The organism is Nesterenkonia sp. CL21, assembly GCF_031705515.1.
Lineage (GTDB): Bacteria > Actinomycetota > Actinomycetes > Actinomycetales > Micrococcaceae > Nesterenkonia > Nesterenkonia aethiopica.
The window spans coordinates 172,280-228,916 of the sequence record NZ_JAUTWR010000004.1; the positions used below are offsets into that span (position 1 = coordinate 172,280).

Sequence of the window (56,637 nt, forward strand, 5' to 3'; positions counted from 1 at the left end):
GACATCCTTAGGAACGAGGGATTGGTGAGCGGCAGTCCCTCAGAGATCTCAGCAGCACGACTTGACGACGAGATTGCACGGTGTGCCTCGATCCTGCGCGACCTGGGATTCACCGTTGAGCTGGACGTGCCCGCGGGGCTTGCCGAGTTGCCGATGTCGTTGCAGAGCACTCTTCGTTGGGTCCTGCAGGAGTGCACGACCAACGTTGCCAAGCACGGTGATGCCCGTGGGAGTGTCGATACACCGAATTGCAGGCTCAGCGTGGAACAGGAGCCGAACTGCGTGTCCTGGCGAGTCGCCAACACTGCCTCGTCCAGAAGCGGCGCGTCGGGTCGCATTCTTGGAGTCGGGTCGGACTCCATGCGTCACCGGGTAGAAAGCGAGGGAGGTCGGTTCGACGCGGGATACCGCAGCGCCGATGTCTGGGAGGTTCGCGTAGAGGTGCTTCGGAGATCCGAATGAGGCTTCACTTGAGGTCCTCAGTCGTTGGGCAGATGCCGGTGGTCAGGTGCTGCCAGCGGGCCCGACGAACGACACGGTGCTGCTCCGGCGGATGCCTACGCCCTGAGGTTGACGTGGAGGGCAGTTCGATCTTCTACGCTGGGGCGATATGAGCACACCTCCGCAGGAGCCGGAACGCCACGGCCCCCCGCCGCACCCGCCTGGCCCCCCGCCGTACCCTCAGGCGCCGCATCTCTACGGCCACCCTCCCGCCGGGCAGCCCCAGGGTCCGGGGCCCTATGCGCCCTCTGGGCCCGGGGCGGCGCCGTGGGGGAACCCCTACGCTCAGGGGCAGCACCCTGCGCCTCAGCACTCGACTCACCACCCGTCGCCGTTCCCCCCTCAGCCGCCGGCCCAGACGCTCCCGGACCCGAAGGACCGGTACTCGCGCGGCATCTGGCGGCAGCCGGACTCCCGGCCCGGTCGCTTCCTGTGGTGGGACCTGCTGCCGACGGTGCCGTATCTGGTCATCATCCTCGGCGCGAACCTCGTCACCATGATGTTCTTCCCCGGTGGGGACGAGGTCACGCTGACCAGTGCGGAATCGCGTCAGGAGTTCCTCATCAACGGGCTGATCTTCGGTTCGCTGACGGTGCTGATCCTGGCCGTCGCGGGCAAGGCCCTGTGGCGCTCACTGGTGGTCTTCACCCACCACGCCTTGGCCTGGCTGAAGATCTTCCTCATCCCCGCGATGTGGCTGTCCATCGTGGTCCTCAATGTGATGCTGATGGCCCTGATCATGACGGTCACGGGGCAGGAGCCTGAGACCAGCGCCAATCAGGCCGGCATCGAGGCGATGCTGCAGGCCGTTCCGTTCTGGGCGGCTCTGCTGGTGCTGGGGCTGCTCGGTCCGCTCGTGGAGGAGTACATCTTCCGTCACCTGCTGATCGGCAAGCTCTCCCGGCATCTGAACATCTGGCTCTGCGCGGTGATCTCCGTGCTGCCGTTCGCGCTCATCCACGTCTCCTCGGAGATCATCTCCGGAGACCTGATGGGCGTGCTGACCACCGTGGTGCCGTATCTGACGATGTCGATCATCTTCACCCTGGCCTACATCTTCTCCGGCCGGTCTCTGCTGTTCGTCTGGTTGGTGCACGCGTTCAACAACTGCATGGCCGTCACCCTGCAGTACTGGCTCTCCCCGTTGCTGGAGGACATCGACGGCCTGGAGCCCACCGGCGTGATCCCGGCCCTCCTCCAGGCGGCCGCCGTGCCGCTGGGCGGGGCATGATCGCCTCCCCATGAAGGAGCTCACCACCGACCCGCGGCCCCTGCCGCGGCAGATCCTGGCCCTGGCCGTCCCCGCCCTGGGGGCGCTGGTGGCCGAGCCGCTGTTCCTGCTGGCCGACACCGCCATCATCGGCCGTCTCGGCGTCGATGAGCTCGCCGGCGCGGCCCTGGGCATCACCGTGATGCACACCGTCACCGGGCTGATGATCTTCCTGGCCTACTCCACCACCCCGGCGGTGGCCCGTTACGTGGGTGCCGGGAAGCTGGCCAAGGCGCTGGCCGCCGGGCGGGACGGGCTCTGGCTCGCGCTGATCCTGGGCGTCGTGCTGGCCGCCGCCGGCGTCGCCTTCGGGGAGGGTCTGCTGGCCTCCATGGGCAGCTCCGGGGAGATGCACAGCCATGCCTGGGACTACCTGGTGTGGTCCATGCCGGGGGTGCCGGCGATCCTGCTGGTCTTCGCCGCCACCGGGGTCCTGCGCGGCATGCAGGACACCACCACTCCGCTGATCGTCGCCGCGGCCGGGTTCGGCGCCAACATCGTGCTGAATCTGGTGCTGGTGCACCCGGTGGGACTCGGCGTGGCCGGCGCGGCCATCGGCACCTCCATCGCCCAGTGGGGCATGGCGGCGGTCTACCTGGTGATCATCGTGCCCCGGCTGCGCGCCCAGGCGGTGTCGCTGGGGGTGGACCCGATCGGCCTGCGCCGTGCCTTCTCCGTGGGGTCCTGGATGATGCTGCGCACCGTCAGCCTGCGCGCGGCCATCGTGGCCACGGTGCTGGTGGCCACCGACCTCGGTCCGGACACCCTGGCCGCCCACCAGGTGACCTTCACAGTGTTCTCCACGCTGGCCTTCGTCCTGGATGCCCTGGCCATCGCCGCCCAGGCGCTCATCGGCAAGGAGCTGGGCGCCTCCCGCCTCGACGTCGCCCGGCGGCTCACGCGTCTCATGATCCTCTGGGGGCTGGGCTTCGGCGTGGTCACCGGAGCCGTGATCGCGGCGCTCGCGCCCGTCTCGGCGGGTCTGTTCACCCCGGACGCCCACGTGGCGGCCATGATCACCGCCGCCCTGTTCGTCGTCGCGCTCGCCCAGCCGATCTCCGGCTACGTGTTCGTGCTCGACGGCGTCCTGATGGGCGCTGGCGATGTGAGATACCTCGCGATCGCGGGACTGGTGAACCTGGCGCTGTACTTCCCCGCCCTGTGGTGGATCTCCACCCGCGGGCTCACCGGAGTGGAGGCCGTGGTGTGGCTGTGGGTCGGCTACGCGGTGGTGTTCATCGGGGCCCGCGCGCTGACCCTCGGCGTCCGGGCCGCCGGTGGCCGATGGATGGTGGCCGGGGAGGCCCGCTGAGAGCTCGGCCGATCGGCTGAAGCCTCTGCGGACAGCGAGTAGACTCGCCTGCGTGCCAGTGAAGAGAATCCCCGCCCCCACCGCTGAAGCGCTGATCCGGCCGGTCTGGGTCCGCGCGGTCATCACCGCCGTCTTCGCCGCGGTGACCGTGTTCTGGCAGGACGAGACGCTCACCCTGCTCAAGGTCGCCGTGGCCGGCTACTTCGCCCTCGGCGCCACCGCCGTGTGGGACTACGCCAAGGACGAGGAACTCGTGCCCGCCACAGTGCGCGGCCCGCTGGCCCTGGGCGCGGCGGCCTGGGTTCTCTCGGCCGTCGCGGTGATCTTCGTGGGCACGACGACGGCGGCCGCCGTCATCGCCGGTGTCGGTTTCGTGGCGATGGGTGTGGCCGAGCTGGTGGCCGGGATCCGCGGGCGAGGGGCGTTCGTGCCGGCGCGCGACCAGCTGCTGCTCGGCGCCGTCGGGACCCTCACCGGGGCGGCGCTGCTGGTCGGCATGCAGCTCGACGTCCACGGCATCCTCGGCATCGCCGGCATGGGCGTGATCATCATGGCGGTGCTGCTGATGATCAGCGGCGGCGGCATGGTGCACGACGCCCGCCGCGGCCGGGACTGAGCACGACTCGCACGCGGTCTACTACACGGCGTAGAATGGCCGGGCGTCCGACGCGGACGCCGAGACCATCACCGGACGTCCTGGCAGACGTCCCCGTCTGACGAGGAACGAGGAGCCCTGTGGCAGAGGACAAGAAGGAGCGCCGCTCGCTGATCGAGTCGGTCAAGGCTCCGCTGATCTTCTCTGCGGCCCTGGCCTTCGTGGCCGGATTCGTCACCCTGATCTCCGCCTCCGGCGGCACGGACAACCCGGCCCGGGTGGACCTGGCGCTGATCGCGTTCGGCGTGGTGTTCATCGTCGCGCTGTTGGTGGTCTCCATGCTGCAGCTGGCCTCCCGGGACAATCCCGAGCACCTCTCCCAGGGGGCCGGGGTGAACCGGAAGTCTGAGGACCTCTACCGGCGGCAGGTGGCCGAGCGGCGTGCCGAAGCGGCCCGCAAGAAGGCCCAGGAGGCCCGTGAGGCCGAGGGCGACGAGCCGCGCTACGGCCGCGCCGAGGACGCCTGAGCGTTCGCACCGCCGTCGGGCTCTCGACACTGTCGGGCTCTCGACACTGCGGCGAGTTGGTCTGACGTTCCCCATACTCGACTCGATCGACTCGAGTATGGGGAACTCTGGACCAACTCGCCGCAACGGTGGACGGAGCGGAGGAACCGCTCAGGCGCTCACTTCTTCGCCTTCTTCTTGTCCTTCTTCTTCTTGGACTTCTTGTCCTTCTTCTCGCGCTTCTCCATCAGCTCATCGCGCATCCGGTCGCGGAACTCCTTGGCCGCCACTGCGGACTCGGAGGTGGGCTCGTTGATCTGGGCCGCCTTCTCCGCCGCACTGGGCTTGGCCAGCGTGGCCGAGGGCTCTGCGGCTTCACCGGCCAGCGCACGACGCCCGGCCTCCCGCAGGGCCGCCTGGCGGGCGCGGTAGGCCCGCACATGGGCCCGGTTGGCGCAGTTGCCGAAGTCGCAGAACAGCTTGGACCGGTTGCGCGTGAGGTCCACGATGACAGCGTCACACTCATCACCCTTGCAGGTGCGCATGCGGCCGGTCTCATCGTTGACCACCAGGAACTGGAGGGCGTCGGCGATGGCGGCCGTCATGACGTCGGCCAGCTGGGTGCTCACCGGGATCGGCACGGCACGGAACTGCGGTTCCTCGCCCCCCGAGGTGCGGACCACGCGAGTGCCCACTCCCTCCAGCAGCGTGTTGATCTTCTCCACCGGCTCCTTGGTGGTGATGGGGGCCGCACCCCAGATCTGGTGGACGGTGTCGCGCAGGTCGCGGACGGAGTCCACCTGGGCGCGGTCAAGGGTCGACGTCGGCCACTTCAGCTCCGAATCCTGGGAGGACAGGAACTTGCGCAGGCTCTCGATGCTGGTCAGCTGATCGGGTGAGGCCTGGGCGCTGTGAAGCCCCTCAGAGGTGTTCATGAGGTTGACGGCCGCCGTCAGGGTGCGATTGATCTCTGCGTGGAACATGCAGTGTTCTCCTGACAAGGTATGCGGGCGCAGGGGCCGGAAACGGCGGCCCCTGACCCTGGTGCAACGGGTCCTCCCAGTGTAACGATGTGACGCGTTGACGGGCTGAATGTGATGGAACTGTCACAATGTCCCCGCCCGTCCCGCGCAGTTGCCTTGTGCAACGAGGTTCGTCAGGGTGGGTCCTGTGCCCGTCAGGAGGAGGCGAAGCGGTCATGCAGCCGCTGCAGGGAGGCGCGGATGCCGCCGTCGTTCTCCCGGTGGACGCCGGCGATCTCCAGGGCCTTCCGCAGGGGAGCGGCCTGGCCGCTGAAGTCGTAGGACTCGGTGACGAGCGTGCCACCGTCGTCAGCCGGCTCCAGCTCCCAGCGCCAGCGGTGTCCGCCGGGATGCCGCCACTCCACCACCCGATGCGGCTGGGCCCGGGTGGTGTGCATGGTGATCGCGTAGGGGATGCCGTACTTGCGCATGTCCACCCGGAACCTGTCGCCGGGCTGCAGCTCGCGCGGCCCGATCGCCGTGGTGCGCACCGTCCCTGAGCCGTCGAGCTCATGATGACGGTGCGGGTTCGCGATGATCGCGTACAGCTCCTCGGCCGAGGCCTCCACACGGATGCAGTGGGCGATCACCTGCGGTCCGCGCTCCACCGGTTCAGGGGTCATGCTCATGGTGCGCCAGTCTACGGCGAACCGGGGTGCGGGCGTGCGCCGCGTCATCTGCGGTTGCATCCGCGCACCGGGCAGGTGAATCTGGTGGAGAGCATCGGCGTCGACAGGGTCGGGAGGGTCTTGGAACGATGGCACGGTCCCGCAGGTGGCAGGTCCGCCTGGATGACGACGCCGCCGAGACCGGCGAGCTTCCCGAGGTCACCGACATCACCCCCACCCACGGTGCGGCGCGGCGTCTGGCGGCCTTCGCGGCCAGCGAGGAGGCCGCCCACCCGGCGACCACCACCCCGGAGCAGCGGGAGTCTCAGGCCAAGCTGCAGGTGCTCATCGAGTCCCGGGCCATCTGGAGCGCCATCATCGGCGGAGTCCTGGGGCTGGGCTTCGGCCTGGTGGTCTTCCCCGGGGAACGGCCCGCGCTGGCGGGTGACGGGTCCATCCAGTTCTTCGGCGCGATCGTCGGTGGGGTGACCGCCGGGCTGGCGTTCCTGCTGGGCTATTCCCTCAACGCCCGCATGGCCAACATCTGGCTGGGGGAGCGGCCCCGGATCCGGCAGCTGCTGGACACGGTCTCGCTGTTGGTGGTGCACTCCTCCATCGCCGTCATGGGCGCCCTGGGCCTGTTCCGCGTGTTCCAGGAGGCCTTCGTGGGACTGACGGTGGACTACATCGCCGGCGCGGTGCTGCTGTGCATCGTCGGTGCGGTGGCCGCCTACTTCAGCTTCAACTCCGGCGCCCGCATCAATGCGTTCTCCCTGTCCACCCTGCTGGGGGTGTTCATGGCCTCTGGGGTGCTGGTGTCGATGCTGTTCGCAGAGAACCCGTTCTGGTGGCATGTGATGTTCTCCGAGCTCGGCACCGGACAGGCCGGACTGACCTCCTTCTGGACGTTCAACACCACCCTCGTCGTCTCCGGAGCGATCATCACCACGCTGACCGCGTTCATCACGCGGGACCTGGAGACCTGGGCCGAGCATGTCCGACGGCGGCACGTCCGCAGGCTGCAGCACGAACGGGAGGCCCGGCGCGCGGTCCGCGGAAAGGTGCCCCTGACCCTGCCGCTGCGGCAGGCCGTGAGCAGACACATCCGCTCCCCGCGCATCCGGATGGTGCGGATCGGAATGATCGGCATGGGGGCCTCGCTGGCCGGAGTGGGGCTGGTGCCGGTGAACCTGCACAATGAGGTCCACGCGACCTTCACCGCCCTGTTCGGGCTGTTCTTCCTGATGCTGCTGATCGGCATGCCCTACTGGCTGCCCGGCTTCCCCCGCACCTTCTACCTGCTGAGCATCATCGCCGCCGGAGTGTTGCTCTTCGCCGGGAGCCTGTGGTGGCCTATCGGGTACTACAACCTGACCTCTCTGGAGCTGATCGGGGCCGCGATCCTGTTCTCCTGGCTGATCGTGTTCATCCGCAACATCGCCGCTGTGGTCGCCGAGCTGCAGGGTGAGGCGGATGCCGCCCGGCATCTGCCGGACGAGGAGCGGTCCGCGGGCGGCGGCTGAACGTCGCCTTCGGCCCAGGTGTCGCCAGTGGGCTGGCAGCGGGGCTGGTGCTCGCTGGGTGCCGAGGCCGCCGGTTCGGCCCCGGAGATCTCACCCCCAGAGCCCGGTGAAGTGCGCCACCGAGAGCAGCAGGGCCGCGCCGCTGGCGGCCACGGAGACCCCCAGCAGCCGGTGCGAGCCGTCCTTCCAGGTCAGCGCGCAGATCACCAGAGTGCCCAGGGCGACGGTGATCGCGAAATGCGGCATCCAGAACACCGTGCCGACGGCGATCAGCGAGGCGATCACCGGCAGCAGGGAGCCGGTCGGACGCGGTGAGGCGGTGGCGTGGGGAGTGTTCTCCGGGGTGCTCATGGGCACGACTCTAGAGCACTGGCCGGGCCTGTCTCCCGGCGCCAGGAGAAGCGGCTGGGTCACGGCACCGGTGACCCGGCGGCCAGACCGCGTTCGGCGGCCGAGGCCCGGACGGCGTCGATCACCAGTTCGAGGGAGCGTCGGGTCTGGGCGGTGCTGCGGTGAGCGATCGACACGGTACGCAGCACCGGCTCGGTCAGCGGTACGACGTCGACGCCGTCGGGCACCGAGTCCAGGACCAGGTCTGAGACCAGCGTGACCCCCAGGCCCCCGGCCACCATTGCCAGGGCCGTGGTCTGCTCCTCCACCTGGTGGACGATGCGCGGTTCGAAGCCATGGCGCCGGCAGGCGATGCGGATGGCCCGTCCGAAATGGGACGTCGGCCCCGCCAGCACCCAGGGGTGGTCGGCGAAGGCGGCCAGCGAGACCGGAGACTCCGGCGTCGCGCCCGAGGTGACCGCCGCATGCAGGCGCTCCACCGCGATGACGTCCCGGACCAGCCCCGGATCCCAGGGCAGGGCGTAGTCGGAGTACTCGATCACGAAGGACAGGTCCAGGCTGCCGTCCAGCACCGCGCTCGCCGTGGCCTCCGGAGGCAGCTCCACCGTGCGCACCTCGATGCCGGGGTGCTCCTCGGTCAGGCGGGTCAGCGCGGTCGGCAGCAGGCCCGAGGCCACCGAGGCCCACACACCCACCCGCAGGCGCGAGGTCACGCCGCCCTGGGCCTGTTCCAGCGCCATCTCGGCATCCTCGACGGCGCCCAGGATGTCCTCGGCGTGCTCGGCCAGCACCGCTCCCAGCTCGGTGAGCCTGATTCGGCGGCCGAGGCGCTCGAACAGCGAGGCCCCCACCTCACGTTCCAGCTGCGCCAGCTGCTGGGAGACGGCCGAGGGGCTGTAGTGCAGACTCGCCGCCACCCCGGTGACCGTCCCACGCCGCTGCAGCTCGCGCAGCATCCGAAGTCGACGCAGTGACAGCTCCATGCGGTCAGCGTACCTGCGCGACCCCTATTCAGGACCCCTCTGCGGCCCTGGGCCATGGCGCGCTGAGGAGGGGTGACCGTCCCAGTTCACAAAAGCTGCAAGGTCCTGTGCATGAACCCGCATGGTCAGGCTATAGACCCCGGCATGCCCGGGGGCCCACAGTGAGAGTACTGGTGCAGGACCGCCGGACGGTGGCCACTTGACGCCACAACATCCGTAGATCTGGAGGTGATCGTGGTGACTCTCGACACGCGGTGGCAGACCCCCGCAGATGATGGGCAGGACGTCCTCGGCCTCGGCGTCGAGCAGGCGCCGCGGGACACCGAGCCGTATCGCAGGATCCACTGGACCGACCCCGTCACCGGGGCGCAGGGCCACCTGGTGGTCCAGTCGCTGGTCGGCGGCCTCGCCACCGGCGGCACCCGGATGCGCAAGGGGTGCACGCTCCACGAGGTGGAGGACCTGGCGCGTGGCATGTCCGCCAAGACCGCGGTGTTCGGGCTGCCGGTCGGCGGAGCCAAGGGCGGCATCGACTTCGACCCCACCGACCCGCGCGCCCCGGAGGTGCTGGCCCGCTTCTTCGCCGAGATGAAGCCGTGGCTGGACGCGCACTGGGTCACCGCCGAGGACCTGGGGGTCACCCAGCAGCGCATCGACGAGGCCTTCGCCGCCGTCGGGCTCGGTCAGAGCTTCCACGCCGCCATCCAGCGGTCCACGGATCCTCAGGCCACCCTGCAGCGGGTGCGTGCGGGCCTGGAGATCCGCACCGACGACGGCTGCATCCTGGGTGACGTGATCGGCGGCTACGGCGTGGCCGAGGCCTGCCTGGGCGTGGTGCAGCACCGTGGCTGGAACCGCGCCACCACCGACGTCGCCGTCCAAGGTGTGGGCACGATGGGCGGGGCTGCTGCCTACTACCTGCACGGTGCGGGCGTGCGTGTGGTGGCCCTGGCCGACGTCCAGGGCACCCTCTACGACCCCTCCGGACTCGACGTCCCCGCCCTGCTGGACCTGCGGGACGACTACGGGGTCATCGACCGGGCCGGGGTCCCCGCCCATGTCACCCAGCTGCCGCGCGAGGCGGTGCTGGCCACCGACGCGGACATCTTCGTCCCGGCCGCGATCTCCTATGCGGTGCGGCCCGAGAACGCGCAGGACGTCGTCGCCTCAGTGATCGTGGAGGCCGCCAACACCGGCGTCACCCGGGAGGCCGAGGAGCTGCTGGCCCGCCGCGGGGTGATGGTCATCCCGGACGTGGTGGCCAACACTGGCGCCGCCGCCTGGGCCTGGTGGATGCTGTTCGGGGAGGTCGGCACCGACCCGGAGGACTCTTTCCAGCGGCTGCACCTGGAGATGCGGGCCAAGGTGGCCCGGCTGCTCGCCGAGGCCGACCGGGCCGGCGTCTCCCCGCGGGACACCGCGTGGGACATCGCCGGGGTCAACCGGGCGGCGATGCAGAACCGCCCGCCGGCCTACATCCCCTGAGGCTGGCAGTGGTACGGCTGGGGCTGCTGCGGCTGGGGCTGGTGCGGCTTCGCTGATGGAAGGCGTCACCGGCCGGGACTAGTCTGGAGCCATGGCACAGACTCCGTCCGAGACTCCGGCTGGCGCGACGGCGCGCCCCCACCCCGCGGTGGACCGGGTCACCGCCGAGCTGACGCGGCTCGGCGTCACCCCGGAGGTCCGGTGGTTCGACGACGCCGTCACCACGGCGCAGGCCGCCGCCGACGCCCTGGGCATCGACGTCGGCCAGATCGCCAACTCGCTGGTCTTCCTGCGCGACGAGGTCCCCATCCTGGTGATGACGTCCGGGGCGCACCGGGTGGACACCGACTGGCTGGGGGAGCGGCTCGGCGGCACGATCAGCCGCGCCCCGAAGGACCGGGTGAAGCAGGCTACGGGCCAGACCATCGGGGGTGTCGCACCGGTGGGCCACCCGGCACCGGTGCCGACCTTCGTGGACACCATGCTGGCCGAGCACGAGGAGATCTGGGCCGCGGCAGGTCACCCCCGCACGGTCTTCCGAACCACCTGCGAGGAGCTGCTGAGGATCACCGGAGGCACCCCGGTCTCCGTGCGCCCGGCGGCCGGTCAGCCAGAGGCGGGCGCCTGAGATGGCCGCACGTCGTGGCGCGCGCCGTGCCGCCGTCGTCGGCTCCGGACCCAATGGGCTGACCGCGGCCTGCGTGCTGGCCCGCGCCGGCTGGGAGGTCACCGTCTATGAGGCCGCCGACGAGCCCGGCGGAGCGCTGCGCTCGGCCGAGCTGCTGGGCCCGGGTGTGGTCAGCGACCTCGGCGCCAGCGTGCACCCCTTCGGTGTCGGGTCCCCGGCCTTCGAGGAGCTGGATCTGACCGCCCACGGGCTGGAATGGATGCAGCCGGGCATCCAGGCCGCCCACGTCCTCGACGACGAGCCCCCGGCCCTGCTGCACAGCTCCCTGGAGCAGACCGCCGCCGAGCTCGGTGTGGACCACGACGCCTGGCGCCGGATCATCGGGCCGGTGGCCGCCCATTGGGAGGAGGTGCGGCGCGCCGCCATGGCCCCGGCGGTCCAGACCCTGCAGCACCTCGGCGGCGACTCCGCGCTCACCCGGATCGGCGCCCTGGCCCGGCTCGGGCTCGTCGGCGCCTGGCCCGCCGACGTCGCCGCCCGATGCTTCCGCACCCCGAGCGCCCGGGCGCTCTTCGCGGGCATGGCCGCCCACTCCACGGTCCCGTTCTCGCATCCGCTGACCGCCGCGTTCGGGGTGCTCTTCAGTGCGGCCGGACACGGCACCGGCTGGCCCGTGGCCCGTGGAGGGTCCCAGGGCATCGTCGATGCGCTGGTCTCGGTGCTGCATGCTGCCGGCGGGCGGATCGAAACCGAGTTCGAGGTCACCGGCGTCCGGCAGATCCCCGGACGCCACCGGGCCGCCCACCGGATCAGCGGGCGCCGTTCCGGCAGCGGTGCCGGTCGCGCCGTCGTCGCGGAGGAGCCGGCCGACGTCGTCATCGCGGACCTGACGCCCGCCCAGCTGCTGCGTCTCGAGGGACTGGAGCTGCCGGTCCGGTACCGGCGCGCCCTGAGCCGCTGGACGTACGGGCCGGCGATCGTGAAGATCGACTATCTGATCAACGGGCCCATCCCCTGGCGGGACCCGGAGGTGGCACGCGCGGGGACCGTGCACCTGGGCGGATCCCATGCACAGATCGGCGCCGCCGAGGCCGCCGCTGCGCGCGGTGTGCTGCCCGGACGGCCCTATGTGCTGCTCGCCCAGCCGTCCGCGGCGGACCCGTCCCGCGCGCCGGCGGGGCAGACGGTGGCGTGGGCCTACGCCCACGTCCCACACGGCCTGGCCGGGGGAGCCGCAGACCGGGCGGCGTCGATGATCGACGCCGAGATCGCCGCCGCCGCGCCCGGGTTCCGGGAGGCGGTGCGCGCCCGGACGGTCTGGACGCCTCAGGATCTGGAGGCCTTCGACGCCAACCTGGTGGGCGGGGCGATCAGCGGCGGCATGCCCACGCTTCGCCAGTTCGTGGCCCGACCGGCCCTGCGCTGGGACCCCTACAGCACCGGGGTCGAGGGTGTGTGGCTCGGTTCCTCGTCCACCCCGCCCGGAGGAGGGGCCCACGGCATGAGCGGCTATCACGCCGCGCAGGCGGCGCTGCGCGAGCATGGGTGAGGAGGAGCGCATGAGCCACGACGTCGAGGAGATCCTGACGGAGCTGCAGCAGCTCGCCGAGTATGAGGAGCGGGAGAAGACTCGGCGCCGCGTCCCCGAAGAGCTGGAGATCGTCGGGGTGCGGATGAAGCACGTCTTCGACCTCGCGGCCCGGGTGGAGCGCCAAAGGCAGCCCGTCGGCGACCTGGTTCCGCAGCTGCTCACCTGTCCCGACTACGAACGCCGGATGGTGGGGATCAGCATCCTGGACTTCCGGGCCCGCCGTCGGCTGACGGCGCAAGAGCGTGCCGAGCTGGCGGGCATCTACCTGGACCACCACGACCAGCTCGTGGTCTGGGACCTGGTGGACCGGGCGGCGCCGCGGGTGATCGGCGCCCACCTTTCTCTGGACCACCCGCCGGAGGCTCGTCGCGCCCAGCTGGTCGCGCTGGCCGACTCACCGGACCCGATGCGCCGCCGGACCGCCGTCACCGCCACGTTCTGGATGGTCCGCCAGGGAGACTGCGACGACGCCCTGCATCTGGCCGAGCGTCTGGCGGCGGACACCTCGGAGCGGGTCGCCCAGCCGATCGGCACGGCGCTGCGGGAGGTCGGGAAGGTGGATCAGGACAGGCTCGTCGCGTTTCTGCGAGAGCAGGCGAGCCGCCTGCAGCGGGTGAGCATCCGGTTCGCCGTGGAGCGGCTGCCGCAGGAGCTGCGGGAGGAGTTCGTGCCGCCGCGGCGATGATCAGCCGCCGAAGGCCAGCAGGCCCGCCACCACCAGCATGGTCACGCCGACGCCGGCGTCGATGACCTGCCAGGTGCGCGGCCGGTTCAGCAGCCCGGCCAGGGCGGAGCCGCCGTAGCCCAGCAGGGTGAACCACAGGCAGGAGGCGCCCAGCGCGCCGGCGGCGAAGAACCACTTCTCCGCGCCGAAGGAGTTGGCCATGGTGCCCAGCACCACCATGGTGTCCACCCAAGCGTGCGGGTTCAGCACGCTCACCGTCAGGCCGGTCCCGACGACGGCGCCCACGGTGCTCAGCGGACGGGCGCGGCGGCGTGTGCGCCCCTTCTGCGCCTTCCGCTCCACGCGCGGCAGCGTCGCGGTGGTCGCGGCCGGCTCTGAGGAGGTGCCGCCGTGCTCGCCCGGGACCCGGCCGGCGGACCGCTCGGCGTCAGGCTGGCCGACGTCGTCGCTGTCCAGGCCTGTGCGGGCCGTGGCCGCCGAGGCGAAGGACCGCCAGGCGAACCACAGCAGGTAGGCCACCCCGGCCCAGCGCAGCACCTGCAGCAGCCAGGGAGCGTGCTCCAGGACCGCCCCCACCCCGGCGGTGCCGAGGCCGATCAGCAGCAGGTCGCCGACCACGCAGCACAGCACCGCCAGGCCCACGCGATCGCGCAGCAGGCCCTGGCGCAGCAGCCAGGCGCTCTGCGGGCCGATCGCGACGATGAGGGCGAGGCAGGTGAGGAATCCAGTCAGCAGCACGGTCATGGTGACCATGCTCCTGGGAATCAGGCATCCGCACCAGCGCATGATTCTTCATCATATGAAGGAATCCTTCAGATGTGACGCGTATCATCGACGTCTATGAACACCGATCATCTTCGGGCCTTCGTGCTGGCCGTGGACGAAGGCACCTTCGAGGCGGCCTCGGCGCTGCTGGGGATCTCCGGCTCCGCCTTCTCCCAGCGGATCAAGGCGTTGGAACGGGAGGTCGGGCAGGTGCTGCTGACCCGCACCATCCCGGTGCGCACCACCGACGCCGGGGCGGTGCTGCTGCGCACGGCTCGGCAGATGATGCTGCTGGAGGACGAGGCCCGGCGCAGTCTGGGCTTCCGCGGTGAGGCCGCCGAGGTGGTGACGCTCTCGGTGGCGGTGAACGCGGACTCGCTGTTCACCTGGTTCCAGCGGGTGCTGCAGGAGGCTGCCACCTGGGACGACGTCGAGCTCCATGTGCACGCCGAGGACCAGGAGCACTCCCATGAGCTGCTGCGCAACGGCACGGTGGTGGCCGCGGTGGCCGAGACTCCGGTGCCGGTCTCCGGCTGCCGGTCCACCGCGCTGGGGACCATGCGGTATTGGCCGGTGGCCAGTGGAGAGCTGCTGGACCGGCATCGGCGTTCCGACGGCGTCGTCGACTGGGAGCGCGTCCCGCAGGTGGACTACAGCATCCGGGACTCGCTGCAGCGCAGCGGGCTGCGCCGGTTGGGCGTCACCCCGCGGGTGACGCATCTGATCCCGTCGGTGGAGGCCTACAACGCCGCCGTCGCCCACGGGCTGGGCTGGGGGATGATCCCGGAGGGGATGATGCCGCCCGGGGTGATGGAGGGTGAGCATCCGGATCTGTTGGTGGTCCAGGAGATCGGACCCACCGAGGCGCATCTGCACTGGCAGCGCTGGACCACCGGGACGCCGGCGCTGGACCGCCTCACCGAGAGTGTTCGACGTGCGGCGGCGCGCATGAAGTGAGGGTGAACAGAGTTGGCCCCGGAGCGATGGTCGGAATCCACGCACTGAAGCGAGGTTTAGCGACCAGGCCTCCGGGGCCAACGGATGTGTGAGATCAGCGGGAGCTGGGGGCTCCGCTGGGTGCGGTGGCCCGGCGCGGACCACGACGGCGGCTGCTCGGCTGGGAGCTGGGGCCGGCCTCGGCCGAGCGCCGGGTCCCCTGGGCGGGACGCGACTCCTGAGGGGAAGCGTGCGAGGGTCCGGACTGGGCGCCGGAGCGGCCCCGTCCGCCCGAGCTGCGTCCGCCCGAGTCCCGTGCTCCGGAGCGAGCCTGCTGGCCGCCACGTCCACCCTGGCCGCCACGTCCGCCGCGACCGTTCTGGCCGCCACGTCCGTTCTGTCGGCCGCGACCGTTCTGGCCGCCGCGTCCGCCCTGCGGGGCGGGCGCCGGCTCCACGGGGGCGGCGATCTCGCCGACCAGCTCGGCCACGGCCTCGGAGTCCGGGGACACCCGCTGCGGGGTGACCTTGATGGCGGCCTTCTTCAGCAGCGTCTGGGTGTCCCGGCGCTGTTCGGGCAGCATCACGGTGGCCACGTCGCCGGCGCTGCCGGCGCGGGCGGTGCGGCCGGAGCGGTGCAGGTACGCCTTGTGCTCGGCCGGCGGGTCCACGTGGACCACCAGCTCAATGCCGTCCACGTGCACGCCGCGGGCGGCGACGTCGGTGGCCACCAGCACCTGGACGCCGCCCTGGCCGAAGGCGGCCAGGTTCCGGTCACGCTGGTTCTGGGAGAGGTTGCCGTGCAGGTCCACGGCCGGGATGCCCTGGCCGGTCAGCTGCTTGGCGAGCTTCTTGGCCTGGTGCTTGGTGCGGGTGAACAGGATGCGCTTGCCCGTGCCGGAGGCCAGGGTGCGCACCAGGTCCTTCTTCTCGTCGGGGTCGACCTCGAAGACGTGGTGGGTCATCGCGGAGACGTGCGAGGTGGGGTCGTCCACGGAGTGGAGGATCTGGTTGTGCAGGAACTGGCGGACCAGCTTGTCCACGCCGTTGTCCAGCGTGGCGGAGAAGAACATCCGCTGGCCGTGCTCGGGGGTCTTCTTCAGGATGCGGGTCACGCCGGGCAGGAAGCCGAGGTCGGCCATGTGGTCGGCCTCGTCCAGCACGGTGACCTCGACGGCCTCGAGGCTCAGGGCCTGCTGCTGCAGGAGATCCTCCAGGCGGCCGGGGCAGGCGACGACGACGTCGACGCCGGCGTTGAGCGCGTCGACCTGGCGCTTCTGGCTGATGCCGCCGTAGATGGTGGTGGTGCGCATCCCGTAGGCGGCGGCCAGGGGCTGCAGCACGGCGTCGATCTGGGTGGCCAGTTCCCGGGTGGGGGCCAGCACCAGTCCACGGGGGCGGCGCGGACGGCGGCGGGAGGCGGCGTCGTCGGTGCCCAGGCGGGCGATCATCGGGATGGAGAAGGCCAGCGTCTTGCCGGAGCCGGTCTTGCCGCGGCCGAGCACGTCGCGCCCGGCCAGGGTGTCGGGCAGGGTGTCCTGCTGGATGGGGAAGGCGGTGAACTTGCCTTCGGCTGCCAGCGACCGCACGAGGGGGGCGGGCACGCCGAGGTCAGTGAACGTGGTGTGTGACAAAGCGGTGTCGGGGCCTTTCATGGCGCCAGACGGCGGCGGCCCTGCGGTCCGGAGGACGGCGAGCGGCAGCTCTGGCTGAGGGGGCGGGAGCACCGGTCGGTGCTCTCGTTCGCCGCTAGAGAGAGGCTTCTTCGGCCGTGGACCGTGATGGCTCCAGAGGGCGAGGCGTCCTGGCGACGCAGGGAACCCATGAGAGGTTCGCAAGGATTCCCACTGTACCTGCTCGGACCCTGGAACAGCGATTCGTGCGTCTGGCGAGGCGTTCGAGTATGAATTTCAAATTTTGAGGAATGGAGGTGCGGCTCCTGTGGTTGTGCCTGCCATGACCACCTCGAACACTCCCCGCAGCGACCTCCAGGCCAGCGCCGACGTCGGCGGCCCCGACCGCTCCACCGAGCGGCAGGCGCCCCATGTCGAACTGGGACTGCATACCTTCGGCGACGTCACCGAGAGTCCCGACGGCACCCGTCGGCTCTCCCAGCCTGAGGTGCTGCGCAATGTCCTGGCCGAGGCGCGGTTGGCCGATTCGGTCGGCGTCGACGTCTTCGGTGTCGGTGAGCACCACCGTCCCGACTACGCGATCTCCGCACCGGACGTGGTCCTGTCCGCCATCGGTGCCGTCACGGAGCGGATGAAGCTCATCTCCGCGGTGACCGTGCTGTCCTCTGACGATCCGGTGCGTGTCTATCAGCGCTTCGCCACGATCGACGGGCTCACCGGAGGCCGGGCCGAGGTGTCTCTGGGGCGGGGATCGTTCATCGAGTCCTATCCCTTGTTCGGCTACGACCTGTCCGACTACGAGACGCTCTTCGAGGAGAAGGCCGAGCTGTTCACCGCCCTGCGCTCGGAGGGTCCGGTCACCTGGAGCGGCGCCACCCGATCGGGGCTGAAGGCGCAGCGGGTGTTCCCCACCACCGATCACGAGTTCGGCCTGCCCACCTGGGTGGCCGTGGGTGGGACCCCGGCCTCGGTGGTGCGGGCCGCGCGCCTGGGCGCCGGGCTGGAGCTGGCCATCATCGGCGGCGCGCCCGGGCGGTTCGCCCCGCTGGTGGAGCTCTACCACAAGGCCCTGCGCGAGTTCGGGCAGGAGGGTCCGCGGCGCATCGCCGTGCACTCGCACGGCTTCGTGGCCGAGACCGACCAGCAGGCGCGTGACACCTTCTACCCCTCCTGGGCGGACTCCATGGAGAAGCTCGGCGCCGAGCGCGGCTGGGGCACCGGCCGCCCGGGGCGTGACCAGTTCGACCAGGAGGTCGAGCACGGGTCGCTCTACGTCGGCTCTCCGGAGACTGTGGCGGCCAAGATCGTGAAGACCGTGCGGCTGCTCGGTGCCTCCCGCTTCGGCATGAAGTACGGCAACGGGTCCCTGGCGCATGAGCACATGATGCAGGCCGTGGAGCTCTACGGGGCGAAGGTCAGGCCGCTGGTGCTCGAGGCGCTCCGTCAGTGACGCCGCTGGTGCCGGAGCGGCGACATCGCTGCCGGCACTCGCTAGGCTCGTAGTCGTGCCCGGCTGACGGGCGCGGACACGACGGCGGCGCACCACCACAGGGAGGCGAGCATGGCCGAGCAGACCCCCGAGGGAGTCTCAGCACGTGACGCGGAGGATCAGGACGGACAGGACCAGCACGGGCAGCAGGAGACGTCCAATCAGGGTCAGCGCACACAGCACGAGGCCGAGCCCTCGGCCGAGGCAGAGGAGAAGCCGACCCTGGCCATCTACTCGGACCCGGGCCGCACCTCGATGCACGTGCGCAGACTCCTCGAAGGGCGCACACCCTGGGGTGAGGACCATGAGATCACCCACCAGCAGCTGCTGCTGCCGCTGCGCTCCGACGGGACCTTGGACCTGGACGAGGTCATCCGCTGGGCGGAGGAGGACGGCAGTGAGATCACGATCGTCGTCACCGAGATCCCCCGGCTGCAGGCCGGGCTGACCAAGAGCGTGGAGCTCGACTTCGACAGTCAGCTCGCGGTGATCTCCATGGCCAGCTTGGGGCCCGTGGCCGTCATGCACTCGCTGCGCCGGGAGGCGGACCGTGCGGTGGAGGCCCTGGCCCACCGGTCCCTGGAGGAGGCCCGTGCCAAGGGCGGCCACGGCGTCCGGCTGGAGGAGGGCCGGGAGGGCCAGCGGGCCTACATCACGCCGAAGCACTCGCTGCCGGGTCGGGTCTGGATGACCCTGGGCATGGTGGCGAACAACGAGCCGCTGCTCTCCCTGCCGCGGCTCTCCGGCGTCTTCGCTGCGGCCTGCGCCACCGGAGCCTTCGGCATCTTCTATGACTCCATCTGGGACATGGCGATCAGCCTGCCCGGCTGGCGGCTGGCGGTCATCTCCTGCGCCGGGGTCATCTTCCTGGTGCTGTGGCTGATCTCCCGGAATCGCCTGTGGGACCGACCCTCCGCCGTCGGAGGCAAACGCCTGGCGCTGATGTACAACACCTCGACCGTGATCAGCCTGCTGGTCAGCGTGCTCTCGCTGTATGCGCTGCTCTATCTCGGGGTGCTGGTGATCTCCCTGGTGCTCATCGAGCCCGGGTACATGGCCGAGAGCCTGCAGGTGGAGGCGGCCTTCTCCAACTATCGGGACATCGCGTGGCTGGCGGCCTCCCTAGGGACCTTCGCCGGGGCGATCGGCTCCAACTTCGACGCCGATTCGGACCTGCGCAACCTCACGCAGGGGACCCGGGAGCGGCAGCGCTACCCGCGGGACGAGGAGCAGCAGTGAGGCGGGGCCAGGGTCCGCTCAGCTGATCGCCTCGCTCAGGTGATCAGCTGCAGGAAGCCCAGGCCCAGCAGGCCGAAGCCCGCACCCCAGAGGATGACGGAGACCAGCATCCACAGCATGACCGCCTGCCGGGAGGCGCCCAACGAGACCATCAGCGGCGCGGTCACCTGGGAGGGCAGGGCCAGCGGCCCCAAGATGGAGACCCCCGGCACGCCGAAGCGGTTGAAGATCCGCATCACCCGCTCACGCTTGGCGGTCTTCTTGGTGTCGGCCGCCTCCGGGTCGCGCTTCTTCAGCACCGAGCCGCGCACCCAGTGCGCCGCGTAGACGACCAGAGCCAGGGAGAGCATGTTCCCGACGACGGCGGCGACGATGGCCACGGCCGGGTGGATGCCGGCGAGCACGCCCAGGAACCCGCCGCCGTAGGACTCCACCATGGGGATCGCGGCGATGAGGATGATGCCCAGCCACTGCCAGGCCGGGTGCAGCGCCATCGTCCACGCCTGGAGTCGGCCGTAGAAGCTGTCCTCCGGGACCATGGGGACGGCGGTGTCGGCGACGGCGGCGCCGGCGTGGGTCAGGTCAGCGAGGGCGAGGATGTCCATGGCCCTCATCCTTCCGGACGGGTCGGCGGAGGGCATCATCCTGAAGAAGGATCATCCGGATGATCCGTCATCCGCTCCGCCCGGCGGCTCCCCCGGGTGTTCCGCTCAGCGCTTCACTCAGCGCTTCACTCGGCGCTGCACTCAGTGATCCGCCCAGCGCCGGTAGAGCTCCGGGCGGCGGTCCCGCAGGTACCAGGGTCCCTCCGGCGCCTCCTCGGGAGAGCGTCCCCCCTGGGCGGGGCCGACCTCGGCGATCAGCAGCTCAGGTCCTGCACCCGCGGAGGCGAGCGCCACGCCGTCGGGTCCGGCGACCACGCTGGCGCCGTCGAAGAGCAGCCCGTCCTCCATCCCGGCGTGGTTCGTGTAGGCCACGGTGAGCTGGTTCTCCAGGGCGCGGGCCGGGATCAGTGTGCCGGTGACCCCGGCGAAGCCCCCGGCCAGGGCAGTGGGGACCAGCACGACGTCGGCGCCGCGCCGGGCGAGCTCGCGCACCGTCTCCGGGAACTCGACGTCGTAGCAGACCACCAGCCCCAGCGTCAGGCCGCCGAGCTCCGCCACCGGAGGGGCGTCCTCCCCGGGGACGAATGCGGCCTTCTCCTCGGGCCCGAAGAGGTGGATCTTGGTGTGGACGGCCAGGGTCTCGCCGTCGGGGGAGACCAGGGTGCCCTGGATGGGCCGGGCCTCGGCCGGGCCGTCGCCGGGGAGGCTGTGCACCAGCGCGATCCCCGCCTCGCGGGCGATGGTGGTGAGGCGCTCGCGGGCGTCGAGCACAGCCTCCGGCGTCACCGAGGCGCGGATCAGCGCCGGAGCGTACCCGGTGGCGAAGAGCTCCGGGGTGACCAGCAGCTCGGCGCCGGCGGCGCGCGCACGCTGGGCGGCGTCGGAGATCAGGCCCAGGTTGTGGTCGATGTCGAGCGGGACGGCGGTGTCCTGCAGCAGGGCGATGCGCATGCCTCCAGTGTGCCACCAGGGACCGTCGGGCGGCGCGCCGTGACGCGTGTGCTGTGACGCTTGACACAGCGATTCTGAGCGTTGATAGTTGGTCGGGAATGTTCAGTCCTGTTGGAATCGTGGGGTTGTGGAGGCGACTGTCCAGGGCCGGCCGGCCGGCGTCACCGCCTGACGGCACTGTTCCCTGACGGCACTGTTCCCTGACGGCACTGTTCCCTGACGGCTCGATCCCCTGAAGCACTGTGAGGTGACCGCTGATGACATCGCTCTCCCGCCGTCAGCTGCTCCGCGGCGGTCTCGGCCTCGGTCTGGGTGCCGGAGCGCTGGCGCTGTCCGGATGTGCGGTGCCCGGCACCACCTCCGTCAACGCCGAGCCCACCCGCCCGCCGGCCGGAGCAGGGGAGACTGTCACCCTCACCTACTGGGCGTGGCTGAAGGACCTCCAGTGGGTGGCCGACATCTGGAACGCCCAGAACCCCCACATCCAGGTGGAGATCGCCTGGATACCCGGCGGCAACGACGGCGGGTACCAGAAGCTCTACAGCGCGCTCGCCGCCGGTGCCGGGCCCGATCTGGCCCAGGTGGAGATGCGCACCATCCCCGAGTTCCTGATGGTCAACGGGCTGGTGGACCTCAGCCGCTATGACGTGTCACAGCACGAGGGCCGCTTCGACCCCACCCTCTGGGGGCAGGTGAGCTTCGCCGGCGGCGTCTATGGGATCCCTCAGGACTCCGGTCCCACTGCCATGTATTACCGCCCCGACCTGCTGGAGGAGGTCGGCGCGGAGCCGCCGCAGACCTGGGAGCAGTGGGCCGAGGTCGCCGCCGAGGTCCGCCAGGCGGGCATGTATATGGACTCCTTCCCGCTGGCGGACACCTCCGTGTTCACCGCTCATGCCATGCAGGCCGGAGCCACCTGGTTCCAGGCGGAGGAGGACGGCTGGGTCATCGACATGGCCGGGGAGCGCACCCTGGAGGTGGCCCGGTTCTTCGACGAGATCGTCGACGACGGCCTGGTCACCACCCAGCATCAGCCTTACAGCCCCGGCTGGTTCGCCGCCGCCGCGAACGACCAGATCGTCTCCCTGGCCTCCGCGAGCTGGGGCGACGCCCTGCTCTCCGGCGTCTCCGGGGCCGAAGGGCGATGGCGGGTCGCCCCGCTGCCCACCTGGCCCACCGGGTACGGCTCCTCGCATCTGGGCGGCTCCTCCACCGCCGTGCTGGCCAACAGCGCCCACCCCCATGAGGCCATGGAGTTCGCCGTCTGGCTCAACTCCAGCCCGGAGGGCATCGACGCGCTGATCGAGAACAGCGGCATCGGCTGGTCCACGAACCCCGATCACATCGGGACGCCGCGGGAGGGGGCCAGCGAGTTCTTCGGGGGACAGCACTACAACACCGAGGTCTTCGAGCCCGCCGCAGGTGATCAGAACGGCGACTGGCAGTGGTGGCCCATCACGCAGCAGACCTTCAACATCCTCGCCGACGAGTTCCGCGGCAAGGCCCGCGGCGCCTCCCTGGTGGACGCCGTCGTCCGTGCCGAGCAGAGCACCATGGAGGTCTTCGCGACCAAGGGGCTGACCATCCGGAGGGCAGAACGATGAGCACACCCACCACGACGACGGCGGCCCCCGACGTCGCCCGATCGACTGTCAGGAGGCGTCCGAGCCCCACGGCGGTGGCGCCGTGGATCCTGGTCACCCCGTTCCTGCTGCTGTTCCTCTTCACCTTCGTGCTGCCGATCCTCATGGCGCTCGGGCAGAGCTTCACCCTGGTGGAGCGGGAGGGACTCTTCGGCGAGGAAGGGGTCACCAGCACCTTCGCCTGGTTCGAGAACTACCGGCTGGCCCTGGCCGACGGGCAGTTCATCGCCTCCATCGGACGGATGCTGCTCTTCGGCGTGGTGCAGGTGCCGATCATGATCACCCTGGCCACCGTGCTGGCGCTGCTGCTGGAGTCGGCCTCGGCCCGCTGGCCGGGCTTCTTCCGAGCGGCCTATTTCATGCCCTACGGCGTGCCCGGGGTGTTGGCCACCATCCTATGGTCATTCCTCTACGTCCCGGGGCTGAGCCCCATCGTCGACACCGCCCATGCCTGGTTCGGACTGGAGATCGACTTCCTGGGTGCGGGCACCGTGCTGTGGTCCATCGCGAACATCGTGACCTGGACCTACACCGGCTACAACATGCTGATCATCATCGCTCAGCTCAAGGCGATCCCGCCCGAGCTCTACGAGGCCGCGCGCGTGGACGGCGCCGGGCCCGCCCGCCTGGCGTTCAGCATCCAGCTGCCGCTGATCCGCCCCGCCCTGGTGCTGACCACCGTCTTCTCCATCATCGGGACCCTGCAGCTCTTCGCCGAGCCGCAGCTGCTGGCCCAGGTGGCGCCGACCATCGACTCCCAGTACACGCCCAACCTGTCGGCATACACCACCGCGTTCGCCTACAACGACTACACGGTCGCCGCCGCCCAGGCGGTGCTGATCGCCCTGGTGGCGTTCGTGCTGTCCTTCGCCTTCCTCCGGCTGACGAACAGGAGCTCGCGATGACCCCGGCCGCCAGCACCGCCGAGACCGCCGCCGCGAAGGTCCACGAAGCCGACGTCGGGCCCCCTCCGCAGGGCGCCCGCGCAGAGCAGCCCCGCGGCACCGTCGTGCCGGGCGGCCGCGCCCGCGCGGCCCGGACGATCATCGTCACCGGGGTGCTGACCATCGTGGCTCTCTACTTCCTGGTGCCCGTGTACTGGGTGATCGTGGCGGCGTCGAAGACCACCGACGACCTCTTCGGCACCCACGGGTTCCTCTTCGCGGAGAACATCGCCCTGCTCAGCAACCTGAGCCAGGTGCTCAACTACGACGGCGGCGTCTTCCTCCGCTGGCTGGGCAACTCGCTGCTCTACGCCGGCGTGGGCTCGCTGATCGCCACCTACCTGGCCGCCGCGGCCGGCTACGCCCTGTCGAAGTACGCGTTCCGCGGCCGGAACCTCATCTTCGGCCTCGTGCTCGGCGGAGTGCTGGTGCCCGGCACCGCCACTGCGCTGCCGCTGTTCCTGCTGTTCAGCCAGCTGGGCATGGTCAACACCTACTGGAGCGTGCTGATCCCCTCCCTGGTCTCGCCGTTCGGCCTGTTCCTGTGCCGCATCTATGCCGACGCCACTGTGGACACCTCGCTGATCGAGGCGGCGCGGCTGGACGGGGTGGGGGAGATCCGCATCTTCCACGTCCTCGGCCTGCGCATCATGACCCCGGCACTGGTGACGGTGTTCCTCTTCCAGCTGGTCGGGATCTGGAACAACTACTTCCTGCCGCTGGTCATGCTCACCGACGAGCGGCTCTTCCCCATCACCCTGGGGCTCAACCATTGGCGCAGCCAGACCGACCGGCTGCCCGAGTTCTACGAACTGACCACCGGCGGGGTGCTGCTGTCCATCATCCCGCTGGCCCTGGCCATGATCGTGCTGCAGCGCTTCTGGCGCGGCGGCCTGACGGAAGGTGCTGTGAAGTGACCTCTGCCCCGATGTCCACCCCGGTCTCCGCTCCCGTGGACCACGTCTCGCACCGGCCCGGCGCCGGTGCCCTGGAGGCTCCGCGGTCCTGGCTGGTGGAGGCCAGCGACGCCGAGAGACGGGACCTCAGCGGTCCCTGGCGGTTCCGCCTCTCTCCCGCCGTGCCGGGGACCCCTGGTGGGCACAGTGTGCTGGGGGAGGAGGAGCCGGAGGCCTTCGCCGCCCCGGACTATGACGACGCCGGCTGGGACACCCTCGAGCTGCCCTGCCACTGGGTGCTCGACGGCCGGTACGGCAGTCCCGCCTACACCAATGTGCAGTACCCCTTCCCGGTGGACCCGCCCCATGTCCCGGATGAGAACCCCACCGGTGACCATCGCCGGCAGATCGAGGTCCCGCAGAGTTGGCTGGACACCGGCCGAGTGCTGCTGCGCTTCGACGGGGTGGAGTCCTTCCTGCAGCTCTGGGTGAACGGGCATCGGATCGGGGAGGCCTTCGGCTCCCGGCTGGCCCATGAGTTCGACGTCACCGACGCCGTCGTCGCCGGCACCAACACGGTGGCGGTGCGGGTGGTGCAGTTCTCCGCCGGCAGCTACCTGGAGGACCAGGACCAGTGGTGGATGCCCGGCATCTTCCGCGAGGTCACCCTGCTGCATCGGCCCGAGGGCGGCATCGACGACGTCTGGCTCACCTCAGACTGTGACCCGGCCACCGGCCGGGGGATCGTCATCCCCGAGATCACGGCGGATCCTTCGGCCTATCCGGTGCGCCTGCAGATCCCTGAGCTGGCGGTGGACGTCCGATGGCAGGCCCCCGAGGAGGTGGCCGCCGTCGTCGTCGGGGGTGAGGAGGTGGGCGAGCAGGCGCAGGTGCGGCCCTGGTCCCCGGAGGAGCCGGTGCTCTACGACGTCCTGGTCTCCTCCGCCGCCGAGACCCTGACGCTGCGCACCGGGTTCCGCCGGGTGGAAATCGACGGCGACCGGCTGCTGGTCAACGGCAGGCCTGTGGTGTTCTCCGGGATGAACCGCCACGAGACCCACCCGGACCGGGGCAGGGTCTTCGACGAGGACCACGCCCGCGAGGACCTGGCGCTGATGAAGCGCCACAACGTCAATGCCATCCGCACCAGCCACTACCCGCCGCATCCGAAGCTGCTGGACCTCGCAGACGAATACGGCCTCTGGGTGGTGCTGGAGTGCGACCTGGAGACCCACGGGTTCGAGGCCGACGGCTGGGTGGACAACCCCAGCGACGACCCCCGCTGGCGGGAGGCCTACCTGGACCGGATCCGCCGCACCGTGGAGCGGGACAAGAACCATCCCTCGATCGTGCTCTGGTCCCTGGGCAACGAGTCCGGCACGGGGGAGAACCTCGCCGCCATGGCCGAATGGGTGCACCGCCGGGACCCCGGACGGCCCGTCCACTACGAAGGCGACTACACCGGGGTCTACACGGACGTGTACTCGCGCATGTACGCGAAGGTCCCAGAGACCGAGTCCATCGCCCGCGACGACGACCTCCGCCCGCTGCTGGGCTGCTCGACCGCCGAGTCCGCCCGGCAGCGGTCCAAGCCGTTCATCCACTGCGAGTACGCCCACGCCATGGGCAATGGCCCCGGAGCGCTGGACGCCTACCGCGAGCTGGTGGACCGCTACGACCGCCTCCACGGCGGGTTCATCTGGGAATGGCGGGACCACGGCATCCGCACGACGACGGCGGACGGTGTGGAGTACTTCGGCTACGGCGGAGACTTCGGCGAGGTGGTCCACGATGGGAACTTCGTCATGGACGGCATGGTCCTCTCCGACCACACGCCCACCCCAGGACTGGCCGAGTACGCCGCCGTCGAGCAGCCCATCCTGCTGGAGCCCGGGGAGGCGGCGCACGCTGCGGGGCAGGTGCGGATCCGCAGCCGGCGCTTCACGGCCGACACCTCGGACCTGCGGCTGCGCTGGGCTGTGGAGCTCGACGGCCGCCCGGTGGCCGACGGCGTCCAGCCCCTGACCGACGACGACGGCGCCCCCGTCCCGGCCGGAGGAGAGGGTCTGCTGACGCTGATCGGTGTGGGCGACCAGCTCGAGGTGCTCCGAGACGCCCCCCGCGAGGCCCCGTGGGGCGAGCTGCACCTGAGCCTCAGCGTCGAGCTGGCCGAGGAGACCTCCTGGGCGCCGGCCGGCCACGTGGTGGCCCGGGCCCAGTGGGAGCTGCCGGACCCGGCGCCGCGCATCCCGCAGCGGGGCGGTGCTCCGGCAGCACTTGCGGACTCCCCGGCGCTGCTGGAGGGGCCCCGGCTGCGGGAGCTGGCCGGGGCCGCCGTCGTCGGCCCGGAGGTGGAGCTGTGGCGGGCGCCCACCGACAACGACGAGGGCGCGTCCTTCCCCAGCTACGATGCGGTGGACGCCGACGACTACCTGGCGGGAGAGGACCGGCACGTCTCGGCGGCGGACCGCTGGCGGCAGGCCGGGCTGGACCGGCTGGTGCGCCGCGTGGTGTCGGTGGATGCCGGTGAGGAGGAGGTGACGGTGCGCCGTCGGGTCTCTGCCGCGCAGAGCCGCGCCGCCCTGGACGTCACCGAGACCTGGACCGCCCAGCGGGCGGCGGACGGCGTCGTCGAGGCGGTGTGTGAGGTGACCGTGGTGCCGAACCGTGGCTGGCAGGACGTCTGGCCGCGCGTGGGGCTGCACCTGCAGCTGCCGTCAGACGTGGACGGCGCGTCCTGGTTCGGCCTGGGCCCGCATGACTCCTACCCGGACACGGCCCGGTCAGTTCGCGTGGGACGGTTCAGCGCGGGGATCGACGAGCTCACAGTGGACTACGCGCGGCCTCAGGAGTCGGGTCATCGCCCCGGGTTGCGGGAGCTGGTGCTGCGCCGGAACGGTGAAGACTGGCTGCAGGTGATCGCCGAGCCGGACGCCGCCGGTCGGCGCCCTGGGTTCACGCTGAGCCGGCACTCGGCCCACGAGATCGCCGCCGCCGGGCACCCGCATGAGCTGCCGGAGTCCGCGGTGACGCATCTGTACCTGGATGCCGCCCAGCACGGCCTGGGCTCGCGGGCCTGCGGTCCGGATGTGTGGCCCACCGCGATGCTGCGCCCCCAGGCGCGGACACTGAGGTTCCGGCTCCGAGCGCTCTGAGGGTCTCTTTCCCCGGTGGCCCCGGAGGGATTGTCGCTAAACGTCGCGTCAGTGGCGATATTCCGACAATCTCTCCGGGGTCACCGTGTGTGGGGGTGAATCGGGTCAACGGAATGCTCATACCCCGATGGGGTACACTGGCGCCGCACCTGAGGATGAGAGCGGTTCTCAGTACAGGGCGAGGCTCTCTGGAGCCGGAGTCCTCGGGTGGAACGATGCACTGCCGCCCACCCGAAAGGATGGATCACCATGCCCCGCCGCCGCACGCTGACCGCAACCACCTCTGTCGCTGCCCTCGGACTGCTGCTGCTCACCGCCTGCGACTCTGGGGAAGATGCCGCGCCCCAGGAGGAGCAGGGCCAGGAAGTCGAGCAGGAGGTCGAGCAGGATGAGGCTCACGACGCCGGCCATGACGCCGATCATGACGCCGATCGTGACGATGCTGCTGTCTCCGATGACCACAATGCCGCCGACGTCGACTACGCCCAGGGCATGATCGCCCACCACGAGCAGGCGATCGAGATGTCCGAGATCCTGCTGGAGAACGAAGGGCTCGATCCCGAGCTGGAGAGCCTGGCCGAGGACATCAAGGCCGCGCAGGGTCCCGAGATCGAGCAGATGAACTCCTGGCTCGAGGCCTGGGAGGATGGCGAGCATGCCGACCACGAGGCCGAGGGCCACGCCACGGACGGCCACGCCACAGACGGCCAGGGCGGCCATGACGGGCACGGGGACTCGGAGGCGCATGGCGGGCACGACGGCATGCTCACCGAGGATCAGCTCCTGGAGTTCACCGATGCCGAGGGGGCGGAGGCCGAACGGCTGTTCCTGGAGGGCGTGATCCTCCACCACGAGGGTGCCGTCGAGATGGCGGAGGAGCACCTGGAGCAGGGCCAGAACCCTGAGGCCCTTGAGCTCTCCGAGCAGGTCATCGAGGATCAGTCCGAGGAGATCGAGCTCATGGAAGGCCTCCTCGAGGACTACTGACCCCTCAAGAATGCGATGGCTCCGCGCTTTGGGCCCTTTTCAGCGCGGATCACGCGTCATAAGGGCCCAAAGCGCGGAGCCATTCTGTGTATGGGCGGGGGCTCAGTCTTCGACGGCCCAGAATCCGTCCATCAGGACGTCGGCCACCACGGTGTTGTCCACGTAGTCCCCGCGCACCGGATCGGTGCCCACGATCTCCTCGAAGAACGCCTCCGAGCCGGCGCCGCGGACGAAGAACGGCACCACCTGGTTGGTGTGGTCGCCCGAGTACCAGCCCAGGTCGGGCAGCTGACCCGCTTCGCCGGTCATCGGGGTGAAGCCCGGCTGGTCGTCCGATCCGGAGAGGTAACCGGTCTCGTGGTCGGCGGTGACGATCACCAGGGTCTCCTCCCAGGAGGACTCGGTCTCCACCCACTCGACGACGGCGTCCACGGCGTCGTTGAAGTCCTGGACCTCTTCGATGTCGCGAGCCGTGTCATTGCCGTGTCCGGCCCAGTCGATGGCTCCGCCCTCGACCATGAGGTGGAAGCCGTCGTCGTTCTGGCTCAGGATGTTCAGCGCGGCCTCGGACATGGTGGGCAGGTCCACCACGGTGTTCTGCTTCACGTCATAGGGCTCCTGTGAGTCGCCGGAGCGTCCGTACTGCAGGGTGGAGGCGACCTGTGCCAGGCCGAAGGCGCGCTCCGGCAGGTGCTGGGCCTTCCCGCGGGCGTACTTGGCGAAGTCAGAGTCCCTGTCCGTGAACTCGAACTCCGTCTCACCGTCGGTGAGCCGCTCGTAGTCCTCTTCGGCGAGGTAGGTGAACTCGGGGTCCTTGAGCTTCTTGCCGTCGTCGTCGTAGTGCGGGTGCCCGGCGCCGAAGATGACATCGAGGTCGGAGTCGATCATCTCGTCGGCGATCTCGTGATAGTTGTTCCGGGACTCGTTGTGCGCGGCCCAGGCGGCCGGGGTGGCGTGGCTGAAGGGCACGGAGGAGACGACGCCGGCGGAGCGGCCGGTGGCGATCGCCCGCTCGGAGAGATTCTCGACGACCTCGCCGTCGGCGTCCAGCCCGATCGTGCCGTTGGTGGTCTTCTCTCCGGTGGCCATCGCGGTGCCTGCCGCGGCGGAGTCGGTGGCGCCGGTCTGCACCCAGTCGTGGTCGGACCAGGCCGCCTGCGGATCATATTCTCCGCCGGCGGCGTAGGTGCTCAGGGCCAGCAGGTCCCAGTCCTCGTAGGTCTGCACCGCCTCGCCGGGGAGCTCCTCGAGGACCTCGGGGTCGGCGTCGCCCTCGACCTGGTAGCGGGTCTGGCCGGTCTCGTAGAGGTTGGTCGCCGCCAGGTGGTTGTAGCCCATGCCGTCGCCGATCATGTAGATGACGTTCTTGGGGCCGTGTCCGGCATCCGCGCTGGCCGGTGCGGGGGCGCCCACGCCGGCTGCGGCTGGGGCTGTGGCGCCCAGGGCTGCGGCGCCGAGCGCGACGGTGGCGGCGAGGCTGACGCCTCGGGACAGGTGGGACGGTGCGGGTGACATTCTGCTCCTTCATCGGGGCTGTGCGTTCCGTGGAGGACGTTAGGGCTCGGATGTTCACAGCCCATGGCGTGACGGTGAATCGATGGTGGCGGACGGGTGACCAGGAGCTCGGGCGTCGCTGATATGGGTGTCAGGAGGCGGGGCGTCAGGAGTCGAGGTCGTGTGAGGTGCCATGGGTGTGACGCATCAGACAGAAGTATGCACTTGTGCAAGTTTGCATGAGTGCATACTCTGTACTTGTGCAAGAACCTGTGATGTCTCAGCGAGAACGCAATCGGATCGACACGTGGAACGCGGTGCATGAGGCCGCCCAGGCCGTCGCCTGGGACGAGGGGCCGCAGGCTGCGACCGTGGAGCGGATCGCCGCCAGCGCCGGCGTCTCCCGTCGGACCTTCTTCAACTACTTCCCCACCAAGGAGGATGCGATCCTCGGCACCCGTGCGCCCGAGGTCACCGAGGAGGCGATCCGGCGCTTCCGCGGTTCGGAGGCGGATGAGCTCACGCGCGTCGTCCACCTCTTCGTCGCCGTGGTGCGCACCGCCATCCCGGAGAGCACCTCGGCGCAGCGGCGCCGCATCATCGCCGAGCACCCGGGGTTGCAGAAGCGCGTCGCGCTGCTGCTCTCCGAGGTCGAGCGGCTCGTCGCCGAGGTGATCCAGGCGCGGGTCGACGACGGCGAGGACGTCGCGCTTGCCCAGCCTGACGACGACCAGCGCCTCGAGGCCCTGCTGATGCTAGCCGGCGTCATCGCGAAGTATGCCTTCCACCGGTATCAGGACTCTTCCTCCGCGGAGGACCCGCGCCACTTCCTGGAGGAGTCCATCGCCATGTTCCGAGAGGTCGTGGACACCACCCGATGAGCGCACCAGAGACTGACACGCAGGAGGAGCCCGCCGCACCGGCCCCCGAGTTCCCCCGGCCCGCAGGGCGCGGGCTGGCGCTGATCTTCGCCGCCCTGATGATCGCCATGCTCATGGTGTCCCTGGGCCAGACCGTGCTCGCCACGGCGCTGCCCACGATCGTCGGGGAGCTTCACGGCGTGGAGCACATGGCCTGGGTCATCACCGCGTTCATCCTGTCCTCGACCATCATGATGCCGGTCTACGGCAAGCTCGGCGACATGTTCGGCCGCAAGCCGCTGTTCCTGGTGGCCATCAGCATCTTCGTCCTCGGCTCCGCCGTCGCCGGCGCGGCCCAGTCCATGGATGTGCTCATCGCCGCCCGGGTGGTGCAGGGCATCGGCGGCGGTGGCCTGATGATCCTCTCGCAGGCCACCATCGCCGACGTCGTCCCCGCCCGGGAGCGCGGCCGCTACATGGGCGTCATGGGCGGAGTCTTCGCCTTCTCCTCGGTGGCCGGGCCGCTGCTGGGCGGCTGGCTCACCGACGGGCCCGGCTGGCGCTGGACCCTGTGGATGAACATCCCCCTGGGCGTGCTCGCGCTGCTGGGCGTCGCGCTGCTGCTGAAGCTGCCGAAGCCTCCGAAGGGCGAGGCAGGGCGGATCGACGTCTGGGGCATGACGCTGCTGGGCGCGGCCACCGCCGCCGTCGTGCTCGTGGCCACCTGGGGTGGAGGCGACTTCGCCTGGACGTCTCCAGTGATCCTGACGCTGATGGCGGTCGCCCTGGTGGCCGGGCTGCTGTTCGTCTGGGTGGAGTCGCGCGTCGCCGAGCCGGTGCTGCCGCTGATGCTCTTCCGGAGCCGGAACTTCAACCTCACCATGGCCGCCGGGCTCATCACCGGGGTGGCGATGTTCGGCGCCCTCGGCTACATGCCCACCTACCTGCAGATGGTCACCGGATACAGCCCTGCCGAGGCCGGGCTGCTGATGATCCCGATGATGGGCACGCTGCTGATCACCTCGATCATCGTCGGCCGACGGGTGACGCTCACCGGCCGGTACAAGCACTTCATGGTCGTCGGCAGCGTGATCACCGCCGCCGGGCTGGGGCTGCTCTCCACCGTCCACGCCGATTCGCCGATCGTGTTCGTCTGCCTGTACCTGGGCGTGATGGGTCTGGGGCTGGGCAGCACCATGCAGCTGCTGACCCTGGTGGCGCAGAACTCCTTCCCGCTGCGCGTGGTCGGGACCGCCACCGCCGGGCAGAACTACTTCCGGCAGGTCGGCGCGACCCTCGGCTCCGCGGTCATCGGCTCGCTGTTCGCCACTCGACTGACCAGCATCCTCGCGGACAAGATGCCGGCCGACGCGGTGGGGGAGGGCGGCTCCAGCTCGCTGACACCGGCGCTGGTGTCCCAGCTGCCCGAGCCGGTCCACACTCTGGTGGTGGAGTCCTACAACGAGGCGCTCATGCCGCTGTTCCTGGCCCTGGTGCCGCTGGCGCTCCTCGCCACGGTGTTCCTGCTCTTCGTGAAGGAGAAGGCGCTGGCCACCACCTTGGAGAGGTGAGGGAGGCATCACCGTGGAGAGGTGAGTGAGACACTGGCACCGTGATGAGTCCGGTGAGGAGTTCAGCGTCGAGCCCCGTCATGAGGTCGGTGGTGGGCCTGTGGCGGTCCTCCCACCCCGGCCCGACGCTGGTCGTCACGACCCTGGCGGCGGCCCTGGCGCTCGCGGCGGGCGTCGAGGCCTGGCGCCTCGTGATGCTCGCCGCGGCGGTGTTCGCGGGGCAGCTCTCCATCGGGATCTCCAATGACGCCATCGACGCCGACCGCGACCGCGCCGTGGGGCGGACGGACAAGCCGATCGCCTGCGGGGAGGTCGCCGTGCCCGCGGCCTGGGCGGCTGCCGTGGGTCTCGTCCTGCTGGCCCTGGGACTGTCGGCTCCCCTTGGTCTGGGGTTCACCGGAGCCCACGCCGTGGTGCTGGTGAGCGGATGGTCCTACAACGCCGGGCTGAAGGCCGGACCCCTGTCCATCGTGCCCTACATCCTGGCCTTCAGCTGCTTCCCCTCCCTGGCCACCCTGACCGCCGAGGACCCGCAGCTCGCCCCCGGCTGGGCATGGCTCGCCGGAGGCGCCCTGGGTGCGGCGCTGCATCTGACGAACGTGCTCCCCGATCTGGACGACGACGCCCGCACCGGAATCCGCGGCACACCCCACCGGCTGGGGTCCACGATCTCCGTCGGGCTGGCGGCGGCCGCGGTGCTGCTGGGTGCGGTCTCCGCCACGTTCGGACCCGCCGGCGGGAGCATTCGTGATGTCACGGTGATCGGCTGGGTGGTCCTGGCCCTCGTCGTCGCCGTCGTGCTGATCAGCCTGGTGCTCGCGCGGGCAGGGTCCACCGGCCGGGTGCTCTTCCGCCTCGTCATGCTCGCCGCCCTGCTGCTGGCCGCGCAGCTGGTGGCCTCCGGGCACTCGCTGGCGCCCTGAGGCGACCTGAACGGATCACCTCCTGATCAGCCGCGTCCGGGAGGCTGGCTCCAGGCCCTGGCGCCGGCGTCGAACCCCATGGCGTAGGCGCGGGCGAAGAGTCTGCGGGCGCCTGGGCTCAGCATCGCCCGCAGGCCGCAGCGTCGGAGGGCGTCACGCGCCGGCGGCGCGGGACGGCCGAGACGCAGATTCACCCCGGCGAGCAGCGCCGCCCGGCGGGCCGAGCGGATCCTCGAGAGCTCCCAGCGTCGCAGGTCGGCCTCAGGGGAGGCGCCGGTGTGCAGCCAGGCGGCGAGCAACGGAGCCAGGGCGACGGCGTCGAGCAGCCCCAGGTTCATGCCCTGGCCACCGATGGGGCTGACCTCATGGGCCGCATCGCCGACGACGACCACCCGCCCTCGACGCAGGGTCGGCGCCACCAGGCGGCGCACCCCGAAGCTGGTCACCTCACCGGCGATGACGCCGTCTGTGGAGATCCGCCCACGGTCGGTCAGCGCCTGCTCCATCCGGGCCGAGCGGGTGAGCGAGTCCTCGTCCGCCTCCGGAGGGTCCCAGGCGACGAATCGTCGGCGTCCTCCGGGCAGCGGGAAGGACTCCAGCACGCCCGTCTCCGCGAGGTGCACCACCGCGGTGTCGGGGGCGGCGTCGTCGGGCACCTCGGCATCGGTCATCAGATAGCGGTCGGGGTAGGTGTGGGCCTGCAGCTCCGGGTGCACGAGGTTCCGTGAGCGGGCTCCCCCGGCGAGGACGACCAGCGGGGCGTGCCGTTCCCCGGCGTCGGTGCTCAGCCGCACGGCATTCCGGACGGGGGTCAGGCCCGTGACCCGTACCCCGCGCACCGGGGTCGGCGCGGAGCGCGCGAGGACCGCCTCCGTGGCGGCCTGCGGAAGCGTCGCGACGAAGGGGAACCGCGCCGAGAGTCGATCGAAGCGCACTGTGCCGAGCAGGCGCCCGCGGGAGCGAGCCTCCCCGCGGTCGACCCGCACGGCGTGCTTCAGGAGGCCCTCGGTGATTCCGGAGCCCTCCAAGGCGGTGAGCACCGGCGGATGGACGCCGATGGCACGGGTGCCGGGGCTCGGCTCCGTGCGCTGTTCCACCAGCTCGACGTCGATTCCGCGGCGCCGCAGCTCGCCGGCCATCAGCAGCCCCACGGGCCCGGCGCCGACGACGATCACCTCAGGCACGGCCGGGCGCCTCGGCGAGCAGCCGGAACGGTGCGTGCTCGGTGACGGTCCACTCCGGGCCCAGCTGGGCCGCGAGCTCCTCGCGCCGGTGGCTGCGGCGGATCGAGCGCAGTCCGTCCGTCCGCAGGAAGGTGCCCGGGGCCAGCGGGGTGATGCCGACCGCGTAGAGCCAGTAGGCCCGTCTGCTCCGGGCGATGTCATTGTGCAGGGCCACGCCGGAGGACAGGGAGCGGGAAGCCCAGGTGAACTCGACCAGCTCAGGCGAGCTCAGATGATGGAGCACATGGTTGGAGATCACGACGTCGAAGGCCTCACCCCGGTGGAGGAGAGCCTCGGCGTCGGTGCACACGAACGTGGCGCCGGGGACCTGGCGCGCGCATGCCGCCCGGTGGGCCCGGGGGTCCGGGTCGGCGCCCGTCCACTGCACCTCGAGTCGGTCCCGGGCCGCCAGGCCGGCCAGGCGGGCGATGACGTCCCCGCCGCCCGAGCCGAGGTCGAGCACCCGGGCCGGCCGGTCCAGATCGGCCAGCACGGGGCGCAGGCGAGTGCGGTAGACGGTGTCCCAGCCGGAGACCATGCGGTTGACGATCCCGAAGCGGCGAAGGGTCGCGTGCAGCCGTTCAGGGTCGCAGTCGGGATCGTCCATGAGCTCGCGCACCGTGTCATCGCGTCGTGAGAGGTCCATCGGGGGAGCGGTCACCTCCTCCTGTGCAGCAGCGCGGACTCCACGGTCAGCCCCGGTCCGAAGGCGAGAGCGGCGATCGGACCCTCGACCGCCGGATCCTCCAGGAGGCGTCGCAGGATGAACAGGATTGTCGCGCTGGACATGTTGCCGCAGTCTCTCAGGACCGCGCGGGAGGCCTGCAGAGCTGTGGGCGCCAGCGCGAGCCCCATCTCGACCTTGTCGAGCACGCTGCGCCCACCGGGGTGGACCGCCCAGATGTCCGGCGGTGCTTCACCGCCGAGGAGCCGGTCCACGGCGTCACGGATCTCGCGTCCGATGATCCGCGGGACCTCGGCCGAGAGGGTCATCCGGAAGCCGTGGTCCCCGATGGTCCAGGACATGTCCGACTCACCCTCCCGGGTCAGCGCGGTGGCGAAGCGGTCCAGGACCAGCCCGCCCGTGTCACGGGAGTTGTCGCCGGCGGTGACCAGCGCCGCGGCCGCCCCGTCGGCGAACACGGAGGCCGCCACCACCTGCTCCGGGTCCGAGGTCTCGCGGACATGGAGCGAACACAGCTCCACGCACACGACCAGGACGACGGCGCGGGGTCGTCCCTCGGCGATCTGGGAAGCCAGGCGCAGCGCCGGCAGTGCCGCAGCGCAGCCCATGAATCCCAGGTGAGTGCGCTCGACGTCGGGTGGGAGGCCGAGATCACGCACGAGGTGGTAGTCGAGGCCGGGGGCGAAGAACCCGGTGCAGGACACCGTGATCACGTGGGTGATCTGATCGGCGGCGACGTCGCCGCGGGTCAGGGCGTCGCGGGCGGCTGCCGCGGCCAGCGGAGGGGCGGCGCGCCGGTAGAGGTCGTTGCGGACGCCGGTCGTCGGGGACAGCAGTGTGCCGTCCTCGTCGATGAACACCCCGTCGGGCGAGCCCGCCAAGCTCTCCAGTGCGGTGTGCCTCGTCTGGATTCCTGACGCGTCGAAGGCGCCCCCGATGAGGCGGCGGGTGAGTCGGTCCGCGCCGGGCTGACGGGCGAAGAAGGCGCGCAGTTCCGGCTGCGGCGCCGAGGTCGCCGGCAGCGCCGTCCCGATGGAGGTGATCTGCGCAGACATGTGCCCACTTAACCATGTGCAGGACCTCGCCGTCGGGCTCCGGGGGAGGTGGCCCCTTGCATTAAATGAACGACAGTCATATTGTGAGGCATACCGCATGACGCGGGTCACAGGTGGCGGCCGCCTCAACGGCGCGGCGACCGCCACCCGACCCGTCCGCCCGGGCACCGCCGGGCGGGCGTCCCCGTCACCTGCCACGCCGCCGTCGAGCCGCACTCCGCCACCGCGCGGAGGTCCCGACTCGTCGCGCACCGTTCCACCGAAAGGCCTCCCATGCCCACCACACCCGTCGACGAGCCGGAGACCCGGCTCGGGCCGGCCGCGACCAGCGCCGGCGCGGCCCGTCCGGCCGAGTCCGGAACACCCACCCAGCCGGAGACCCGAGGCATCGAGCTCATCGACGAGTCGAGCCGCCGGGGACGGCCCGGGGCCCTCTTCTGGGTCTGGGCCGCACCCAACGCCAGCTTCCTGACGTTCACCATGGGCGCGGTGATGATCGCCGTGCTGGGCCTCTCCCTGGTCCAGGCGTTCATCGTCATCGCCGCGGCCTCCGTGGGGTGGATCCTCACCGGGATCATCGCGGTCAGCGGCCCGGCCGCCGGCACCTCGGGGTCGGTCATCAGCCGAGCCATGTACGGCGTGCTGGGCAACAGGCTCGTCGTGGGCCTTTACGGCTGGCTGCTGGCCGCCGTCTACCTCTCGCTGACCTGGTCCGCGGCCTCCATCAACGGGCTCGGCCTGCTGGGCCGGATGGGTCTGGCGCAGACGGCGACCCTCGGGGTCGTCGTGGTGCTGGTGGTCTCCGGGCTCACCGTGCTGGTGGCCGTCTACGGGCATGGGCTGATCCTGAAGACCTACCCGTACATCACCAACTTCCTGGTGGTCATGTTCGTGATCACCTCGCTGTTCATGATCCCGCACTTCGACCTCAGCCACACCCCGGCCGAGCCGCTGGGCGGCATGCAGCTGGCCATGATGATGACCATCGGCTTCACCATGCTCGTGTCCACCCCGGTGTCCTTCATCAACAGCCCTGACATGGCCCGCTACCTGCCGAAGGAGACCCCCGGCTGGCGGGTGGCCGCCGCCACGGCCCTCGGCGGGTCGCTGCCCGGCATCGTCTTCACCTCGGTCGGGGCCCTGATCGCCACCGGGGCCGGCTTCGACATGGTCCTGGATCCCATGGGCGCCTTCGACGCCGGGCTGCCCGGCTGGTTCTTCCCGCTGTTCACCCTCGCGGTGATCGTGGCGGCCATCGCGCTGAACGCGATGACCACCTACAGCGCCTCGATGGCCCTGCAGGCCCTGGGGATCCCGATCCGGCGGATCCCCTCGGCGCTGATCATCGCCGTCATCGGCACCGCGCTGACCATCGTCTCCGTGGCGATCTACGACTTCACCACGGCGGTCTCGCAGATGCTGCAGGTCATCGTGGTCGCCGCCGGGCCGCTCATGGCGGTCTTCGTCGCCGACGTGCTGATGCGCCGCGGCCGGTACGACGGCGTGGACCTGTTGGACGCCTCGCCGTCGAGCAGCTTCTGGTACCGGAAGGGCTGGAACCTGGCCGGGCTGCTGAGCCTGGTGCTGGGCGGCGTCGCCTCCGCGATGTGCCTCAACAGTGAGGTCTACGTGGGTCCGGTGGCCGCGGCCACCGGGCTGGACCTGTCCATTCCGGCCGGGCTCGTGATCGCCGCCGGCAGCTACGTGCTGCTCTCCCGCACGCGCCTGACCGCCCATGTCGCCTGACCGCCCACGTCGCCTGACCACCTGTCTCGCCTGAGCCACGAGGAGCCTCGCCCACCATGGTGACCACGATCTACCGCAATGCCACGATCTTCACAGCCGACGACGCCGGCACCCCCGGCACCCCCGGTGCGCAGGCGGAGGCCTTCGCGGTCTCCGCGGGCCGGTTCACCCATGTGGGCGGCCTGGAACAGGTGCGGGAACAGGCGCGAGCCGGCGTCGCCGCCGACGGTGACGAGGTGCTCGAGGTGGACCTCGGCGGACGGTTCGTCGGACCCGGCATCATCGACTCCCACACGCACCTGACCACGTTCGGGGAGGCCGTGGGGAAGGTGCAGCTGCGGGACTGCCGCACGCTGGAGGAGATCCGCCAGCGGCTGCTCGCCGCCCATCGGGCCGACCCGCGGACGCCTCGGATCCTGGGTGCGGGCTGGCTCTTCGACGCCGTCGGGGACGAGCACCCCACGGCGGCGATGCTCGATGAGGTGCTCCCGGATGTGCCGGTGTACCTGGACGCCAACGATCTGCACTCGGTGTGGGTCAACACCGCCGCCCTGGAGGAGATGGGCATCGACGCCCACAGCCCGGACCCGGTGGGCGGACGCATCGCCCGGGACGCCGAAGGGCGCGCCACCGGCATGCTCTACGAGACCGCCGGCCGACAGTACGCGCGGAACTTCCTGGAGCGGATCACCACCCCCGAGGACCAGGTCCGATTCCTCGAGCTCGCCTTCGCGGCCTATCTGGAGTCGGGGGTGACCACAGTGACCGACATGGCCATGAACCGGGCCGACGTCGCCGCGATCCGTGCCCTGGTCGCCCGAGACGGCGGACTGCCGTTCCCGGTCACGGCGCATATGATCATCGAGCCAGGGGAGGACACCGCGGCGGATCTGGCCGGGATCGAGGAGATCGTGGCCCTGCAGCAGGAGATCGCCGTCGGGCCCGAGGCGGACTGGTTCCGGATCGCCGGGGTGAAATTCATCATGGACGGCGTCATCGACGCCTGCACGGCGACCATGCGGGCCCCCTACGCAGACGGGACGAACTGTGACCCGATCTGGACCGCCGAGCGGCTGCGTCCGGTGGCGCACGCGGCCGACGAGGCCGGGCTGCAGATCGCGATGCATGCCATCGGGGACCGTACCAGCGAGATCGCCGTCGACCTGCTGGAGGACTGCGCGATGCGGCGGCACCCCCGGCGCCACCGCGTGGAGCACCTGGAGACCGTCACCGAGGAGACCATCGGACGCATGGCCCGCCTCGGAGTGACCGCCTCCATGCAGCCGGTGCACTGCGACCCGGCCATCATGGACAACTGGAAGGCCGTGCTCGGAGACCACCGCAGCGAGGAGGGCTTCCCCTGGAAGATGGTCCGCGACGCCGGGGTGGCCATCACCCTGGGCACCGACGCCCCCACCGCGCCGCACGAGGCGCTGCCGAACCTCTACATCGCCCTGACCGGCGGCTCCGCGATGTCGCCCGAGCTGCCGCCGTACCACCCGGAGCGGGCCTTCACCCCGGAGGAGGCGCTGACCGCACTCACCGCGGGGGGAGCCTGGGCCGGAGAGATGGAGCACCTGCGCGGACGGATCCGGCCCGGGCTGGAGGCGAACTTCCTGGTGCTCGACGCCGACCCGCGCCGGGAGGCGCCCGAGGCCCTGCTCAGCACACAGGTGCACAGCACCTACGTCCGGGGAGTGCAGCGGCACCGGCGCTGACTCGGAGCTGTCTCCCACACGGGGTGCGGAACGAGCCGGGACTCCTTCCTCGTGGGGCGGAGACGTGGTGGACTGCGCGGTGTGACCGAGTACAGGAGGTTCCCGCCGGCGGCGGCCCTGGCCCACGTCGTCGAGCACTACTGGTCTGTCGTCTCGGAAGCGCCGGTTTCGGAGGCGCCGATCCCTCCGGCGGCGTCGCCACGACTGGCCGCGGTGCTGGTCCCCAACGGTCGGCCCACACTCCAGTTCTGTCTCGGTGCCCCCGGGACCCGTCGCGCCCTGGACGCCCCGCCGGTGTCGAACGCGGACGTCTACCTGCCGGTGAGCACCCGCCCCTTGGTGATTGAGCAGGAGGGCCCCTCACACTATGTCGGTGTGCAGTGCACCCCGTGGGGAGGGCGGGCGCTGTTCCCGCAGCTCACGGGCGAGCAGCCCGTCCAGGTGGAGGACGCCGCCGGCTCGTTGCCGGACAGGCGAGGGCTCGCCGAGGACCCCGCCGGCACGCTCGACGCCTGGCTCAGCGCTCTGGGGCCCTCGCCAGTCCGCCAGGAATCGCTGCTGGCCGCCGCGGTCAGGCGCATCGACGCCGATCCTTCCGAGGTGGAGGTCAGCGCCTTGTGCCGTGAGCTCGCGATCTCGGCATCCACGCTGTACCGCGCGTTCCGGCGCGGCATCGGCCTCGCCCCGAAGCAGTACATCCAGGTCATGCGACACCGGGCGTTCACCGACCGGCTCCTGGCCGAGACGGACGGGGAACCGGCCGCGCTGGCCGCCGCCCTGACCGGCTACGCCGACCAGCCGCATGCCGCGCGGGAGTTCGCCCGATTCACCGGTATGACGGTGTCCTCCTTCCGGGACACCTATGACGGCATCGCCCGGCTCATGGCCCGCACCGACGAGGTCGCCGCGCACTGACCGATTCGTTCAAGGCAGCTGCGCACGGCGTCCCTACGCTGGAGCCATGGGACATATCATGCACGTCGAGCTGACCAGTGCGGCGCCCCAGGCGACCGCAGACTTCTACTCCCGGGCCTTCGGGTGGCGCACGGAGGCGTCGCCCTTCCTGCCCGGATACCTGCTGGCGCAGACCGGTGACGGGCCCGGAATCGATGCGGCCATCATGAGCCGCGAGCACCAGGAGCAGGCCGCCATCATCTGGATCCAGGTGGAGGACATCGACGCCGCCCGCGCCGCCGTGACGGAGGCCGGAGGTGATGCGTCAGGAGAGGTCCATGACCTCCCCGGGGAGGGACGGGTCGGGTACGTCACCGACCCCGACGGCGTGGTGCTCGGACTCAAGCAGCCCGCCTGAGGGCTCCGGCGGCGGGCATGCCTCTACAGTGGAGGCATGGAGGAGACCCTCACCGGACGCCGCATCCAGCAGGTGGCCGCAGCCGCCGCCCGGCAGCTGCCCTGGGTCACGTGCACCCACCCGTTCGGGGAGGAGCACGACGTCTACAAGGTCCGCGAGAAGGTCTTCCTCATGGCCACCGACGTCACCGGAGAGCCGATCATCACCCTGAAGGCTCAGCCCGATGCCTCCGAGGTGCTGCGCGAGGAGTTCCCCAGCATCCGCCCCGGCTATCACATGAACAAGCGGCACTGGATCTCCGTGGCCGAAGGACCGGGCGTGACCGCTGAGCTGATCGAGGAGCTGGTGGTGACCTCCTACGACCTGGTGGTCTCCACCATGGTCGTCTCACGCCAGCCGATCCGCTTCGGCCTGGGTCCCGACGACGGCTGATCGGGCAGGGTGCCCGTGGCGCCCGGGCGCCCGCTCACGGCGCCTTGGGGATCCAGGTCCCGCGCCGGGAATCGAACACGATGTGGGTCTCCGTGTTGCGGATCGCCGGGTGGACCGTGATGTGGTCCAGCACGAAGTTCTTCAGCTCCTCGGCGCTGCGCACCGCCACGGTGAGCATGAAGTCCGCCCGCCCGGTCAGGTGCACCACCTGCAGCACATGGGCCGTGGTGACCATGCTGTCCAGGAACTGGTCCACCGCTTCGCGGGAGTGGCTGCTCATATACACCGTGATGACGGCTTGGAGGGAATAGCCGAGCTGGGCATGGTCCAGGTCCAGCCGCGGAGGGCCGATGGTGCCCGCATCGCGCAGCCGCCGGCGTCGGTACGCGCAGGTGGACTCCGCCACGCCGAGCCGGGAGGCCAATGCCTTGTTGGTCAGCTCCGGGCTGGCGCTGAGTGCGGCGATGAGGGCGTGATCGAGCCCGTCCAGGGTCTCCGGCGTGAGTTGTCGACTCGACGACATGACCCCTCCTTCCGTTCGTCAACTATGCCGAGAACGCAGCATCTCTTGTGATGGATGAGCATGTCAGCAAGATGTCTTGCTGATGACTGTGTCCTCAGCAATCATCATGACCCATGAGACGCGAATCACACAGCCTGGACACGGCCGCGGTGCACGCCGGTCGTGACGACCTCGCCGCCCTCGGCGTCCACGCACTGCCCCTGGACCTCTCCACCACGAACCCGCTGCCCGGCATCGAGGCCGGCGGGCTCTCCTATGAGGCGCTGGCCTCTGGGGGTGAGATGCCCGAGGGCGGCAGCGCGGTCTATGCGCGCCTCTGGAACCCGACCGTGGCGCGCTTCGAGGACGCCCTGGCCACCATGGAGAACGCCGAGGCCGGAGTGGCGTTCTCCTCCGGGATGGCCGCCGTCACCGCGTCGGTGCTGGCGCTGTGCCTGGGCGAACAGAAGCCGCATGTGGTCGCGGTCCGCCCACTCTACGGGGGCACCGATCACCTGCTGGCCTCTGGGATGGTGGGAACCGAGGTCACCTTCTGTGCCGCGCATGAGGTGGCCGCCGCGGTCCGTCCGGACACGGGGCTGATCATGCTGGAGACCCCGGCCAACCCGACCCTGGAGCTGGTGGACATCGCCGACGTCGTCGCCCAGGCCTCCGGCGTCCCGGTGCTGGTGGACAACACCTTCGCCACACCCGTGCTGCAGAACCCGCTGGACCACGGGGCCGCGCTGAGCCTGCACAGCGCCACCAAGTACCTCGGCGGCCACGGAGACGCCGTCGGCGGGGTGGTGGCCTGCTCGGAGGAGATCGCCGCCGGCCTGCGGCAGGTCCGGGCCATCACCGGCGGGATCCTGCACCCGCTGGCCGCCTACCTCTTCCACCGGGGGTTGGCCACGCTGCCGGTGCGGATGCGCGCGCAGCAGGACTCCGCCCGGCGGATCGTGGACTGGCTCTCCGGCCACGACGCCGTCGCCGAGGTCTGCTACCCGGGTCTCCACGGCGATCCCGCCGGGGTGCTCGGGAGGCAGATGCGCGGCACCGGTGCGATGATCGCCATCCGGCTGCGCGGCGGCTACGCGGCCGCCGAACGGCTCGCCGGGGACGTCTCCCTGTTCACCCACGCGGTCTCCCTGGGCGGGGTCGACTCCCTGATCCAGCACCCGGCGGCGCTGACCCACCGGCCCGTGGCCGCCGAGGCGAAGCCCGATGCCGACGTCGTCCGGCTCTCCATCGGGCTGGAGTCTCCGGAGGATCTGATCGCCGACCTCGCCGGTGCGCTGGTGTCTCCGGCGCTGATCGGGGAGGATCGGTGACGTGGACCACAGACCGATGACGACGCACCCGATGGACGAGGACCGGCAGTTCGAGACCTCGGACCAGTACGACCCGCCGACGACGAACTCGCGACCCCTGCGGGCCTCCTCCTCCGCCGACGCCACCGTGCTCGACGAGATCGCCCAGCGCGTGCTGTGGCTGGCCACCGGCATCATCGACGCCGCCAATCGCGGGCGGGAGAACACCGACGGGCTCAAGGTCGGCGGGCACCAGTCCTCCTCGGCCTCGATGGTCGGCATCATGACCGCCCTGTGGTTCTCCCAGCTGACCAGCCGGGACCGCGTCTCCGTGAAGCCGCACGCCTCCCCGGTGCTGCACGCCATCAACTACCTCCTCGGCGACCTCGACGCCTCCTACCTGACCCGGCTGCGGTCCCTGGGCGGGCTGCAGCCCTATCCCTCCCGGTCCAAGGACCCGGACACCGTGGACTTCTCCACGGGGTCGGTCGGCATCGGCGCCACCGCGCCCGTCTGGGCGGCCCTGTCTCACCGCTACCTGGCCAGCCGCATCGAGGACACCCCTCCGGCCGGGCGCTTCTACTCGCTGCTCGGGGACGCCGAGATGGACGAGGGTGCGGTGTGGGAGGCCATCATCGACCCCGAGGTGCGCCAGCTCGGCGAGGTCGTATGGATCGTGGACCTCAACCGCCAGTCCCTGGACCGCGTCATCCCGGACTCCCAGATCCAGCGGCTGCGGGGCATGTTCGCCGCCGCCGACTGGCAGGTCATCACCTGCCCGTGGGGCCGCCGACTCCAGGAGACCTTCTCCCGCCCCGGCGGCGAGGTGCTCGAGCAGCGCATGCGCACCATGCCCAACGAGGAGTACCAGCGGATCCTGCGCGCCCACCCTGCGGAGATCCGCGAACGTCTGCTGCGCGGCTGCCCCGCGCAGGACGCCGCCGCGCTGACCGAGCTCCTCGCCGGTCACGACGACGGCGCGCTCGCCGAGCTCGTGCGCGACCTCGGAGGTCATGACCTCCAAGAGCTGCAGGCCGCGTTCGCCGCCATCGACGACACGCGGCCCACGGTGGTGTTCGCCTACACGATCAAGGGCCGTGGACTGGCCACCGAGGGGCACCCGAACAACCACGCCGCACAGCTCACCGAGGAGCAGATGCAGGAGCTGGCCGAGGCCTCCGGCACGTCGCTCCAGGACCCGTGGGTCCGCTTCCCGGAGGACACTGCCGCCGGCCGGCTGTGCACCGAGGTGGCCCGGCGGCTGGCCCGAGAGCCCATCACCCCGGCCGTGCCCCCGACCGTCCCGGCCGAGCTCGGGTGGAGTCCGAAGGCGGTGACCTCCACTCAGGCCTCTCTGGGTCGTTTCCTCTCCGATCTGCGCCGCGCGTCACCCGAGGTGACGGACCGGGTGGTCACCGTCAGCCCCGACGTCGCCAGCTCCACCAACCTGGGCGGGTGGATCAACAAGACCGGGGTGTGGTCCCTGGCCGGGCGGCACGACTGGTTCTCGGATGACAGGGAGCGGCTGCTCAAATGGCAGGAGAAGCCGCAGGGCCAGCACATCGAGCTCGGGATCGCCGAGGTCAACCTGGTCAGCCTGGCCGGGGAGCTGGGGCTGACGGGAGAGCGCTGGGGTCAGCCGCTGATCCCCATCGGGGTGCTCTACGACCCGTTCATCAACCGGGCGCTGGAGCCGTGGACCTTCGGGCTCTACGCGGGAGGCCGCTCCCTCATGATCGGCACCCCCTCCGGGGTGACCCTGGCGCCCGAGGGCGGGGCGCATCAGTCCATCAACACACCCTCGGCGACCCTGGAGATCCCCGGGCTGACCAGCTGGGAGCCCGCCTTCGCCCAGGATGTGGAATGGGTGATGCTCGAGGCCATGCGGGACCTGCTGGACCCCGACGGCGGCTCCGCCTATCTGCGGCTGTCCACCCGTCCGGTGGACCAGTCCCTGGCGCAGGTGCCGGAGGACGAGCTGCTGCGCCGTCGTCGTCGGGAGCAGGTGGTGGCCGGCGGGTACCGGCTCTCCGCGCATCCTGCTGCCGAGGACGACGTGACCCTGGTGGGGGCCGGCGCGATCATGACCGAGGTGTGCGCGGCCGCCGACGCCCTGGCGGGGCACGGCGTGCGCGCCGGCGTGGTGTGCGTGACCAGTCCGAGCCGGCTGTTCCGTGCGCTGCGGGCCCGCCGCGAGGTGTCGGTGACGCCGCGCTCGGCGATCCTGGAGACGCTGTTCCCCGCGGCGCATCCCCGGCCGCTGGTCACCGTGATGGATGCCCACCCGCACACGCTCGCGTTCCTGGCCGGAGTGCGCGGCGATGAGACCCACACGCTGGGGGTCACCGCGTTCGGGCAGGCCGGCACCATGGCGGAGATGCACCGGCTGCACGGCATCGACGAGGACTCGATCGCCTCGGCCGCCCTGGGGCTCCTGGGCCGCTGAAGGGCTGTCCCTCCCGTCGGCTCCAGAGGCAACCTGGCCTAGCGCTGGGTGCGCAGCAGGTCCTCGGCGCGGACGACGACGTCGGTCTCGCGGGCGGCCAGAGTGTCGATGAGCTTCTCCACATGGACCACGCGGGACTCCCAGTCCTCGCCACGCTGCTCGCGGCGGGGGAGGCGCTCCAGGGCTTGGACCTCGCGCCAGGCGGTGGCCAGCGCGGCCTCGTGGAGGCGCTGGTCGGCCTCTTCGGCGCGGCCTGCGGTGGGGGAGTCGCCGCCCAGGACGGCGACCATGTCCAGCCGGGAGAGGTCGAGGCCGAGGGCCAGCTCGTCGAGCCGCGAGCGCAGTCCGGCCAGCTGACGCCGCACCCGGCGGGTCCCGATTCCGCGACGCCCGGCCTCGGCCACGGCGACGCCGATCATCAGCAGCGTCTGGGCGCCGGACCAGGTGGCGACCGCCACGAGCCAGAACAGGGAGGTGGTGTCCACCTTCACCGACTCCTGGTGGTTGTACTCCATGGCGCGGCCCAGGTCCTGCAGGGTGTTCGCCACCTGGTCGCCCAGGGTGATCTCGAAGTCGCCGCCGCCGGACACCAGCAGGTCCGTGGCGCGGAAGGAGTAGGCGCCCAGGCGGCTGTCCACGCCCGAGCTGATCTCTCCGGTCATCGTGTAGCCCACCGCGAAGGTGTTCTCGTCGAGCAGCCAGACCGGCAGGATCCCCTGACCCAGGGCCACCTCCCCGGTGGCGGGGTCCAGGGCCTCGGGGTCCTCGGCGCCCACCTCCTCCTTGATCCGCGCGTGAGCGTTCACGATGTCCCAGTAGTCGATGTCGATGCGGTAGTCGTGATCCGCGCGCGGCGTGTAGCTGATGTAGTCATCGGCGGGCAGCAGCGCCACATGCAGGTCGAGATGGTCCGGCAGCAGGGCGGCATCCTCGCTGAACTCGACGCTGCGGGCCATGGACTCCCGCACGTACTCCAGAGTCAGGGAGTCCTGGTTGGAGGGTCGGATGTCGGAGGGCTCCTCGAACTCCGGGACGGCGCCGAGGTCGCCGACGACGTCCAGGGCCGCCAGAGGCTGGTCGCCTTCCAGGGTCCGGCCGAAGGCGGTGTTCACGTCGGCGCGCTCGACGGCGGCCCATCCGGTGAGCAGCCCGGCCGCCACCGGGAGGATCATGCCGACGGTGGCGACCACGGCCTGCCAGCCCTCCTCGCTGATGCCGCCAGTCGAATGTTCTGCGGAGAGCTCGGTGTGGTCGAGTGCCGCCAGCACGCGCTCGGCGGACCACATCGGCCCACCCGCGGCGCCGTGCTGCAGTCCCAGGGTGGAGCGCAGCTCGTCCAGTGAGTCCGAGGCTCCTGCGGAGCTGGCCTGCACACGACGGCGGACCCGCTCCTCCGCGTCACGGCGGAGCGCCTTCTTCCCGGGGTGGTCCTCGCGGCGATGGGTCTTCAGGGCCCCGCTCAGGGCGGTGCAGGCGCCGACGATGCGCCGCTCCACCGCCTCCCACCTCTCCAGCAGCTCGGCGTGCTCGGCGACCAGACGCGCGCCGTCGCTGTCGCCGTCGTCACCGCCGCTTCTCGAGGGGATCGTCGCGGCCTCCTGGTTCAGGGCCAGCAACTCGTCGCGGGCACTGCGGAGGCGGTCCAGGCTCTCCCCGGTGCCCTCACCGGCGGCCCGGGCGAGTCGACTTCGCTGGGCGAGCACCTCGTCCACCGACTGCAGCAGCGGCAGCGCCAGTCGGTCCAGCACCGAGCCGGAGCCGGCGTGCCCGGCGCGCAGCTCCGAGGCGGCGGCCAGGGCGTCGGCCCGCCGTTGAAGCTCGGCGGTCTCCTGGTCGAACCGATCCAGGTCGGACCAGTCCGGAGTCTCACCGACGGGCTGGCCCGAGGAGCCGCGCGGAGCCGGGCCGCCCAGCCAGGCATGCTCCAGCTCCTGCTCCCGGCGGGCCAGGCGCAGACTGTCCGTCCGGATACGGTCCCAGTCGGACTCCAGGGCGGCCACGGCGTCGTCGTCGGATGCGCCTCCGGAGGGTGAGTCGGCGAGCGCGGCGCGGGCGGCCTCGAAACGCAGCTCGAGGACGTCGAGCTCCAGGACCACGCGGGCCAGTCGCAGCTTCGCCCGGGAGAGGCGTCGCAGGCGCCGTCGTTCCAGGCCCCGGGCGCGCACCCAGCCGAAGAGGAGCGCGACGCCGGCCAGCAGGGGCAGCGCGGCCGCGGAGACCCACGTCGCCGGCGAGCGGCCGCCCTCGTCGAAGTGCAGGTCCGCCGCCGTCAGCGCCGCCCCGACCACGGCGTTGGGCCCGTGGCCGATGGTGCGGTTGTTCACGAAGGTCTCGCGCACCGTGGAGGCCACCGAGTAGCGATCATCGGGGTCGAGGCCGCTGATGCCCACGCGGGTGGCGTCGGCGAGGAACAGGTCGGGGTCCTCCGGGTCGTCGCCCACGGAGAGGATCATCTCGGCGTCGTCGATCTCGCCGTGCATGTACTCGTCCCACTCGAGCTCGCGGTCCACCACCCGCACGGTGAACGGTTGGTAGCTGGCCACCCGGCCCTCGGCGGCGGCCTCCACCGTCTCCTGGGAGATCCCGTAGGGGAGGTCGTCCTCCACGATGAAGGACACCTCGGCCTCCGGCTCGGCGGTGACGCGCTCATAGCCCACGACGCCGATCCCCACGGAGGCGCCGGCCAGCCCGAGGGCCAGAGTGGGGGCGACCCAGGCGGGGAGTCGGCCGATGACGTCGACGGGCGAGGGTCCGCCGGAGGAGGTGCGCGTCATCGCCTCAGTGTACGAGATCCCGTCAGGCCTGGGCCGGTGCGGAGTCGGAGCAGTGGGCCTGGAGCGCACGCATCGCGGCCGCCACTCGCGGGTTCTCCTCCGAGCCTCGGCGACGGGCGAGCAGGATCCGACGTCGTGGCACGGGAGATCCGGCCAGGGGGACCTGGACGACGTCGGGATGCGGGATCGTCATCGCCAGCCGGGGCACCGCGGCGATGCCGGCACCGGCTGCCACCAGCGCGGTCGTGGCGGTGAACTCCTGCGCCAGGTGGGCGACCCGCGGGGCGTAGCCGACGGCCCGGGTGGCGGCCAGCAGCTCGGCATAGGCGTCCTGGTGCGGATGCCCGGTGATCCAGTCCTGGTGGGCGGCGTCCTGGAGGGTGACCGTCTCCGCCGCGGCGAAGGGGTGGGCCCGGGGGACCAGCAGGTCGAGGGGGTCATCCTGAAGCCCGGTCACCGTGAGGTGATCTGCGGACAGCCCGCCGGTGGAGTCGTCGGCCACGTAGATGCCGAGGTCCACCGCCCCGGACTCCAGGGCGGCCACGAGCTCGCCGGAGTAGACCTCCTTGACCACCGGGCGCAGCTGGGGGTGCTGAGCCCGCAGGCCGGGGAGGGCCGGGGCGATGATCGAGGAGATGGCCGTGGGGAACCCGCCGATGCTGATCGGTCCGCACAGCTGTGTGGCGGCGGTCGCCACATCACCGAGGGCGGTCTCCCACTGGGCGTTGAGCGCGCGGGCGTGGGCCACCAGCCGCTCGCCCGCCGGGGTGAGGCGGACGCGCCGCCCGTGACGTTCCAACAGGTCGACGTCGAGCTCGCGGGCCAGTTCCTTGAGCTGCCGGGAGACTCCGGAGGGGGTGCGGTACAGAGCCTCGGCGGCGGCCGTGACCGTGCCGTGCTCACAGACGGCGATGAGCAGCTGGAGGCGCGAATCAATCATGTACCTATAGTGCATGAAATCAGGAAAATGATGAACCTGGACTCCATGATGATGTCCCCGTAGAACTGAAGGTATGACACCACATGCCCCCGCAGAGACGACTCTCGAGAGCCCGCGACGGCTGGCGGCCATCCTGCTGCTGTTCGCGGCGGTGATGCTGGTCGGCGGGACGGACATGACCAAGGTCGTGGTCGCCCTGCCGGAGCTGACCGCCGACGTCTCGCTCGACCCCGCCGGGTCGGTTTGGGTCGCTGACATCTACCCCCTGGCGGCCGGCGCCGTCCTGATGACCAGTGCCGTGCTCGCCGACCGCTTGGGGCGGCGACGCCTCTACCTGTCCGGGCTGGTGGTGGCCGTCCTCAGCGCCGCGCTGGTCGGCTTCTCCTCCACCGGTGCGGCGGTCATCGCCGGGCGGATCGGCCAGGGCGTCGGAGCGGCGCTGCTGATCGCCGGCACGGTCGCGATCATCCGGGTGACCTTTCCTGGAGGCCATCTGCGCGCCCTGGCCTACGGGGTCTGGGTGGTCGGCTTCAGTGCGGGTTCGGCGCTCGGGCCGCTGGTGGGCGGGGTGCTGGTGGACCTGGCCGGCTGGCGCTGGGTCTTCTGGGTCAATGTGCCGGTGCTCGGCCTGTGTCTGGTGGCCGCCGCCGTCGTGCTGCGCGAGTCCCGCAATCCGGACCCGCCGCGCCTGGACGGGCTCAGCATCGTGTCTTCGATGGCCGCCGTCGGGATGCTGGTGGTGGGGATGAAGACCCTGGCGCGGCCCGAGTCGCCGGCCTGGGCCAGTGTGGCGGCGCTGCTCGGCGGGGCGCTCCTCGCGGTGGTGTTCGTGGGCCGCCAGCTGCGCATGCCGCGGCCGTTCCTGGACGTGCGGCTGCTCGCCGACCCGCTGCTGGGCACCTCCGCGGTGATCATCCTCGCGACGCTCGGCGTCTTCAACGGCGCCCTGTATCTGCTCACGCAGCAGCACCAGCTGGTCGACGGACTCTCCGCTGTGCGCACCGGCATCGCCCTGCTCCCTCTGGTCGCCGCCAGTGCGGCCGGAGGGCTCCTGGGGCCGCTGCTGCACCGATGGATCTCGCAACGACCCCTCATCGTCGTCGGACTGGGCCTGGTCGCCGGCGGGCTGCTGACGGTGGCTGCGCTCGACGGCGTCGGCAGGTCGGCGGGCATGGTGCTGCTCGGGGTCGGGGCCGGGATCATCATGTCCATCGGGGCGAACGCACTCATGAGCGCGGCGCCGGAGACCCGGACCGCCGACGCCGGCGCCATCCAGGAGACCGCCTTCGCACTCGGCGCCGGCGTCGGGATCGCCGCACTGGGGACGCTTGCGATCCATCACGGGGCGGAGGCGGCGACTGGGAGCTCCGCGGCGGTCCACGGTCCCGGCGCCGAGGCCGCCCTCGGGCTGGGTGCGGTCCTCTACGCCCTGTTCGCCATGGGCGCGGGCCTGATGATCCTCAGCACCGCCGACGGCGATCCGGAGACGGCCGCCGAACAGGAGCCTGTGCGCAAGGCTGTGGGGGAGGCGCAGCGTCATCAGGGTGCGCGGCGCGAGCGCGCGGATCGTCGCCCGCGGAATGCTGAGGGGGCCGACGTCCGGCGCGAGCCCGTCGAGGTCGGCGGTCGTCGCGGATCGGGCGTCACGTCCCGTGCGTCGTCGAGGTGACCGCCCTCCCCGTCTTCAGGGGCGGAGGCCGGAGCCCTTGTGGTGCGGGGGCCCATGGTATTGCCTGAAGGGATGAGTCCGGGCTCCTCCCCGCCGGCGCGCGACGCCACCCTCGACATCGCGAAGGCGCTGGCCATCATCCTCATCGTGGTCGGGCATGTGTGGCGCGCCCTGGAGTCGGCGGGCCTGGTGCAGGACCCCCTGCTGACTCCGGTGGACGGCGTCATCTATATGGCGCATCTGTCGGTCTTCGCGTTCACGGCGGGGCTGTTCGTGGCCGGCGGGATGCGCCGCGACGGACCCTGGCACTACGCGCGCGCCCGCACGGTCACCTTCCTGTGGCTCTACACCCTGTGGTCCACCCTGCAGCTGCTGATGAAGATGGCCGTGGGCTCGGTGGTCAACGACCCGGTCTCGCCGGTGGAGCTGCTGAGGATCTGGGAGCCGAAGGAGCAGTTCTGGTTCTTCGGGTGGCTCACCCTGATGATGCTGCTCGCGGCCGCAGCCCGGCCCTGGATCAGTCGTCGGGCCGCCGCAGTGACCCTCGGGGCCGCCGCCGTCGGCTCGCTGGCGGTGTGGGGGCTGAACTGGAACGTCCTCGGCGGTGAGGGCCTCGCGCTGACGGTCTTCTTCTTCGCGGGAGTGGTGCTGACCGGGCGCCGTCTGCTCGGCTGGATGCAGGGCCTCCGCGTCGTGCCGGTGCTCCTCGTGCTCATCGTGGGCGGCGCCGTGTGGGTGGTGCTGGGCGCCACGCTGCTGGGGACACCGCCCACGGCCTACGGGAGTCTCCGCACCGTCTCCAGCGTGGCGCTCGGCGTCGTCGGCTCCAGCGCCGGCGTCGTCGCCGTCCTCGCGGTGTCCTGGCTGCTTGCGCGGAGGTCCGCGGGCATGCGCTGGCTGGCGTGGATCGGTGAGCGGTCGCTGGTGGTGTTCGTCGCGCATGTGTTCTTCACGGCGAGCACGCGCATCGCGCTCAGCGCGGTGGGAGTCGACTCCCTCGGCGTCCACGTGGTGGTGCCCACCCTCGCCGGCGTCGTCGGGCCGCTGGTGCTCTACGTCGTCGCACTGCGGCTGCGGCAGGACTGGGTGTTCGAGGCCCCGCGGTGGCTGAGACGCCTCACCCGTGCTGACCGGAGTCCCGCCCCGCGTCCCTGAAGGCGGGTGGGTTCTCGTGTCCCGGGGCGGGAATATGCACCCCATGCCCAAAGTTGAGTATCATTGACTCAAGTTTGCATGACAGGGCTCGCCGGACCTGATGTACTACAGGTGAGGGCCCGCCGAGGCGCTGAGAAAGGAGCCTTCACCCCATGGACGTCAAGCTCACCACGAAGTCGCAGGAGGCCGTGTCGGCCGCCGCGATGAACGCCAGCACCGCTGGGAACCCGCAGATCGAACCGGCCCACATCCTCAAGGCGCTGATGGACCAGCGGGAGTCCGTGGCCGTCGCCCTGCTCAAGGCCGCCGGGGCGGACCCCGACGCCGTCTCCACGCGGGCCTCCGCGGCCATCCGACAGCTGCCGGCCACCAGCGGCGACGCCGTCGCGGCCCCGCAGTTCTCCCAGGCCGGACTGTCCGTCATCAGGGCCGCGCAGGCAGAGGCCGAGCAGCTGGGCGACGACTACGTCTCCACCGAGCACCTGCTGCTCGGTGTGGCCGCTGACGCCGGACCCGCCGGCCGCGCCCTGTCCGAGGCGCAGGCCGGCCCGGAGGCGCTGAAGGCCGAGCTGCCGGGACTGCGCGGCGACCGCAAGGTCACCACCCCGGATCCGGAGAACACCTTCCAGTCGCTGGAGAAGTTCGGCACCGACCTCACCGAGGTCGCCCGCTCCGGCAAGCTGGATCCCGTCATCGGGCGCGACTCCGAGATCCGCCGCGTGGTCCAGGTGCTCTCCCGGCGCACCAAGAACAACCCCGTGCTCATCGGTGAGCCCGGCGTCGGCAAGACCGCCGTCGTCGAGGGGCTGGCGCAGCGCATCGTGGCCGGCGACGTCCCCGAGTCCCTGCGGGACAAGACGCTGATCTCCCTGGACCTCGGGGCGATGATCGCCGGCGCGAAGTACCGCGGCGAGTTCGAGGAGCGGCTCAAGGCCGTCCTGGAGGAGATCAAGGCGGCCGAGGGCGGGATCATCACCTTCCTCGACGAGCTCCACACCGTGGTCGGCGCCGGCGCCTCCGAAGGTTCCATGGACGCGGGCAACATGCTCAAGCCCATGCTGGCCCGCGGCGAGCTGCGGCTCATCGGTGCGACCACCCTGGACGAGTACCGGGAGAACGTGGAGTCCGACGCCGCCCTGGAGCGCCGCTTCCAGCAGGTCTACGTGGGCGAGCCCTCCGTGGAGGACACCATCGGCATCCTCCGTGGCGTGAAGGAACGCTACGAGGCCCACCACAAGGTGGCCATCGCCGACAACGCCCTGGTGGCCGCCGCCTCGCTGTCCGACCGGTACATCAGCGGACGTCAGCTGCCGGACAAGGCCATCGACCTCATCGACGAGGCCGCCTCCCGGCTCCGCATGGAGATCGATTCCGCGCCGGTGGAGATCGATGAGCTGCGCCGGGTGGTGGACCGTCTGACCATGGAGGAGATGGCCCTGGCCGAGGAGACCGACGCCGGCTCCGCCGAGCGCCTGCAGGCGCTGCGGGACGACCTCGCGGACAAGAAGGAGGAGCTCGCCGAGCTCACTGCCCGCTGGGAGGCCGAGAAGTCTGAGCTCAACCGGGCCGGTGAGCTGCGCGTCCAGCTCGACGACCTGCGCAGCCAGGCCGAGCGCGCCCAGCGCGAGGGGGACCTCGCCGAGGCCTCCCGTCTGCTCTACGGGGAGATCCCCCAGCTGGAGCAGCGCCTGGCCGACGCCGAGGCCCAGGAGAGCTCGCCCGGGGAGGGCCGGGGTGCCCGCATGGTCTCCGAGGAGGTCGACGCCGACGGCATCGCCGAGGTCATCTCCGCCTGGACCGGGATCCCCGCGGGCCGTCTGATGCAGGGCGAGACCGAGAAGCTGCTCCACATGGAGGAGCTCATCGGCTCCCGGCTCATCGGTCAGCACAAGGCGGTCGCCAGCGTGGCCGACGCCGTCCGTCGGGCCCGCACCGGGGTCTCCGACCCGGACCGGCCCACCGGTTCCTTCCTGTTCCTGGGTCCCACCGGGGTGGGCAAGACCGAGCTGGCCAAGGCGCTGGCCGAGTTCCTCTTCGACGACGAGCGCTCCATGGTGCGCATCGACATGTCCGAGTACTCGGAGAAGCATTCTGTGGCCCGGCTGGTGGGTGCGCCTCCCGGGTACGTCGGCTTCGACGAGGGCGGTCAGCTCACCGAGGCGGTGCGGCGGCGCCCCTACTCGGTGGTGCTGCTGGACGAGGTGGAGAAGGCCCACCATGAGGTCTTCGACATCCTGCTCCAGGTCCTCGACGACGGCCGCCTCACCGACGGGCAGGGTCGCACCGTGGACTTCCGCAACGTGGTGCTGATCCTGACCTCCAACTTGGGTTCCCAGTTCCTGGTGGACCAGTCGCTGGGGGCCGACGCCCAGCGCAAGGCCGTCATGGAGGTGGTCAACCGGTCCTTCAAACCGGAGTTCCTGAACCGCCTGGACGACATCGTGATGTTCGACCCGCTGTCCATGGAGCAGCTCAGCAGCATCGTGGACCTGCAGATCGGGTCCCTGCAGGAGCGGATGGCCTCCCGCCGTCTGGTCCTGGAGGTCACCGACCCGGCCCGCGAGTGGCTGGCCTTCACCGGCTACGACCCCGCCTACGGGGCGCGACCCCTGCGTCGGCTGGTGCAGCGGGAGATCGGTGACCAGCTGGCCAAGGCGCTGCTCTCCGGTGCGGTGGAGGACGGCGACACCGTCCTGGTGGACCGGCAGGAGCTCTCCCTGGAGGAGGATTCCGTGCACGGGCTCACCGTGGCGAAGAAGGATGCGGCAGTGACGGGCTGAGGCCGCGTCACCCCTCCATCGAGTGGCCGCGAATCCCGGCATCTGCCCAGTGACGCGCCGCGACACGGGTGAAAGCACCGCGATTCGTGGCCACTCGATGCTGCTGGGGGCTGCTCAGAGGTGGATGCCCTCGCGGGCCAGCAGTCGACGCTTGGTGCTCACCCCGCCGAAGCCGTATCCGCCGATGGAGCCGTCCGCCAGGATCACCCGGTGGCAGGGGATCGCGAACGCCACCAGGTTGTTCGCACACGCGCTCGCCGCAGCCCGATGGGCCAGCGGGCGTCCCGCCATCTGTGCCAGCTCCGCGTAGGAGACTGTCTCACCGGCGGGCACCTCGCGCAGCGCCGACCACACCTGCTGTCGGTACTCCGAGCCCGGCTGGACGACGGCGAGTCCGTCGAAGGCGGCATGGTCGCCGTCGCCGTAGGCCGCCACGGCTTCGGCGACGGCGCCCCGGTCCGTGGGCAGCGGGTTCATCTCTCGGTCCGCGGTCTCCGGGGCGGTGGCCTCCAGGCGGTCCATCATCTGCTCCAGAGCGCGGCCGATCGCTGCCACCTCCGGCTCCCCGCCCACCGGATGGGCCAGGCTCGCGGCGCGGATGGTGTCATCCTCGGGGGAGTGGACGACGACGGCGGAGCCGAGCTCGCCCAGCGATGCGGAGGACCAGCGCAGCTCCGGCAGCGGCGTGGAAGGGTCGGTGGTCATCGGGTCTCCTGGCGTGGTGGAACATGGGGTGATTCCAGGGTCTCAGGCGCCGGCGTGCCGGTGCCGCAGATCAGGCGCAGGACATGTGTGCGCATCAGATGGTCTTCCCAGGTGGCGCTCTCGGGTCCGAGCTGACCGAAGCGCAGCATGTTCACCATGCCGAGAAGGCTCGCCCAGACGGAGACGGCCCGCAACGCTGAATGAGGGGGTATGGCCAGGCCGAGCTCGTCCAGGTCCCTGGCGAGCCAGAGCGCCGCCGGGTCCCGTGCCGCCGACTCGGAGGAGAGTCGGGGATCGTCGGTGGCGTCGTCAAGAGCTGCGACCAGCCGAGCCACCTGGATGGCGACGCGTGTCCCGGGGATGACAGTGTCCCGTGGTGCCCGGTAGTCCGCCACGGGGGACCCATGGATGAGTTCCCACCGTCGGGGATGGCGCCGGGACCAGTCCAACATCGCGAAGGCGACCGATTCCAAGGAGTCGTCACGTGCCACAGCGGCGTCGACCGTGTCCGCCAGGCGATCGTAGGCGTCGGTGATCAGGAGCGTCAGCAGCTCGTCCCGACTCCGCACGTAGCGGTAGACGGCACTGGAGACCACGCCGAGGTCTCGTGCCACCGCTCGGAGCGACAGGCTCTGGGCGCCGTCGGCGTCGAGGTGGCGGTTGGCGATCTCCAGCACGGCGGCCTCCGTGGCCTGCCTGTTCTTCTGGCGGGGCGTCATGCCGGCGTCGGACGTCATGGCACGAGGCTAGCAGGACGCGGAGATCACCAGTCACATATGAGAGCAGTGCTCTTGCTTTCGGGGGCTATGGGGAATAGGGTCGACTCGTCATCGGAGAGCAGTGCTCTCATTCGTGGTGCGGGACATCGACAGGAGGCTGGCCATGCGCACAGCAACGGTCATCGGCTATGGGCAGATCGGGGCGCGGATCGTCGCCGATCTGCTGCGTCAGGGAGTGGAGACGACAGTGGTGACGCGCTCTGCGGGAGCTTCGGTGCCGGAAGCGGCGAGGCATGTGATCGGCGATGCCGGACG

General features: G+C 70.8%; 49 protein-coding genes (2 of these 49 only partly in view). 32 read left to right on the forward strand and 17 right to left on the reverse strand.

The window, feature by feature from the left end:
* From Q7C18_RS08845 to Q7C18_RS08865, 5 genes are all read left to right on the forward strand, one after another.
* Window positions 1–462, forward strand: the 3' portion of a protein-coding gene (locus tag Q7C18_RS08845) for a histidine kinase (RefSeq protein WP_311025065.1). Its footprint begins 216 nt before the window's first position; the window shows 462 of its 678 coding nt (coding positions 217–678); its start codon lies beyond the left edge, outside the window; its stop codon occupies window positions 460–462.
* A 148-nt stretch (window positions 463–610) separates the two neighbouring features.
* On the forward strand, window positions 611–1,732 hold the full coding sequence (locus tag Q7C18_RS08850; protein ID WP_311025066.1) for a lysostaphin resistance A-like protein: 1,122 nt from the start codon (window positions 611–613) through the stop codon (window positions 1,730–1,732).
* 10 nt (window positions 1,733–1,742) lie between these two features.
* Window positions 1,743–3,083 (forward strand): MATE family efflux transporter, encoded by a 1,341-nt coding sequence (locus tag Q7C18_RS08855; RefSeq protein WP_311025067.1) that lies wholly within the window; start codon window positions 1,743–1,745, stop codon window positions 3,081–3,083.
* Between the two features lie 52 nt (window positions 3,084–3,135).
* Window positions 3,136–3,699, forward strand: a complete 564-nt coding sequence (locus Q7C18_RS08860; RefSeq protein WP_070159560.1) for a hypothetical protein — start codon at window positions 3,136–3,138, stop codon at window positions 3,697–3,699.
* Between the two features lie 119 nt (window positions 3,700–3,818).
* Entirely contained in the window at window positions 3,819–4,205 is a 387-nt protein-coding gene (locus Q7C18_RS08865) for a hypothetical protein (RefSeq protein WP_201791125.1), read from the forward strand.
* A gap of 158 nt (window positions 4,206–4,363) precedes the next feature.
* Here Q7C18_RS08865 and Q7C18_RS08870 read toward each other — a convergent pair whose 3' ends face one another.
* Window positions 4,364–5,167, reverse strand: a complete 804-nt coding sequence (locus Q7C18_RS08870) for a CGNR zinc finger domain-containing protein (RefSeq protein ID WP_070159557.1) — start codon at window positions 5,165–5,167, stop codon at window positions 4,364–4,366.
* Window positions 5,168–5,361: 194 nt separating this feature from the next.
* Window positions 5,362–5,835 carry an SRPBCC family protein gene (locus Q7C18_RS08875; RefSeq protein ID WP_083277441.1) on the reverse strand — a complete coding sequence of 158 codons (474 nt, stop codon included), beginning with the start codon at window positions 5,833–5,835 and terminating at the stop codon, window positions 5,362–5,364.
* Window positions 5,836–5,963: 128 nt separating this feature from the next.
* Here Q7C18_RS08875 and Q7C18_RS08880 point away from each other — a divergent pair, with 128 nt between their 5' ends.
* A complete protein-coding gene (locus Q7C18_RS08880) occupies window positions 5,964–7,337 on the forward strand; it encodes a hypothetical protein (protein ID WP_070159552.1) in 1,374 nt (457 codons plus the stop codon).
* A 90-nt stretch (window positions 7,338–7,427) separates the two neighbouring features.
* Here Q7C18_RS08880 and Q7C18_RS08885 read toward each other — a convergent pair whose 3' ends face one another.
* Together Q7C18_RS08885 and Q7C18_RS08890 are read right to left on the reverse strand one after the other, a co-directional pair.
* Window positions 7,428–7,688 (reverse strand): hypothetical protein, encoded by a 261-nt coding sequence (locus Q7C18_RS08885; protein ID WP_070159550.1) that lies wholly within the window; start codon window positions 7,686–7,688, stop codon window positions 7,428–7,430.
* A gap of 59 nt (window positions 7,689–7,747) precedes the next feature.
* On the reverse strand, window positions 7,748–8,671 hold the full coding sequence (locus Q7C18_RS08890; RefSeq protein ID WP_070159547.1) for a LysR family transcriptional regulator: 924 nt from the start codon (window positions 8,669–8,671) through the stop codon (window positions 7,748–7,750).
* Window positions 8,672–8,908: 237 nt separating this feature from the next.
* Here Q7C18_RS08890 and Q7C18_RS08895 point away from each other — a divergent pair, with 237 nt between their 5' ends.
* From Q7C18_RS08895 to Q7C18_RS08910, 4 genes are all read left to right on the forward strand, one after another.
* Window positions 8,909–10,156, forward strand: a complete 1,248-nt coding sequence (locus Q7C18_RS08895) for a Glu/Leu/Phe/Val dehydrogenase dimerization domain-containing protein (RefSeq protein WP_311025069.1) — start codon at window positions 8,909–8,911, stop codon at window positions 10,154–10,156.
* Window positions 10,157–10,247: 91 nt separating this feature from the next.
* A complete protein-coding gene (locus tag Q7C18_RS08900; protein WP_311025070.1) occupies window positions 10,248–10,784 on the forward strand; it encodes a YbaK/EbsC family protein in 537 nt (178 codons plus the stop codon).
* Window position 10,785: 1 nt separating this feature from the next.
* Complete coding sequence (locus Q7C18_RS08905) at window positions 10,786–12,333, forward strand: NAD(P)/FAD-dependent oxidoreductase (RefSeq protein ID WP_311025071.1); 1,548 nt, start codon at window positions 10,786–10,788, stop codon at window positions 12,331–12,333.
* 10 nt (window positions 12,334–12,343) lie between these two features.
* Window positions 12,344–13,060 (forward strand): DNA alkylation repair protein, encoded by a 717-nt coding sequence (locus Q7C18_RS08910; protein ID WP_070159452.1) that lies wholly within the window; start codon window positions 12,344–12,346, stop codon window positions 13,058–13,060.
* On the opposite strand, the gene Q7C18_RS08915 is transcribed toward Q7C18_RS08910, so the two are convergent.
* A complete protein-coding gene (locus tag Q7C18_RS08915) occupies window positions 13,061–13,813 on the reverse strand; it encodes a LysE family transporter (RefSeq protein WP_311025072.1) in 753 nt (250 codons plus the stop codon).
* Window positions 13,814–13,900: 87 nt separating this feature from the next.
* Here Q7C18_RS08915 and Q7C18_RS08920 point away from each other — a divergent pair, with 87 nt between their 5' ends.
* The gene (locus Q7C18_RS08920; protein ID WP_070159454.1) at window positions 13,901–14,782 is read left to right on the forward strand and encodes an ArgP/LysG family DNA-binding transcriptional regulator; all 882 of its coding nucleotides are present in this window, start codon (window positions 13,901–13,903) and stop codon (window positions 14,780–14,782) included.
* Window positions 14,783–14,876: 94 nt separating this feature from the next.
* Here Q7C18_RS08920 and Q7C18_RS08925 read toward each other — a convergent pair whose 3' ends face one another.
* Entirely contained in the window at window positions 14,877–16,394 is a 1,518-nt protein-coding gene (locus tag Q7C18_RS08925) for a DEAD/DEAH box helicase (protein WP_311025073.1), read from the reverse strand.
* Window positions 16,395–16,716: 322 nt separating this feature from the next.
* Between Q7C18_RS08925 and Q7C18_RS08930 the strand changes: the two genes are divergently transcribed.
* Both Q7C18_RS08930 and Q7C18_RS08935 read left to right on the forward strand, forming a co-directional pair.
* Window positions 16,717–17,844, forward strand: a complete 1,128-nt coding sequence (locus Q7C18_RS08930) for an Atu2307/SP_0267 family LLM class monooxygenase (protein WP_311025075.1) — start codon at window positions 16,717–16,719, stop codon at window positions 17,842–17,844.
* Window positions 17,845–17,955: 111 nt separating this feature from the next.
* Window positions 17,956–19,122: a hypothetical protein gene (locus tag Q7C18_RS08935; protein ID WP_311025076.1), complete on the forward strand. Its 1,167-nt coding sequence runs from the start codon at window positions 17,956–17,958 to the stop codon at window positions 19,120–19,122.
* A gap of 35 nt (window positions 19,123–19,157) precedes the next feature.
* Here the strand turns inward: Q7C18_RS08935 and Q7C18_RS08940 are convergent, their stop codons facing one another.
* Together Q7C18_RS08940 and Q7C18_RS08945 are read right to left on the reverse strand one after the other, a co-directional pair.
* A complete protein-coding gene (locus Q7C18_RS08940; RefSeq protein WP_311025077.1) occupies window positions 19,158–19,727 on the reverse strand; it encodes a hypothetical protein in 570 nt (189 codons plus the stop codon).
* Between the two features lie 141 nt (window positions 19,728–19,868).
* Window positions 19,869–20,678 carry a nitrilase-related carbon-nitrogen hydrolase gene (locus tag Q7C18_RS08945; RefSeq protein WP_311025078.1) on the reverse strand — a complete coding sequence of 270 codons (810 nt, stop codon included), beginning with the start codon at window positions 20,676–20,678 and terminating at the stop codon, window positions 19,869–19,871.
* 257 nt (window positions 20,679–20,935) lie between these two features.
* Between Q7C18_RS08945 and Q7C18_RS08950 the strand changes: the two genes are divergently transcribed.
* The 5 genes from Q7C18_RS08950 (at window position 20,936) to Q7C18_RS08970 (ending at window position 28,303) form a co-directional block, all read left to right on the forward strand.
* Window positions 20,936–22,282: an extracellular solute-binding protein gene (locus Q7C18_RS08950; RefSeq protein ID WP_311025079.1), complete on the forward strand. Its 1,347-nt coding sequence runs from the start codon at window positions 20,936–20,938 to the stop codon at window positions 22,280–22,282.
* The gene (locus tag Q7C18_RS08955; protein WP_311025080.1) at window positions 22,279–23,226 is read left to right on the forward strand and encodes a sugar ABC transporter permease; all 948 of its coding nucleotides are present in this window, start codon (window positions 22,279–22,281) and stop codon (window positions 23,224–23,226) included. Before Q7C18_RS08950 ends, Q7C18_RS08955 begins: the two co-directional genes overlap by 4 nt.
* Window positions 23,223–24,182 carry a carbohydrate ABC transporter permease gene (locus tag Q7C18_RS08960; RefSeq protein WP_311025081.1) on the forward strand — a complete coding sequence of 320 codons (960 nt, stop codon included), beginning with the start codon at window positions 23,223–23,225 and terminating at the stop codon, window positions 24,180–24,182. Before Q7C18_RS08955 ends, Q7C18_RS08960 begins: the two co-directional genes overlap by 4 nt.
* Window positions 24,183–24,193: 11 nt before the next feature.
* The gene (locus tag Q7C18_RS08965; protein ID WP_396954354.1) at window positions 24,194–27,316 is read left to right on the forward strand and encodes a glycoside hydrolase family 2 TIM barrel-domain containing protein; all 3,123 of its coding nucleotides are present in this window, start codon (window positions 24,194–24,196) and stop codon (window positions 27,314–27,316) included.
* 249 nt (window positions 27,317–27,565) lie between these two features.
* On the forward strand, window positions 27,566–28,303 hold the full coding sequence (locus Q7C18_RS08970; protein WP_311025083.1) for a DUF305 domain-containing protein: 738 nt from the start codon (window positions 27,566–27,568) through the stop codon (window positions 28,301–28,303).
* Between the two features lie 102 nt (window positions 28,304–28,405).
* Here Q7C18_RS08970 and Q7C18_RS08975 read toward each other — a convergent pair whose 3' ends face one another.
* Window positions 28,406–29,818 (reverse strand): alkaline phosphatase, encoded by a 1,413-nt coding sequence (locus tag Q7C18_RS08975; protein ID WP_311025084.1) that lies wholly within the window; start codon window positions 29,816–29,818, stop codon window positions 28,406–28,408.
* Between the two features lie 254 nt (window positions 29,819–30,072).
* Here Q7C18_RS08975 and Q7C18_RS08980 point away from each other — a divergent pair, with 254 nt between their 5' ends.
* The 3 genes from Q7C18_RS08980 (at window position 30,073) to Q7C18_RS08990 (ending at window position 33,151) form a co-directional block, all read left to right on the forward strand.
* Window positions 30,073–30,678 carry a TetR family transcriptional regulator gene (locus Q7C18_RS08980; protein ID WP_311025085.1) on the forward strand — a complete coding sequence of 202 codons (606 nt, stop codon included), beginning with the start codon at window positions 30,073–30,075 and terminating at the stop codon, window positions 30,676–30,678.
* A complete protein-coding gene (locus Q7C18_RS08985) occupies window positions 30,675–32,228 on the forward strand; it encodes an MDR family MFS transporter (RefSeq protein ID WP_311025086.1) in 1,554 nt (517 codons plus the stop codon). Before Q7C18_RS08980 ends, Q7C18_RS08985 begins: the two co-directional genes overlap by 4 nt.
* Window positions 32,229–32,308: 80 nt before the next feature.
* Complete coding sequence (locus Q7C18_RS08990) at window positions 32,309–33,151, forward strand: UbiA family prenyltransferase (RefSeq protein ID WP_311025087.1); 843 nt, start codon at window positions 32,309–32,311, stop codon at window positions 33,149–33,151.
* A 26-nt stretch (window positions 33,152–33,177) separates the two neighbouring features.
* Here Q7C18_RS08990 and Q7C18_RS08995 read toward each other — a convergent pair whose 3' ends face one another.
* From Q7C18_RS08995 to Q7C18_RS09005, 3 genes are read right to left on the reverse strand one after another with little or no spacing between them, the layout of a single operon-like run.
* Window positions 33,178–34,335, reverse strand: a complete 1,158-nt coding sequence (locus tag Q7C18_RS08995) for an NAD(P)/FAD-dependent oxidoreductase (protein WP_311025089.1) — start codon at window positions 34,333–34,335, stop codon at window positions 33,178–33,180.
* Window positions 34,328–35,035, reverse strand: a complete 708-nt coding sequence (locus Q7C18_RS09000) for a methyltransferase domain-containing protein (protein WP_311025090.1) — start codon at window positions 35,033–35,035, stop codon at window positions 34,328–34,330. Before Q7C18_RS09000 ends, Q7C18_RS08995 begins: the two co-directional genes overlap by 8 nt.
* Window positions 35,032–36,114, reverse strand: coding sequence for a type III polyketide synthase (locus Q7C18_RS09005; RefSeq protein WP_311025092.1), 1,083 nt, complete (start codon window positions 36,112–36,114; stop codon window positions 35,032–35,034). The genes Q7C18_RS09000 and Q7C18_RS09005 overlap by 4 nt, the downstream gene beginning before the upstream one ends.
* A gap of 273 nt (window positions 36,115–36,387) precedes the next feature.
* On the opposite strand from Q7C18_RS09005, the gene Q7C18_RS09010 reads away from it, so the two are divergent.
* From Q7C18_RS09010 to Q7C18_RS09030, 5 genes are all read left to right on the forward strand, one after another.
* Window positions 36,388–37,860, forward strand: a complete 1,473-nt coding sequence (locus tag Q7C18_RS09010; RefSeq protein WP_311025094.1) for a cytosine permease — start codon at window positions 36,388–36,390, stop codon at window positions 37,858–37,860.
* Between the two features lie 56 nt (window positions 37,861–37,916).
* Complete coding sequence (locus Q7C18_RS09015) at window positions 37,917–39,578, forward strand: amidohydrolase (protein ID WP_311025096.1); 1,662 nt, start codon at window positions 37,917–37,919, stop codon at window positions 39,576–39,578.
* Between the two features lie 81 nt (window positions 39,579–39,659).
* Window positions 39,660–40,493, forward strand: coding sequence for a helix-turn-helix domain-containing protein (locus tag Q7C18_RS09020; RefSeq protein WP_311025097.1), 834 nt, complete (start codon window positions 39,660–39,662; stop codon window positions 40,491–40,493).
* 46 nt (window positions 40,494–40,539) lie between these two features.
* A complete protein-coding gene (locus tag Q7C18_RS09025) occupies window positions 40,540–40,890 on the forward strand; it encodes a VOC family protein (protein ID WP_311025099.1) in 351 nt (116 codons plus the stop codon).
* Window positions 40,891–40,926: 36 nt separating this feature from the next.
* Window positions 40,927–41,322: an MmcQ/YjbR family DNA-binding protein gene (locus Q7C18_RS09030; RefSeq protein WP_085437792.1), complete on the forward strand. Its 396-nt coding sequence runs from the start codon at window positions 40,927–40,929 to the stop codon at window positions 41,320–41,322.
* A 34-nt stretch (window positions 41,323–41,356) separates the two neighbouring features.
* On the opposite strand, the gene Q7C18_RS09035 is transcribed toward Q7C18_RS09030, so the two are convergent.
* Complete coding sequence (locus Q7C18_RS09035) at window positions 41,357–41,845, reverse strand: Lrp/AsnC family transcriptional regulator (protein ID WP_311025100.1); 489 nt, start codon at window positions 41,843–41,845, stop codon at window positions 41,357–41,359.
* Between the two features lie 113 nt (window positions 41,846–41,958).
* Between Q7C18_RS09035 and Q7C18_RS09040 the strand changes: the two genes are divergently transcribed.
* Both Q7C18_RS09040 and Q7C18_RS09045 read left to right on the forward strand, forming a co-directional pair.
* Window positions 41,959–43,155 carry a PLP-dependent aspartate aminotransferase family protein gene (locus Q7C18_RS09040; protein ID WP_311025101.1) on the forward strand — a complete coding sequence of 399 codons (1,197 nt, stop codon included), beginning with the start codon at window positions 41,959–41,961 and terminating at the stop codon, window positions 43,153–43,155.
* 16 nt (window positions 43,156–43,171) lie between these two features.
* A complete protein-coding gene (locus Q7C18_RS09045; protein ID WP_311025102.1) occupies window positions 43,172–45,580 on the forward strand; it encodes a transketolase-like TK C-terminal-containing protein in 2,409 nt (802 codons plus the stop codon).
* Between the two features lie 38 nt (window positions 45,581–45,618).
* On the opposite strand, the gene Q7C18_RS09050 is transcribed toward Q7C18_RS09045, so the two are convergent.
* Both Q7C18_RS09050 and Q7C18_RS09055 read right to left on the reverse strand, forming a co-directional pair.
* A complete protein-coding gene (locus Q7C18_RS09050; RefSeq protein ID WP_311025103.1) occupies window positions 45,619–48,354 on the reverse strand; it encodes a hypothetical protein in 2,736 nt (911 codons plus the stop codon).
* Window positions 48,355–48,376: 22 nt separating this feature from the next.
* Window positions 48,377–49,294: a LysR family transcriptional regulator gene (locus Q7C18_RS09055; protein ID WP_070159037.1), complete on the reverse strand. Its 918-nt coding sequence runs from the start codon at window positions 49,292–49,294 to the stop codon at window positions 48,377–48,379.
* Between the two features lie 73 nt (window positions 49,295–49,367).
* Between Q7C18_RS09055 and Q7C18_RS09060 the strand changes: the two genes are divergently transcribed.
* The 3 genes from Q7C18_RS09060 (at window position 49,368) to clpB (ending at window position 54,898) form a co-directional block, all read left to right on the forward strand.
* Window positions 49,368–50,963 (forward strand): MFS transporter, encoded by a 1,596-nt coding sequence (locus Q7C18_RS09060; RefSeq protein ID WP_311025104.1) that lies wholly within the window; start codon window positions 49,368–49,370, stop codon window positions 50,961–50,963.
* Window positions 50,964–51,017: 54 nt separating this feature from the next.
* Window positions 51,018–52,118, forward strand: a complete 1,101-nt coding sequence (locus Q7C18_RS09065) for an acyltransferase (RefSeq protein ID WP_311025105.1) — start codon at window positions 51,018–51,020, stop codon at window positions 52,116–52,118.
* A gap of 152 nt (window positions 52,119–52,270) precedes the next feature.
* Entirely contained in the window at window positions 52,271–54,898 is a 2,628-nt protein-coding gene (gene clpB, locus Q7C18_RS09070) for an ATP-dependent chaperone ClpB (protein WP_311025106.1), read from the forward strand.
* A 114-nt stretch (window positions 54,899–55,012) separates the two neighbouring features.
* Here clpB and Q7C18_RS09075 read toward each other — a convergent pair whose 3' ends face one another.
* Both Q7C18_RS09075 and Q7C18_RS09080 read right to left on the reverse strand, forming a co-directional pair.
* The gene (locus tag Q7C18_RS09075; protein WP_070160589.1) at window positions 55,013–55,603 is read right to left on the reverse strand and encodes a methylated-DNA--[protein]-cysteine S-methyltransferase; all 591 of its coding nucleotides are present in this window, start codon (window positions 55,601–55,603) and stop codon (window positions 55,013–55,015) included.
* Window positions 55,600–56,340, reverse strand: coding sequence for a TetR/AcrR family transcriptional regulator (locus Q7C18_RS09080; protein ID WP_070160591.1), 741 nt, complete (start codon window positions 56,338–56,340; stop codon window positions 55,600–55,602). Before Q7C18_RS09080 ends, Q7C18_RS09075 begins: the two co-directional genes overlap by 4 nt.
* Window positions 56,341–56,485: 145 nt before the next feature.
* On the opposite strand from Q7C18_RS09080, the gene Q7C18_RS09085 reads away from it, so the two are divergent.
* Window positions 56,486–56,637, forward strand: the beginning of a protein-coding gene (locus tag Q7C18_RS09085; protein ID WP_070160593.1) for an NAD(P)H-binding protein. It continues 805 nt past the right edge of the window; the window shows 152 of its 957 coding nt (coding positions 1–152); the start codon lies at window positions 56,486–56,488; its stop codon lies beyond the right edge, outside the window.

Bases quoted from the DNA above. Each gene is read 5' to 3' on its own strand.
- Q7C18_RS08850 (WP_311025066.1), top strand. From the start codon at position 611: ATGAGCACACCTCCGCAGGAGCCGGAACGCCACGGCCCCCCGCCGCAC.
- Q7C18_RS08855 (WP_311025067.1), top strand. From the start codon at position 1,743: ATGAAGGAGCTCACCACCGACCCGCGGCCCCTGCCGCGGCAGATCCTG.
- Q7C18_RS08870 (WP_070159557.1), bottom strand. From the start codon at position 5,167: ATGTTCCACGCAGAGATCAATCGCACCCTGACGGCGGCCGTCAACCTC.
- Q7C18_RS08875 (WP_083277441.1), bottom strand. From the start codon at position 5,835: ATGAGCATGACCCCTGAACCGGTGGAGCGCGGACCGCAGGTGATCGCC.
- Q7C18_RS08880 (WP_070159552.1), top strand. From the start codon at position 5,964: ATGGCACGGTCCCGCAGGTGGCAGGTCCGCCTGGATGACGACGCCGCC.
- Q7C18_RS08885 (WP_070159550.1), bottom strand. From the start codon at position 7,688: ATGAGCACCCCGGAGAACACTCCCCACGCCACCGCCTCACCGCGTCCG.
- Q7C18_RS08890 (WP_070159547.1), bottom strand. From the start codon at position 8,671: ATGGAGCTGTCACTGCGTCGACTTCGGATGCTGCGCGAGCTGCAGCGG.
- Q7C18_RS08900 (WP_311025070.1), top strand. From the start codon at position 10,248: ATGGCACAGACTCCGTCCGAGACTCCGGCTGGCGCGACGGCGCGCCCC.
- Q7C18_RS08905 (WP_311025071.1), top strand. From the start codon at position 10,786: ATGGCCGCACGTCGTGGCGCGCGCCGTGCCGCCGTCGTCGGCTCCGGA.
- Q7C18_RS08910 (WP_070159452.1), top strand. From the start codon at position 12,344: ATGAGCCACGACGTCGAGGAGATCCTGACGGAGCTGCAGCAGCTCGCC.
- Q7C18_RS08915 (WP_311025072.1), bottom strand. From the start codon at position 13,813: ATGGTCACCATGACCGTGCTGCTGACTGGATTCCTCACCTGCCTCGCC.
- Q7C18_RS08920 (WP_070159454.1), top strand. From the start codon at position 13,901: ATGAACACCGATCATCTTCGGGCCTTCGTGCTGGCCGTGGACGAAGGC.
- Q7C18_RS08930 (WP_311025075.1), top strand. From the start codon at position 16,717: ATGACCACCTCGAACACTCCCCGCAGCGACCTCCAGGCCAGCGCCGAC.
- Q7C18_RS08935 (WP_311025076.1), top strand. From the start codon at position 17,956: ATGGCCGAGCAGACCCCCGAGGGAGTCTCAGCACGTGACGCGGAGGAT.
- Q7C18_RS08940 (WP_311025077.1), bottom strand. From the start codon at position 19,727: ATGGACATCCTCGCCCTCGCTGACCTGACCCACGCCGGCGCCGCCGTC.
- Q7C18_RS08945 (WP_311025078.1), bottom strand. From the start codon at position 20,678: ATGCGCATCGCCCTGCTGCAGGACACCGCCGTCCCGCTCGACATCGAC.
- Q7C18_RS08950 (WP_311025079.1), top strand. From the start codon at position 20,936: ATGACATCGCTCTCCCGCCGTCAGCTGCTCCGCGGCGGTCTCGGCCTC.
- Q7C18_RS08955 (WP_311025080.1), top strand. From the start codon at position 22,279: ATGAGCACACCCACCACGACGACGGCGGCCCCCGACGTCGCCCGATCG.
- Q7C18_RS08960 (WP_311025081.1), top strand. From the start codon at position 23,223: ATGACCCCGGCCGCCAGCACCGCCGAGACCGCCGCCGCGAAGGTCCAC.
- Q7C18_RS08965 (WP_396954354.1), top strand. From the start codon at position 24,194: ATGTCCACCCCGGTCTCCGCTCCCGTGGACCACGTCTCGCACCGGCCC.
- Q7C18_RS08970 (WP_311025083.1), top strand. From the start codon at position 27,566: ATGCCCCGCCGCCGCACGCTGACCGCAACCACCTCTGTCGCTGCCCTC.
- Q7C18_RS08975 (WP_311025084.1), bottom strand. From the start codon at position 29,818: ATGTCACCCGCACCGTCCCACCTGTCCCGAGGCGTCAGCCTCGCCGCC.
- Q7C18_RS08980 (WP_311025085.1), top strand. From the start codon at position 30,073: ATGTCTCAGCGAGAACGCAATCGGATCGACACGTGGAACGCGGTGCAT.
- Q7C18_RS08985 (WP_311025086.1), top strand. From the start codon at position 30,675: ATGAGCGCACCAGAGACTGACACGCAGGAGGAGCCCGCCGCACCGGCC.
- Q7C18_RS08990 (WP_311025087.1), top strand. From the start codon at position 32,309: ATGAGGTCGGTGGTGGGCCTGTGGCGGTCCTCCCACCCCGGCCCGACG.
- Q7C18_RS09005 (WP_311025092.1), bottom strand. From the start codon at position 36,114: ATGTCTGCGCAGATCACCTCCATCGGGACGGCGCTGCCGGCGACCTCG.
- Q7C18_RS09010 (WP_311025094.1), top strand. From the start codon at position 36,388: ATGCCCACCACACCCGTCGACGAGCCGGAGACCCGGCTCGGGCCGGCC.
- Q7C18_RS09015 (WP_311025096.1), top strand. From the start codon at position 37,917: ATGGTGACCACGATCTACCGCAATGCCACGATCTTCACAGCCGACGAC.
- Q7C18_RS09025 (WP_311025099.1), top strand. From the start codon at position 40,540: ATGGGACATATCATGCACGTCGAGCTGACCAGTGCGGCGCCCCAGGCG.
- Q7C18_RS09030 (WP_085437792.1), top strand. From the start codon at position 40,927: ATGGAGGAGACCCTCACCGGACGCCGCATCCAGCAGGTGGCCGCAGCC.
- Q7C18_RS09035 (WP_311025100.1), bottom strand. From the start codon at position 41,845: ATGTCGTCGAGTCGACAACTCACGCCGGAGACCCTGGACGGGCTCGAT.
- Q7C18_RS09040 (WP_311025101.1), top strand. From the start codon at position 41,959: ATGAGACGCGAATCACACAGCCTGGACACGGCCGCGGTGCACGCCGGT.
- Q7C18_RS09045 (WP_311025102.1), top strand. From the start codon at position 43,172: ATGACGACGCACCCGATGGACGAGGACCGGCAGTTCGAGACCTCGGAC.
- Q7C18_RS09050 (WP_311025103.1), bottom strand. From the start codon at position 48,354: ATGACGCGCACCTCCTCCGGCGGACCCTCGCCCGTCGACGTCATCGGC.
- Q7C18_RS09055 (WP_070159037.1), bottom strand. From the start codon at position 49,294: ATGATTGATTCGCGCCTCCAGCTGCTCATCGCCGTCTGTGAGCACGGC.
- Q7C18_RS09060 (WP_311025104.1), top strand. From the start codon at position 49,368: ATGACACCACATGCCCCCGCAGAGACGACTCTCGAGAGCCCGCGACGG.
- Q7C18_RS09065 (WP_311025105.1), top strand. From the start codon at position 51,018: ATGGTATTGCCTGAAGGGATGAGTCCGGGCTCCTCCCCGCCGGCGCGC.
- clpB (WP_311025106.1), top strand. From the start codon at position 52,271: ATGGACGTCAAGCTCACCACGAAGTCGCAGGAGGCCGTGTCGGCCGCC.
- Q7C18_RS09075 (WP_070160589.1), bottom strand. From the start codon at position 55,603: ATGACCACCGACCCTTCCACGCCGCTGCCGGAGCTGCGCTGGTCCTCC.
- Q7C18_RS09080 (WP_070160591.1), bottom strand. From the start codon at position 56,340: ATGACGTCCGACGCCGGCATGACGCCCCGCCAGAAGAACAGGCAGGCC.